Genomic DNA, 56,773 nt, shown 5'->3' with positions numbered 1-56,773 from the left:
GACTTGGTGATGCCGCGCAGGCTCACCAGCGGTGTGTCAGTCATCGCTCACTTCTCCAGGTAGTACAGGTAGTCCCGCACGTTGTCCGGCGTGACGATCTGGGTCGGCACCGGCACGTCCTTGGCCGGGGTGCGGCCGCAGGCCAGGTCGATCGCCGCGTTCATGGCCTCGTAGCCGAACTCGAAGGTGTTCTGCTGGACGACCCCGATGATCCAGCCCGCCCGCAGCCCGTCCACCGCCTGCTGGGACAGGTCCCAGCCGACGACCTTGACGTTCCCGGTGCGCTGCTGGGAGTTGACCGCGGCCGCCAGTCCGACCAGCGCGGGCTCGCCGGTCGCGTAGGCGTAGGGCAGGTCCGGGTCACCGGTGAGGAGGTTCTCGGCGGCGGTCTGGGCGTTCTCCTGGATGTTGCGGCCGTCCACCACCGTCTTGATCTTCATGCCGCGGGCGGTGACGGTGTCGGTGAAGCCCTTCTGCCGCTCCAGCTGGATGGTGCTGTTGAGCGCCCCCACGATACCGATGTCGCCCTTGCCGCCGGACTCCTTCACCAGGTGCTCGCCGAGCTCCTGGCCGCCCTTGGCGTTGGCGGTGCCGACCTGGGTGGAGACGGCGGGGTCGTCCACGGTGGCGTCCACCGCGACGACCGGGACCCCGGCGGCGTCGGCGCGCCGGACGGCCGGCTTGATCCCCTCGGTGTCGACGGCGTCCACGATGATCGCGTCGTACCGGTTGGCGACCAGGTCGTCGATGGCGTTGGCCTGGGTGGTGGAGTCGTCGTTGCCGTTGACGATCTGCACCTGCGCGCCGGCCTTGGCGGCCACCATCTTGGCGCCGCTGTTGATCTGGTTGAAGAACAGGGCCTGCAGGTTGATCGGGACGATCCCGATCCGCGGCGCCCGGCCCTGCACCTCGCAGGACTGCGCGACCCGCTTCGGCCCGGGCGGGCCCGCCTGCTGCGCCTTCTTCTCCGCCTCGATCTCCCTGCGGGCCTGGGTGTCGCAGCCCACGGTCGCCGAGGCCGCCAGGCCGAGCGCCACCAGGGCCGCCACGGTTCGTTTCATTCTGGGTCCTTTCATGCGGATCCCTCGGCGCGGGTGAGAACGTCTTCGACGGCGGCGCGGGACGGCAGCCCGTCCCGGGCGCCGGGGCGGGTGCACGACAGCCCGGCGGCGACGGCGGCGAACCGGGCGGCCGCCACCGGGTCCGCGCCGCGGTCGAGTTCGGCGGCGTAGGTGCCGGCGAAGCAGTCGCCGGCGCCGGTGGCGTCCACGGTGGTCACGCTCAGGGCCTGCCCGTCGCGGCGGGCGCCGGACGGGGTGAGCAGCGTCCAGCCGCGCGGGCCGTCGGTGACGAGCAGGTGGGTGCCGTAGGACGCGGCGGCCCCGGCCAGTTCGGCGTCGCCGCCGAGCAGGGCGGCGGCCTGGGCGCGGCCGACGACGGCGTGGTCGGCGACCTTCAGCGCGGCCCGCACGGCCTCGGCCGTGTCGGCGCCGTCGAGGTCGACCAGCACGCGGAACGGCACGCCGCCGTCGAACGCCGCCGCCGCGTCGGGGAAGCGGTAGCCGTCCAGGTAGAGCAGCCCGGCCCCCGCGCGGGCCGCGGAGCGGACGACCTCGGAGACGCGGGCGGTGCCGAGGTCGTCGTCCTGGCTGATGATGGACCGTTCCCCGTCGGGGGTGAGCAGGATGACCGAGGTGGTGAGGGCGCCGGTGCGGGCCGTCCAGGAGACGTCGACGCCGTCGCGGGCCAGCGCGTCCAGGAACGCCGCGCTCAGCGGGTCGTCGCCCACGACCCCGGCGAAGCGGACGGCGGCGCCCACGCGGGCGGCGGCGGCCGCGGCGTTGGCGCCCATCCCGCCGTCGCCGCGGTCCATCCGGGTGGCCTGGACGCGGTCGCCGGCGCCGGGCAGCGCGGGGACGCCGACCGTCAGGTCGCTGTTGGCGTAACCGCAGAACACGATCACGGAAGCTCCGCGCCGGCCCTGCGGGCGGCCTCGGTCAGCTCGCGGACCTTCGCCGGGTCGACCCGGCCCCACCAGCGGCCGTTGTCCTTCACCGAGGACGCCACGATCACGCCGTCGCAGGCGGGCAGCAGCCCGCCGATGTTGGCGGCGCTGATCCCCGAGCCGATGATCACCGGGAGGACGGTGTTCTCCGCGATGCCCGCGACCTCGTCCAGCGCGGCGGCGTCGCCGGTGCGGGAGCCGGTGGCGATGAGCACGTCGGCGTCGAAGAACTCGGCGTCCTCGGTCTGCTCGGCCAGGGTGCGGTCGGCGACGATGGCGTGCGCGCCGTGCTTGACGTGCACGTCGGCGAACACCTTGACGGGCTTGGCGCCGATCCGGCTGCGGTAGCGGGTGGCCTTGGCCGACTGGCCCTCGATGATGCCCTCGTTGGCGACGTAGGCGTTCGCCCACTGGTTGACCCGGACGAACCCGGCGCCGGCCGCCCAGGCGGCGGCGATGGAGCACTCGGCGGCGTTGGACAGCACGCTGACGCCGACACCTCTGCCCGCGCGGTCCCCGGCAGCCGACTCGCGGACGCGGTCGGTCACCACGGCCATCGCCGCGGCGGTCTCGTAGCCGTGCTCGCCGGGCTTGAGGAAGGGGATGTCCCAGTGGTTCTCCACGATCACGCCGTGGCAGCCGTTGCCGAGGTAGCCGCGGGCCTCCTCGACCGCGAACGCGGCGATCTCGTCCAGCGGGACGCCCTCGTAGTGCGGGCTGCCGGGCAGCGGGGGCAGGTGGACGGCGCCGATGACCGCCTTGCCCGTGCCGAACAGCTCCCTGATCGCGTTCGGCTTGGGCGGGAAGACGCCCAGCGTGCGCCCGCTTCCCGTGGTCTCGGTCATCCGCTGCTCCTGTTGCTGTAATCGATTGCAGTCGAAGTTTGAATGAACCGTAGGTATATATCCGCAGGCAGTCAAGGCTCTATACTCACGTCAAGCCGGGTCAAGCGGTAAATATCTCGGTGCGTGTTGTTTCGGGGAGGTAAACGATTGCAGCAGCGTGGCGGGAACGGAGGGCGCGTCACGATCGCCGAGGTCGCCGAGCGCGCCGGGGTGTCGACCGCGACGGTGTCGCGGGTCCTGTCGGGCCGGGGCCAGGCGTCGGCGGAGATGCGCCGCCGCGTGCAGAAGGCCGCCGACGATCTCGGCTACCGGGTCAACTCCATCGCCCGCGCCCTGCGCAACAGCCGGACCGACACCGTGGGCATGGTCGTCCCGAGCATCACCAACCCGTTCTTCACCTCGCTGGTGGAGAGCGTCGAGCACGCGCTGGGCCGGGAGGGCAAGGAGCTGTTCCTGTGCGACGCCCAGTCCGACCCCGAGGTCGAGGCGCGGCGGCTGGCCTCGCTGGTGGCGCGCAACGTCGACGGCATCATCGTCAGCCCCAGCCACGGCACCGCCAGCGGACCGGCCGTGCAGGAGACCGCCGACCGGCTGCCGCTGGTGCAGCTCGACCGGTTCGTCGGCGGCACCGACACCGACTGGGTGGGCGTGGACGACATCGCCGCGATGCGCCAGGTCGTCGACCACCTGCACGAGGGCGGCGCCCGCTCGGCCGCGTTCGTGGGGTCGCGGCTGACCAACTCCTCCAGCGAGCAGCGGCTGGAGGGCTTCCGCCGCCGCGCCGCCGACCTGGGCATGGCCGTCCGGGACGCGTGGATTCTGCTGGACGACTACACGGTCGAGTGGGGTGAGGCCGCCGTCGCCGAGCTCGCCGCCGGTTCGCCCGGCGGGCCGCCGGACGCGATCGTGTGCGCCGACGACCTGATCGCGCTCGGAGTCACCCGGGCCTGCCGGGCGCACGGGATCGACGTGCCGGGCCGGGTGCAGGTCACCGGGTTCGACAACATCGAGTTCGCGCGGCTCGGCGAGCCCGCGCTGACGACCGTGGACCAGCCCCGCGACCGCATCGCCGCCGAGGCCGTCCGGCTGCTGGCCGCGGCCGCGGAGGCCGCCGCCGGCGGCGACGCGGCGCCGGGCTCCCGCGCGCACATCGCGCTGGTCCCCCACCTGGTGGTCAGGGACAGCACCCGGGCGGGAGGCCCGCGATGAGCGGCGTCGACCCGGTGGAGCTGGCGCGGCGGCTCGTCCGGCTGGACACCCGCGGGGGCGGGGAGCGGCGGGCGGCCGACCTGCTCGCCGACCTCCTGGACGGCGCCGGGTTCGAGGTGCGGGTGGACGAGCCGGCCGACGGCCGCGCCAACCTCCTCGCGCGCCGCGTCCCGGACGGCGCCGCACCGTCCGCGATCACCTTCACCGGGCATCTGGACACCGTCCCGGCGCGCGCCGGGGAGTGGTCGTTCGACCCGCTGAGCGGCGAGATCCGCGACGGACGGCTGCTGGGACGCGGCGGCAGCGACATGAAGGCCGGGATCGCGGCGCAGGTCGCGGCGGCCGTGCGCGCCGCCCGGGAACGCCCGGAGGCCGCCGGGCCCCAGCTGGTCTTCACCTTCGGCGAGGAGACCGGCTGCGACGGCGCCGCGCTGATCGACCCCGCCCTGCTCGACCCCGCCGGGCTGCTGCTGGTGGCCGAGCCGACCGGCAACCGGATCGTGCTGGGCCACAAGGGCGCGCTGTGGCTGCGGGCGACGGCGCGCGGAGTGTCCGCGCACGGCTCGCGGCCCGAACTGGGCCGCAACGCGATCGCCGCGCTGGCGGGCGCCGCGCTGCGCGTGCACGGGCACGACCGCTGGCCGGCGAGCCCCACGCACGGCAGGGCCACGGTGAACGTGGGCACCTTCCACTCGGGCGTGCAGCCCAACCTGGTGCCCGACCGCGCCGAGATGCTGCTGGACGTGCGGACCGTCCCGGGGTTCGGGTCGGACGAGGCGGTCGCGGAGATCTCCCGGCTGTGCGGGCCGGACGTGGAGCTCGAGCGGGTCATGGACCTGCCGGGCGTGGCCACCGATCCCGCCGCCCCCGGACTCGGCGCGGTGCTGGAGACCCTGGTGCCGGGCTCGTCGGCGGAGCCGCCCTCGTACGCGACCTACTTCACCGACGCCTCCGTGCTGACCGGCCGGCTCGGCGGTCCCGCCGTGGTCGTGTACGGTCCGGGCGACCCCGAGCAGGCGCACGTCACCGACGAGACCTGCTCGGTGGCCAACATCGAGGCGTGCGCGGAGGCCCTCCTCCGGCTGCTGCTCACCCGGTAGCGCGCCGCGTCACCGGGCGGCGTCACGCGCCGGAGACGAAGACGTCGGTCCAGAACCGCTGCCGGTCGGCGTCGACGCCGACCAGGTAGGTCGCCTTGAGCTTGGGCGGCAGCAGCGGCGCGAGCCGCGCCGCCGCCTCCCGGTGCTCGCGCAGCTGCGACAGCTCGGCGTTGGCCAGGACGCGGTGCACGACGTCGGTCGCGTCCGAGCCCTCGGGCCCCTCCTCGCGGGCCGCGCGCAGCCGCCCCTCCCAGCCGTCGAGGTCGGCGGCCAGCTCCCGCAGCCCGGTGACCGGCCGGCTCGCCAGCCGCGCCTCCAGCTCGCCCAGCGGCACCGGCGCGTACTCCCCGTCCCCGAGGTAGATCTTGGCGACGTCGAGGGGCAGGCCGCGGCCGTGCAGCCGGATCAGCCGCTCCAGGGTCCGCTTGGTCATCCACTGCCGGCCCTCGTCGTCGATGTCGTTCTTCCACCACTCCAGCACGGTCTCGGCCGTCGCCCCGTAGCGGGCGATCAGCCACTCGTTGGCCGGGATGTCCTCCGGGTCGATCTCCAGCGACACGGTGAACCGGGACGCCTGCGCGATCGAGTTCCGCGCCACCAGCAGCTTGCGGCCGAGGTGGTACGGCGGGTTCTGCAGCGCGATCTGCGCCCGCAGCCCCTCGATCCGGCGGCCGGCCAGCGACCACTCCTGGGTGATCTCCATCAGCCTGGCGAAGGCGGCCTTGTCCTTGGGGCGGTTGTACTCGTCCCAGACGATCGCCTTGTCGCCGGACCCGGTGAACGGCGCGGCCAGCAGGTTGTCGAGCGTGCCGTCGAGCGTGGGCACCGGCGCGCACAGGTCCTCCACGTTGGTGACCGGGAGCGAGAAGTACAGCGGGTCGATGCCCAGCTCCTCCCGCATGACCTCCTTGACCACCTCGGTCTTGCCGCAGCCGGGCGGCCCCTGGACGAGCACCGACCAGCGGCGCTCCAGCGCCGTGCGCACCACCCGCCGCACCGCGTCGGGCAGGTGCCCGGGGTCGGGCGCGTCCGCCCCGGCGCGGCGCAGCTCCTCGGCGATCCGGCCGAGGATCTCCGGGGCCCGGTCCTCCCCCGGCCTCCCGTCCTTGCCGGGCGCGGCGAGCGGCAGCCGCCGTCCGTCCACCAGCGGCAGCCCCCAGGCGAGCGGGAAGCCCTCCAGCGCGCAGTCCAGGACGTGCTCCAGCGTGCGCGGCGACAGCAGCCGGCGCAGCTCCGCCGGAAGCGACGCCCACACCCGGAACACCCCGGCCAGGTCCACCCCGCGGAATTTGCGCGACAGCGCCGCCCGCCACGCGGTGTCGGCGGCGGTGACCCGCAGCGTGGCCATCCGGTCCAGGATGGCCAGGTCCGAGCGGCGCGCCCCGGTCTCGTCCCGCGACTCGTTGTCGGTGAGGAACACCCCGACGCAGCCCAGCGCGCGCAGGTCGTGCTCGCCGAGCGTCCAGTCGCAGGCGACCTGCATCAGCTGCGACTGGATGGTCGCCCCGGCCTGCAGCGAGTCGTCGATGAGCAGCACGAACGGCTTGCCCGGCCTGAGCTGCCGCATGATCAGCTGGCGCAGCACCAGCTCGCCGTCCTGCCGGACCGGGGCGTTGACCAGCAGGTCGTCGGGGGTGAGGTTGGCGGCGGGCACGTACACCAGCCGCACCCCCTCGTGCGCCCGCCGGACATGGTGGAAGAACGTGGAGGTCTTGCCGATGCCGTGGTCGCCGAAGACCTGCCCGGTGATGCCCAGGCCGATCATCGTGTCGATGAAGTGGGCCAGCCGCGGCCCGTCCGGCATGCTCATGGATCAAGTACAGCGGGTGAGGGCGTCCGGGATCACCCGATTTAATGGCACGCATGCGTGACGACGATGTGCGGACCTGCCTGCGCGTCCTGGAGGAGCTGGCCACCGCGCCCGACGGCGACCCCGACCTGGAGCGGGTGCGGAAGGCGGTCTCCGCGTTCGTCAAGCGCAACCGCGGGCGGGACCGGGCGCTGGAACGGCGCCGCCGCGCCGCCGCCGACGCCGCCGTCCTGGCCGGAACCGCCACCGGCGCCACCGACCGCGAGGAGGGCGCCCCCCTCGCGCCGCCGGACGCGGCGCGGACGGCCGTCGTGCGGGCGCGCACGCCGCTCGGCGGGCTGCTGAGCTGCTACGTCTGCAAGGCCCACTTCGACGAGGCCGACGCCTTCTACCACCGGCTGTGCCCGCCGTGCGCCGAGGAGCACCACGAGCACCGGCACGCCCGCGCCGACCTGACCGGGCGCCGCGCGATCGTCACCGGCGGGCGGGTGAAGGCCGGGTTCGAGCTGGTCCTGAAGATGCTGCGGGACGGCGCGTCCGTCACCGCCCTCACCCGCTTCCCCGCCGACGCGCGCCGCCGCTTCGCCGCGGTGCCCGACCGCGGCGACTGGTGGGACCGGCTCACCGTCACCGGCATGGACCTGCGCGACATCCCCGCCCTCGTCCGCTGGTGCGACGAACTGAACGCCGCCGGGGAACCCCTCGACATCCTCGTGAACCTCGCCGCGCAGACTCTGCGGCACCCGCCCGAGTCGTACGCCGCGCTGCTGGAGGGCGAGGGCGCCGCGGCGCCCGCGCTGGCCCCCGCCGCCTCCGCGTCCGTCCCGCTCCTCCCGGTCGCCACCCGGTCCGGGACGGTGGACATCGCCGGCCTCCTGCCCGACCCGTCCCCGGACAACTCCTGGACCCGGCTGGTGCACGAGATCGACCCCATCGAGCTCCTGGAGGTGCAGCTCATCAACGTCACCGCCCCGTTCCTGCTGCTGGGACGGCTGCGGCCGCTGCTGGAGCGCTCCCCGCACCCGCGCCGGTACGTGGTGAACGTCTCCGCCGTCGAGGGGCAGTTCGACCGCCACCACAAGGGCCCCGAGCATCCGCACACCAACATGGCGAAGGCGGCGCTCAACATGCTCACCCGCACCAGCGCGTCCGAGCTGGCCGGCCGCGGCGTGCACGTCACCAGCGTCGACCCGGGCTGGTTCACCGACCAGCAGCCCGCGCCCGACCGGGAGCGCCGCGCCGCCGCCGGGTTCCGGCCGCCACTGGACGTCGTCGACGCCGCGGCCCGGATCTACGACCCGATCGTGCGCGGCGAGCGCGACGGCGACCCGCCGCACGGCTGCCTGCTCAAGGACTACCGGATCGCTAGCTGGTGACGGCGCCCGCCGTCACGATCAGCTTGCGCAGCGAGCCGACGAAGCCGTCCTCCAGCAGCTTCAGCGCCACCATCCACGCCTCCGGGCGGCCGCCCAGGTGCTCGTGGACGTGCTCGGCCAGCCGCAGCAGCACCCGCGGATCGGGCAGCCCGCCGTCCGAGGGGGCGAGGAGCGGGTCGGGGTCCGCACTGGACAGGACGTCGTCGGCGGTGAGAAGACCGCTCCGCCGCCGCATCATCTCCGCGACCTCCGGCCCGTAGGCCAGGCCCGGGTCCCAGTGCGGCCGCCGTCCCGGGTCGCGCAGCCGCCGGAACCGGCCGTGCCCGGTCTCCTCCACGAACGGCGGGGTCAGCGTCACGTCGCCGGACCGGCCGAGCAGCGTCCTGATCGCCGCGGTGCCGCGCATCCCGGGCAGCCACAGCGACCCGGCGACGACGTCCAGCACCTCCTCCGGGACGGTCTCCACCACGAAGACGGGGGTGAGGGTGCCCGCGACCAGCCCGTTCCCGACGACCTTGAGCAGCACCTCGGCGCCCGGCCGGGCCCCCATCGCGCACAGCGCGGCCAGCACCTCGGGGGCGGGATCGGCGACGAAGACCGCCAGTTCGGGATGGTCCTCGACCAGCCGCCGCACCAGGTCCACGGGGACGTCGGTGCGCCTGGCCATGAACCTGGCGGCCCGGTACGGGAACGGCCCCTCCGCCGCCCGGCGGCGCGGCTCGTCCTCCAGGACCGCGTTCCAGTCCACGCGCGGGATGGAGGCGTGGCGGCGGTTCACGACGGTGGGGACCAGCGGGCGGCCGGCGCGCCAGGGCTCGCAGCCGTCCAGGTCGGCGATCTCGGCGACCGAGCGCAGGAACTCCGGCCGGCGCACCCGCTCCGACACCTCGCGCAGCCGCCGCGCGCCCTCGTCGCTGGTGACCGCCGCCTCCGCGTAGGCGAGCACGCTGGGCTCCGACTTCTCCGGCCCCCACTTGAACGCGGGCAGCCGTCCCTGCTCCACCAGCGCCGCTAGCTCAGCGTGCCGCCCGGCGTCCAGCAGCGTCCGGCAGGCCCGGACGGCGCCGTGCGGGTCGGCGCCCGCGCCCAGGAACCACAGCATCTTCTCGGCCAGGTCGGGATCGGCCGCGTACAGCAGCGCGTGGTCCAGGGGATCCTGCGCCCGGTGCCCGGTCGACAGCAGCGTGCGCAGCTCGGCGGGCAGCGGCCGCGGCGTGACGCCGTCGCGGCGCGAGGTCTGGTGGGCCAGCTGGCGGCGCAGGTTGCGCGGGATGCGGGCCAGGCCGGCCTCGGCGGTCAGCAGCTCCCCGTTGACCTCCGGGTCGTCCAGATCGAGCAGCCGCCCCAACAGGCCGGGCGGATCGTCGTGCAGCAGCGCCTGCTCCACCAGCAGGGTGAGGTCCTTGGTCCTGCCCCGCCGCAGCATCGCCTCCATGACCACCCGGTTGGGCGTCCCGTGACTGTGCAGGGCGTGCGGGACATGGCCCGGCGGGAGGAGGCCGAGCAGCTCGCCCATCTCGCCGGGGGTGGCGAAGCGCAGCAGCCCCGCCGTGCAGCGGGCGATGTCGCGCGCCCTGGTCATCGTCCGGCCTTGGTGTGGATCGCGCTGGGGGGACATGAGGCGACACCGTACTGAAACCGCAGCGAACGCGCGACGCGTTACCCGCGACGTCTCAGCCGGGCGGCCGCACCCGGTGGCAGGCCATGGGCGGGTCGCGCCGCTCCGGCCACTCGTCGCCGCCCGGCGTGATCAGCCAGATCCACCGGTCCGGGTCGGCGGGCGCGATCGGCGGGGCGTGCCCGTCGGTCACCACGATCACCGCGTCCGCGGGCTCGGCCCTCGCCTCGACGTGCCGGCGGAGCGCCGCGAAGCTGGTGCCCCCTCCCCCGCGCAGCGGCTCCCCCGGGCGGAACGGCTTGACGGCGGCGTCGAAGGCCACCCACTCGGCCTCCACCCCGTCGATCCGGCCGACCAGCTCGCCCAGCCACCGCACCACGCCGTCCGGCATCGACCCGGAGGTGTCGAGCGCGATCACCAGCGCCTTCACCCGCCGCGGGCCCTGCCGGGACAGCATCGGCTCGTGCCCGAGCGCCGCGAGCAGCGCCCCGCGCTTCTTGGGGTAGGCGAGCCGCTCGCCCTCGCGCAGCTTCGACCCGAGCACGTCGACCAGCCACCGCTGCCACCACTCCACGCGCCGCGTCCGGACCGTCTCGCCGCGCAGGGCGTGCGCGCCGAGATCACCCCACACCCGGTCGACGCTCTCCGCGGCGCCCCCCGTACGGCCGAGCAGATCGAGCAGTTCCCGGCGGGCCGTACGGTCGCCGCGGCGGGCCGCGAGCAGGACGCTCCGCAGCACCTCGTTCCCGATCCGGTCCACGGTCTCCTGGTCGAGGACGCCCCCGCCGGTCCCGTCCAGGGCCACGTGCACGCAGATCGCGTCCCCCGTCCCGGGCGGGTTCCGCATCCGTCCCAGCTCGCGGTAGACGCTCAGGTCAGTGTCGGCCCACTCCTCGTACCGGAGCGGCTCCAGCCCCTGCTCCTCAAGGTCCTTGACATAGAGCCCGTGGACGCGCCGGGGGTCGACCCCGACCCGCTCCCCCTCCAGCTCCGGCAGGCCGCCGCCGAGCCGGGCGAGGGCGACGTGGTTGATGGTGACCTCGCACGCCAGCGTGAACACGGGGTCGGCGCGCAGGCCGGGATCGGTGAACAGGTGGCGCTGCACGATGTGCCGCGCCTCGTGGAAGAGCACGAACCGCACGCCCGCCTGCCCGATCCCCGCGAAGAAGCCCGGGTTGTAGAGCAGCAGGCAGGTGCCGTCGCCGGAGGCGAGCACCGCCGCGGTGTCCACCGCCGTCGTCGGGATCTGGTGGTGGCACTTGCTGTAGAGCCAGGACGCGATGGCGCTGTGCGACATCCCGAGGTCGAGCAGCGCCCGCTCCTTGAGGCGGCGCGCCTCGTCCACCACGTCCTGGTCGGCGGGCGCCCAGCGCTCCAGCGCCCGCCGGTCGGCGAGCTCCACCAGGGGCGCCCGCACCCGGTCCCGTTCCCCGTACGCCATGGCACCCCAGCCTCCCCGCAAACCGCGCGGGACTCCAGATGTTTTCCGGGCGGCGGGGCCGCCGGGCAAGGGGGCGGCCCCGTCCCAGGGCGGAGGGACGGGGCCGTTGGCCGCGCGGGTACCGGGCGCTGGGTGGACGCCGCGCGGACCGTCAGCGAAGGGCCGTCACGGCCCTTTCTTCACCGGCGGGGCCGGCGGGGGCGGCGTGGCCGGGCCGACGCCCTCCGCGCCCGCCCCGGTCAGGGAGCGGACCTCGATCTCCGCGTACTTGGCCGCGTTGTGCTCCTTGCTCAGCACGGTGCCGAGCCACCCGCACAGGAAGCCGAACGGGATGGAGACGATGCCCGGGTTCTCCAGCGGGAACCAGCTGAAGTCCGCCCCGGTGAACAGCGCCTTCTCCGAGCCGGAGACGACCGGGGAGAACACCACCAGGAGGATCGCCGAGCCGAGGCCGCCGTAGATGGCCGACACCGCGCCGGCGGTGTTGAACCGCTTCCAGAACAGGCTGTAGAGGATCGCGGGCAGGTTCCCGGACGCGGCGACCGCGAACGCCAGCGCGACCAGGAACGCCACGTTCAGCCGCTGGGCGTAGATGCCGAGGACGATCGCGACCGCGCCGATGACGAAGGCGGAGATCCGCGCGACCCGGACCTCGTCGCGCTCGCTGGCCTTCCCCTTCTTGATCACGTGCGCGTACAGGTCGTGCGCGAACGACGACGAGGAGGCCAGGGTCAGCCCCGCCACGACCGCCAGGATGGTGGCGAACGCGACGGCCGCGATGACGGCCAGCAGGATCGTGCCGCCCGCCTCGCCGAAGACCCGCTCCCCGATCTCCTGGGCGAGCTGCGGCGCGGCGGTGTTGCCCGCCGGATTCTCCGCGGCGATCTCCTTGGTGCCCACCAGGGCGGCGGCGCCGAAGCCCAGCACCAGCGTCAGCAGGTAGAACGCGCCGATGATGCCGATCCCCCACAGCACCGACTTGCGGGCGTCCCGGGCCGTCGGGACGGTGTAGAAGCGGATCAGGATGTGCGGCAGCCCGGCCGTGCCGAGGACCAGGGCCAGGCCCAGGCTGATCAGGTCGAGCTTGCCCGACAGGCCCTGCGACTCGGTCGCGTACCGCAGGCCCGGCTCGAGGAACTGGCCCGACTTGCCGCTCTGCTCGGCCGCGTCCCGCAGCAGGGTGGAGAGGTTGAAGCCGAACTTGCCCAGGACCAGGACGGTGACCAGGGTCGCGCCGCCCATGAGCAGCACGGCCTTGACGATCTGCACCCAGGTGGTGCCCTTCATCCCGCCGACCACCACGTAGATGATCATGAGGGCGCCGACCAGCACGATCGTGGCGCCCTTGGCGAACTCGCTCGTGAACCCGAACAGCAGCGCCACCAGCGCGCCCGCGCCGACCATCTGGGCCAGCAGGTAGAAGATCGACACGGCGATGGTGGAGACCCCGGCGGCGGTGCGGACGGGCCGCGGGCTCATCCGGAACGCCAGCACGTCGGCCATGGTGAAGCGGCCCGAGTTGCGCAGCAGCTCGGCCACCAGCAGCAGCGCCACCAGCCAGGCGACCAGGAACCCGATCGAGTACAGGAATCCGTCGTAGCCGTACAGGGCGATCAGGCCGGCGATGCCGAGGAAGGAGGCGGCCGACATGTAGTCGCCGCCGATCGCCAGGCCGTTCTGCACGCCGGAGAACGAGCGGCCGCCGGCGTAGAAGTCGGTGGCGTCCTTGGTGTTCCGGCTGGCCCGCACGGTGATGACGAGGGTGGCGGCCACGAACGTCAGGAACAGGACGATCGCCAGGGTCTCGTGGCTCATCGGGCGTCCCCCGCGCTCTCGGCCTCGACCGCGGCGCGCACCTGGTCGGCGAGCGCGTCGAGGCTGCGCTCGGCGTGCCGCGCGTACAGCCACGCGATGAGGAAGGTCGACACGAACTGCAGCAGCCCGAACACCAGCGCCACGTTGATGACCCCGACCACCTGCGTGCCCATGAAGTCGCGCGCCCAGCCCGACAGCACCACGTACAGCAGGTACCAGGCCAGGAACGCCGCGGTCATCGGGAAGGCGAAGCGGCGGAATCTGCGCCGCAGCTCCTGGAACTCGGGACTGCCCTGGAACCGTTCATAGACGGAGCCGGGGGTGCTCTGCTCGACGGACACGAGCCCTCCTCAGTTGTGACGCCGGTCACGCGCCACCGTAGGAGCCGGGCCGGGCACGGGCGAGGGGTGCGGCGCGGGGCTGCGGCCAGGCGCCGCTCACCGGCGGCGATCCACTCGTCGCGTCGACGAACGGTCCTCCTGGCACGGTGAACGGTCGGGATGATCCAGGACACCCCCGGGCATACCGGTCTCCGCCCCTTCGACGTGCCGGCGCGGCTCAGACGCGCTTGGGACGCCACGTGCCCCGGTCGACGTCCAGTGACTCGGGGGTGTGCAGCCGCACCATCATCCGCCCCACCCCCGGCGGCACCCGGCCCGGTGTGCACCACGACACGACGATCATCACGGCGAACGCGACCGGGACCGTCCAGGCCGCGGGCTGGGCCAGCAGCGCGCCCGCCAGCCCGTCCGGCGGCCCCGCCGCGATCGTGACCGCCACCGCCGCGCCCGCCAGCGTCCCGCCGGTGACCAGCCCGGCCAGCGCGCCCGGCACCGTCAGCCGCCGCCACCACACCCCCAGCACCAGCAGCGGGCAGAACGTGGACGCCGCCACCGCGAACGCCAGCCCCACCACGTCCGCCACCGCCAGCGAACGGGCCGCGACCGCCCACGCCAGCGGCACGACCAGGGCCAGCAGCGTGGCGGCCCGGAACGAGCGGACCCCGCCGCGCAGGATGTCCTGCGCCAGCACCCCGGCCACCGACACCGTGATCCCCGAGGACGTCGACAGGAACGCCGCCACCGCGCCGCCGGTCACCAGCGCGCCGAGCAGGTCGCCGCCGAGCCCGCCGATCAGCCGCCCCGGCAGGGTCAGCACCACCGCGTCGGTGCGGCCCGTCATCAGCAGCTCGGGCGTGTAGAGCCGGCCCAGCGCCCCGTACAGGGCGGGCAGCAGGTAGAAGGCGCCCAGCAGCGACAGCACCATCACGGTGGTGCGGCGCGCCGCCCGGCCGTCGGGGTTGGTGTAGAAGCGCACCAGCACGTGCGGTAACCCCATGGTGCCGAGGAAGGTGGCCAGGATCAGCGAGTACGTGGCGTAGAGGGAGTGGTCGCGGCCGGCCAGCGGCATCGCCCACTCCCGGTCGGTGCGCGACGGCGTCCCGGTCACGTGCGGCACGTCGGCGCCGGGCGGGAAGGTGAGCGCGGTGTCCTTGTCGACGCGGTGCGGCCCCGGCGCCAGCACCAGCGCGTCGCCGTCGTGGGCGCGGCCGTCCACCCGGCCCTCCGCGGTGACCCGGACGGGCGTGACGACCTCCACGGTGACCGCCGCGCCGACCGAGACGGTGGTGCGGTCGGCGAACCGCGGCGGGGCGTCCCGCGACGACAGGCCGGGCGCGCCGTCGTACCGCCACGCCAGCAGCAGGAAGACCAGCGGCACCGCCAGCGCGGTCAGCTTCAGCCAGTACTGGAACGCCTGCACCATGGTGATGCTGCGCATCCCGCCGGCCAGCACGTTCACCGCCACGACCACCGCGATCAGCACGCCGCCCGTCCACACCGGCGCGCCCGCGACCGTGCGCAGCACCAGCCCGGCGCTCTGGAACTGCGGCAGCAGGTACAGCCAGCCGATCAGCACCACCAGCACGCTGGTGACGCGGCGGACCGCCATCGACTCCAGCCGCGCCTCGGCGAAGTCGGGCAGCGTGTACGCGCCGGAGCGGCGCAGCGGCGCCGACACCAGGACCAGCAGCACCAGGTAGCCGCCCGTCCAGCCGACCGGCAGCCAGAGCATGTCGGCGCCGTAGGCCAGGATCAGCCCGGCGATGCCCAGGAACGAGGCCGCCGACAGGTACTCGCCGCCGATCGCCGACGCGTTGCGCAGCGGGCTGACGGTGCGGGAGGCGACGTAGAAGTCGGAGGTGGTGCGGGACATGCGCAGCCCGAGGGTGCCGACCAGGACGGTGGCCAGCACGACCAGCACCACCCCGGCCAGCCCGTACGCGGCGGTCATCGGCGCTCAGTGGTCATCGGCGCTCAGCGGTCCCCGCCGGGGGCGCGGTCCACCAGGTCGGCGAAGTCGCGCTCGTTGCGCTCGGCCTGCCGCACGTACCACCAGCCGCAGGCGACGAACCACGGGTAGATCAGCCCGGCCAGCAGCACCCAGGCCAGCGGGACCCCGAACGGCCGCTGCACGCGCAGGTCGGGGAACAGCGCGAACAGCGCGGGCAGCCCGAGCACCACGACGGCCAGCACCAGGCAGACCCGCACCGCCAGGCGCAGCTGGGCGCGCACCAGGGAGCGCATGTACGCCTCGCCGAGCCCGGTCTGCTCGTCGATCTCGCGGGTGACCGGGTAGCGGGGGCGTCGGGCGGCACGGGTGCGCGGGCCGGTCACCAGCACCCGCCCCGGCGCGATCCGGCCCTCGCGCCCCGCCTTGGCCTCCCTGCCCTCCCGGCCTTCGGCCGTCATCGGGACGGCCTCGCCTTGCGCACCAGCAGGTCGCGCAACTCCCGCACGTGCCGCCGGCTGACCGGCAGCTCGGCGCCGCCGACCAGGATCGTGCAGCGGCCCGAGTCCAGCCGCAGCTCCTCGATCGCCGACAGCGCGACCAGATGGCTGCGGTGCACCCGGACGAACCCGGCGGCGCGCCAGCGCTCCTCCAGCGCCGCCAGCGGGATGCGGACCAGATGGCTGCCGCCGCCGGGCACATGCAGGCGCGCGTAGTCGCCCTGCGCCTCCACGTACAGCACCTCGGCGGGCGCGACGAACCGGGTCACCCCGCCGAGCTCGACCGGCATCGACTCCGGCTCGGCGGGCGGCTCCGGCTCGGCGCCCGCCGCACCGCCGCCGGGCCGCTGGTCATCGGATCCCCGGCCGACGCTCTCGGAGACGCGCCTGATCGCCTCACCCAGCCGCTCCGGACGGACCGGCTTGAGGATGTAGTCGGTCGCCTTGATCTCGAACGCGTCCACGGCGTGCCCCTCGTAGGCGGTGACGTAGACGATGTGCGGCGCCCGCGCGAACTGCGCCAGCACCCGGCCGAGCACCGTGCCGTCCAGGCCCGGCATCCGGATGTCGAGGAAGACCGCGGCGATCGGGCGGCCCTCCGCCAGCGCCCGGTCGAGGCGGCGCAGCGCGGCGGCGCCGTCGCGGGCGGTGTCGATCTCGCCGATCCGCGGGTCGGCGCGCAGCAGATGGACGAGGTCGTCCAGCGCGGGCGCCTCGTCATCCACAGCCAGGACACGCAGGCCCACCACACCGTCCTTCCCTGTGCCGCATGCCACATTTCATTCAATGGCCGCCCGCGAGTCAAGCGGCCGGAGCCCCGCTCCCGGTTCGTATGGCCACGGGAACGTCATGAGGCGGTGACGCCCGGCCGGTACTTGGGTACGCGCAGGGTCACCTTCGTGCCCGCGCCCGGGCCGGTCTCGACGGCCAGGCCGTACTCGTCGCCGTACACCTGGCGCAGCCGGTCGTCCACGTTCGCCAGCCCGATCCCGGCCGCCTCGCCGTCGCCTCCCGCCGCGGGACCGCCCTCGGCGGGGTGCCCGGCGGCGGCGCGGTCCTCGCCCGCCAGCAGGCGCCGCACGCCCTCGGGGTCCATCCCGATCCCGTCGTCCTCCACGCTGATCACGCAGTCGGATCCGGCGTCCTCGGCCACGATCGTGATGAGGCCGGGCGCGGCGCGGTCCTGCAGCCCGTGCCGGACGGCATTCTCCACCAGCGGCTGCAGGCACAGGAACGGGACGGCGACCGGCAGCACCTCGGGCGCGATCCGCAGCGTGACCCGCAGCCGGTCCTCGCCGAAGCGGGCGCGCTGCAGCAGCAGGTAGCGGTCGACGGACCGCAGTTCCTCGGCCAGGGTGGTGAAGTCGCCGTGCCGCCGGAACGAGTAGCGGGTGAACCCTGCGAACTCCAGCAGCAGCTCCCGGGCCTGCTCCGGGTCGCTGCGCACGAACGAGGCGATGGTCGTCAGCGAGTTGTAGATGAAGTGCGGCGAGATCTGCGCGCGCAGCGCCCGCACCTCGGCCTCCATCAGCAGCGTCCGGGACCGGTCGAGGTCGGCCAGCTCCAGCTGGGCGTCCACCCACTGGGCGACCTCCTCGGCGGCGCGGATCAGCCCGGCGGGCACCTCCTCGCCGTAGGCGGCCAGGGTGCCGACCACCCGGTCGTCGGTGGTCAGCGGGACCACCACGACCCGCCGGATCGGGCAGTCGAGCCGGTCGCAGCCCACGTCGTGCACCTGGGTGCGGCCGTTGCCGAGGGTCACCTCGGCGTGCCCGGGGACCTCTCCGGCATGGTGCTCGTGCGCGCCGTCCCAGGCCAGCAGCCGCCCGCCGTCGGTGATCGCGAGCGCGGCCGAGCCCAGCAGCGCGCGCAGGTGCCGGGCCGCCTTCTGCGCGCCCTGCTCGGTGAGCCCGGCGCGCAGCGCGGGGGCGGCGCGCGAGGCGGTGTGCAGCGTCTCGAACGTGGCCCGCCGGACGGGTCCGCCCAGATCGCCGCCGCGCCCGCGACGCCGCCACCACAGGATCACCGGGACCCAGGTGACGACGAGGGTCGCGACAACGGCGAGGACGACGTCCATGCCGCAAGAGGCTACGCCGCCCCGGGGCCGCGGCGGCAGGTCACGACGGCGGAGTCATGGCGGCGCGCAGCCGTTCCAGCGTGGCGAGGCGGCCCTCCTGAAGGATGCGGAGGGTCGCGGCGTGGTCGGGATAGCAGCGCATGAACCTGTTGGTGAAGTGCGTGCCGTAGTGGATGCTGCCGCCGGCGAGGTCGTCCGGGGCCCGCACGGTGGTCTCGAAGCCCGGCTCGTGGAAGTAGGCCAGCGCGTAGTGCTCGCGGTCGCCGAGGGCGATCCTGTGCGGGGTCGACATCAGCCGCCCGCCGGTCAGGAACTGCATGATGTCCCCTGGGAAGACCGTGAGGACGTTGGGGACGGGCCGTACGAAGGTCCACGGCGCCTCGCCCCCGCACCGGCCCCGGCCCGCGGTGCTCTCAGTCTCCAGCCAGCTGCGGAGCCGCTCCTCGCCCGGCGCGGGCGGCCGGATGTAGAGGCCGCCCGCCTCGTCCTGGGCCGCGATGACCAGCAGGCCGTGGTCGGTGTGCGCGCCGATGTCGCCCCCGGCGCGCGCCGGGGTCCCGGCGCGCTCGGTGCGCTCGGAGCGGGCGGGGAAGCGCAGCATCCGCATGTGATGCCAGCCGTCACGGGTGAGCCGGGTCAGCTCGTCGATGGCGGGCAGCCCGAGCCCGAGCGCGGCCAGCCGCAGCAGTTGCTCGCCGATGGCCCCGGCCACGTCCATGAAGCCGCGCATGGCCAGCCGGTATTCGAGGTCGGGCCAGGGCACGGGCCCGTGGCAGGGCCAGCCCTCCCGCACCCGGGCGTCGCCCGCCGGGACGTCCCGGCACACGGTGAAGATCTCCGAGCGGTCCGCGGGGCCCGCGGCGCCGTCCTCCCCCGGCGCGATGTAGCCGCTGTAGGACAGGTCGGTGACGTGCCGCGCCTTGTACTCCAGCGGCAGCGAGAAGAAGCGGCGGCCTGCCGCCGTCGCGGTGACGGCCCGCTGCGCCATGACGGGGCAGGTGGCGACCCGGACCACGCCGTCCGCCCGCCAGGCGGCGATCATGTCGCGTCCCAGCTCACGGTCGGACGGAGTGCCGAGCACGCGCTCCGGTAGTCGAAAGGTGAGCAGGTCGGTCATGTCGGGATCCCTTTCTCGGGGGTGGCACGGTTTCCCGCCGACTTCGTGGTCTCCCGCCATCTACGCGCACGGAGGGGCGGCGCGTCACCCCTTGCGCCGCCGTGCTGCGCCCAGCGACCCGCGCGCGTCGTTCAACGGGCGAGCGGGCGGCCGGCGGCGAGGCGGGCGCGGCCGGCGCACGCGTGCACCGCGCCGCATGCCGGGCGTCGCCGCGGGCTCAGGACGGCGCGCTCTCCAGCCGCGCGACGATCGGCGCGATCAGCTCGTCCAGCTCCGCGACGATCACCGCCACGGCCCGGTAGGCGGTCTCGGCCGCCGCCGGGCCGGGGCCGCCGGGGGCCGCGGGCAGGCGGTCGAGCGGCACCGGGGCGTCCACCTGGACGGTCGCGCGCAGGTGCGGGGCCTTGGCCAGGTCCTGCTCGGCGGGCTTCACGAACTGCCCGAAGATCTCCGGCCAGCCCTGCCAGCCGCGGTCGCGCCACCACTCGCGGGAGGCGGCCAGCGGCGCGGGCAGCGGCGCCACCAGCCGCACCCGCGCGGTCAGCGACCCGTCCCAGGTGTTGCGGACGCACTTGGCCGACAGGATCCGCCGGTGCCACCGCACCAGTCCGGGATCGGTGACCGGCGGGGTGGCCACCCGCCAGGCGGCGCAGCAGAACGTGACCGGGGCGATGTCGCCCCAGGCCCCGTCGAACTCCCCGATCTCGTCCCAGAACCGCCCGGCGTAGCGGCCCGCGCCGCCGCCCCGGCCCCGCTCCCTGTCGTAGCGGTCGTCGACCCAGAACGCCCGGTGCCCGGCCATGGTCGGTCCACCCTCCGCGGGGTCGGGGTCAGCAACAGGGTCTGGGGCCGGTGCCCGCCCCGGTCAGGGCGAGGTGATCCCCGCGGTGGGCGGGACGTCGGGCACGGTGGACGGCTTCGGGACGCCCTTGAAGGTGAACGTGGCCTCCTCGCCGGTCCCCTCGGTGCCCACGATGACGATCTGGCCGGCCTTGACCTCGTTGTAGAGGATCTTCTCCGACAGGTTGTCCTCGATCTCGCGCTGGATCGTGCGGCGCAGCGGACGGGCCCCCAGCACCGGGTCGTAGCCGCGCTCGGCCAGCAGGTCCTTGGCCTCCTGCCGCAGCTCGATCCCCATGTCCCGGTCCTTGAGCCGCTCGTCCACCTTGGCGATCATCAGATCCACGATCTGGATGATCTCCTTCGGCGTCAGCTGGTGGAACACCACCGTGTCGTCCACACGGTTGAGGAACTCCGGACGGAAGTGCTGCTTGAGCTCCTCGCCGACCTTCGCCTTCATCCGGTCGTAGGAGCCCTGCTCGTCGTTCTGCCGCTGGAAGCCGACGCCCTGGCCCTTGGAGATGTCACGGGTGCCGAGGTTGGTCGTCATGATGACGACGGTGTTCTTGAAGTCCACCACCCGGCCCTGGGCGTCGGTCAGCCGGCCGTCCTCCAGGATCTGCAGCAGCGAGTTGAAGATGTCCTGGTGCGCCTTCTCGATCTCGTCGAACAGCACCACCGAGAACGGCTTGCGGCGCACCTTCTCGGTGAGCTGGCCGCCCTCCTCGTACCCGACGTAGCCGGGCGGGGAGCCGAACAGCCGCGAGACGGTGTGCTTCTCCATGAACTCCGACATGTCCAGCTGGATCAGCGCGTCCTCGTCCCCGAACAGGAACTCGGCGAGGGTCTTGGACAGCTCGGTCTTGCCGACACCCGACGGCCCCGCGAAGATGAACGAGCCACCCGGGCGCTTGGGGTCCTTCAGACCAGCGCGCGTACGCCGGATCGACTGCGACAGCGCCTTGATCGCGTCGTGCTGGCCGATCACGCGCTTGTGCAGCTCGTCCTCCATCCGCAGGAGGCGGGCGGACTCCTCCTCGGTGAGCTTGAAGACCGGGATGCCGGTGGCGGTGGCGAGGACCTCGGCGATCAGTTCCTCGGTGACCTCGGCGACGACGTCCATGTCGCCGGCCCGCCACTCCTTCTCCCGATGCGCCCGCTTCTCCAGCAGCTGCTTCTCGCCGTCCCGGAGCGAGGCCGCCTTCTCGAAGTCCTGCGCGTCGATCGCCGACTCCTTCTCCAGCCGGACGCCGGCGATCTCGTCCTCGAACGCGCGCAGGTCCGGCGGCGCGGTCATCCGGCGGATCCGCATCCGCGAGCCGGCCTCGTCGATCAGATCGATGGCCTTGTCCGGCAGGAACCGGTCGGAGATGTAGCGGTCGGCCAGCTGCGCCGCCGCCACCAGCGCGCCGTCGGTGATCGACACGCGGTGGTGGGCCTCGTAGCGGTCGCGCAGGCCCTTGAGGATCTCGATGGTGTGCGACAGCGTCGGCTCGGCCACCTGGATCGGCTGGAACCGGCGCTCCAGCGCCGCGTCCTTCTCCAGGTGCTTGCGGTACTCGTCCAGCGTCGTCGCGCCGACCGTCTGCAGCTCGCCGCGCGCGAGCGGGGGCTTCAGGATCGACGCCGCGTCGATCGCGCCCTCGGCCGCCCCCGCGCCCACCAGCGTGTGCAGCTCGTCGATGAACAGGATGATGTCGCCCCGCGTGCGGATCTCCTTGAGCACCTTCTTCAGGCGCTCCTCGAAGTCACCGCGGTAACGCGAACCGGCCACCAGCGCGCCCAGGTCCAGGGTGTAGAGCTGCTTGTCCTTGAGCGTCTCGGGCACCTCACCCTTGACGATCTTCTGCGCCAGCCCCTCCACCACCGCCGTCTTGCCGACACCGGGCTCGCCCACCAGCACCGGGTTGTTCTTGGTACGGCGGGACAGCACCTGCATGACCCGCTCGATCTCCTTGTCCCGGCCGATCACCGGGTCGAGCTTGCCCTCACGCGCCGCCTGCGTCAGATTCCGCCCGAACTGGTCCAACACCAACGACGTCGACGGCGCCGACTCCGACGGACCACCCGAGGCCGCCGGCTCCTTGCCCTGCTGGTACCCGTGCAGCAACTGGATCACCTGCTGCCGCACCCGGTTCAGATCCGCACCCAGCTTCACCAGCACCTGAGCCGCGACACCCTCACCCTCACGGATCAAACCCAGAAGGATGTGCTCGGTCCCGATGTAGTTGTGACCCAGCTGCAACGCCTCACGCAGCGACAGCTCCAGCACCTTCTTGGCACGCGGAGTGAACGGGATGTGCCCCGACGGCGCCTGCTGACCCTGGCCGATGATCTCCTCGACCTGCTGCCGCACCGCCTCCAGACTGATCCCCAGCGACTCCAGGGCCTTGGCGGCCACACCCTCGCCCTCATGGATCAGCCCAAGGAGGATGTGCTCGGTACCGATGTAGTTGTGGTTGAGCATCCTGGCCTCTTCCTGAGCCAGAACGACAACCCGACGCGCACGGTCGGTGAACCTCTCGAACATCTCCTCGCCCCCTACCGGCGCCCGCAAGAATCGGAGTCTATACTCACCTTTTAATTCGAGATTACGGAGTCATGGCTCCGGATGTCAATCGGACGCCCACCAGGAGACCCGCCCCCATGCCCTCGTACAAGCGCGCGCCGGCCGGCCCCCAAGCATCCGCCGGCAGGTCGCTGCGCGCCGACGCGCAGCGCAACCGCCGCCGCATCCTGGAGGCCGCCGAGGCGGTCTTCGCCGCCAAGGGCCCGGCCGCCTCGACCGAGGAGATCGCCCAGACGGCCGGGGTCGGCATCGGCACCGTCTTCCGGCACTTCCCCACCAAGGAGGCGCTGCTCCAGGCCATCATCGAGAAGGTCGCGATCCGGCTGGCCGAGGACACCGAGCGGCTGCTGATCGAGGGCGACCCCGCCACCGCGTTCTACACCTTCTTCACCCGGATGGTGGAGGAGTCCGCCGAGCGGAAGACGGTGGTGGACCTGCTGGCCGAGGCGGGCATCGACATCACCGTGGCCAAGCCCCTGCACATGCTGCGGCAGGCCGTCGAGGGCCTCCTCGCCGGCGCCCAGCGGGCCGGGACGGTGCGCGAGGACGTGCGCGTCCCCGAGGCGATGGCCCTGCTCATCGGCGTCTGCCAGGCCACGCTGCACACCTCCTGGGAACCGGGCGTGCGAGACCGGACCCTGGAGATCGTGTTCGACGGCCTGCGCCCCTCCCCGCCCGGACGCCCTCAGACCCGAAGGCCCGCGCCCTGAGGGGCGAGGTCGGCTCCGGCGGCGGCGGCGAAACGCACCGCGTCCCTGACCGCGGCCCCTCCCGGGTCGTTGTTGAAGTACGCGTAGACGTCTTCCCGGGGCCCCCACGTCCCGGTGATGCGGCGGGCCCATGACGCCAGGGCCTGGTCCCCGTACTTCGGCCAGGGCGTGGCGGCGCCCTCGTGGAAGCGCATGTACCCCCAGTCCGCCGTGCGCCACAGGGGCGTCACGGGGCGTCCGAGCCGATCCGCCCAGCACAGCGCCGCCCCATGACGTTCCAGCACCTCACGGGTCTCGTCGCTCCACCAGGTCTCATGACGGGGTTCGACCGCGACCCTGACCCCGGCGGGAAACCGTCCCAAGCACTCCGCCAGCAGCGCGGGATCGGCGCGCAGCGTCGGGGGCAGCTGCAGGAGGACGGGCCCGAGCCTGCGGCCCAGGCCGCGCGCCACTGCCATCAGCCTCCGCACCGGTTCGGCGGGGTCCTTGAGCCGCTTGATGTGGGTCAGGAACCGGCTCGCCTTGACCGCCATGACGAAGCCCTCGGGCGTGCGGTCCCGCCAGGACTCGAACGTCTCCTGCCGCGGCAGCCGGTAGAAGGCCCCGTTGTTCTCCACGGTGGGGAAGCACTCGGCGTACCGTTCGAGCCACAGCCGCTGGGGCAGCCCGACCGGGTACAGCACTCCCCGCCAGTCGGCGTACTGCCATCCGGACGTGCCCACGAGCAACGGCATGCGCCCTACGTTCCCGGCCGCGACCGTCCTAGACGTAGCGGGACGGCGCCTCGCGGCCGGTCAGGTGGCGGCCTCCTCCCAGACCCGGCGCAGCAGCAGCGCGAACACCTCGGCCGGCTGGGCCCCGGCGACCAGGTACTTGCCCCCGCCGACGAAGGACGGGACGGCGGTCACGCCCACGGCGGCCGCCCGCTGCTCGTCGGCACGCACCGCGGCGGTGTAGGCGTCGCCCTTCAGCATCGTCCGGGTCGTCCCGCCGTCGAGCCCGGCCTTGGCCGCCTCCGCCACCAGCGTCTCGTGGTCGCCCAGCGCCGCGCCCTCGCCGGTGTAGGCGGTCATCAGCCGTTCCCGCACGGCCTCGCCCACGCCCTCGTCCTCCGCGAGGTGCATCACGCGGTGGGCGTCGAAGGAGTTCACCGGCCGCGCCAGGTCGAGCCGGTAGGCCAGCCCCACCTCGGCGGCCAGCGCGGTCACCCGGGCGGCCTGCTCGTCGGCCTGCGCCTCGGACATGCCCAGGTCCCGTATGCGCTCGGGAATGGTCTGGGTGCTCTCGGCGGGCGCGCCTGGGTCGAGCTCGAAGCTCCGCCAGCGCACCTCGACGGCGTCCCGGTGCTCGAACTCCCCCAGTGCCGCCTCGAACCTCCGCTTCCCGATGAAGCACCACGGGCACACGAGGTCGGTCCAGATGTCAACAGCGATCGCCACCATGACCCGCAGCGTACGCTGCAAGCTAACCTTACGAAAGCCTCACACTCGAAGAAAGCCAAGAACCACCCGCACCCAACACCAAAGCCCCGTTCCGGGTCTTCCGGAACGGGGCTGACCTGCGTCTGCGCAGGTGACAATGTGCTCCCGCGATTGGACTCGAACCAATAACCTGCCGGTTAACAGCCGGCTGCTCTGCCGATTGAGCTACGCGGGATCGGGACTGCGGGCCAGGGCCCCGGAGGCCCTGCCAGCGCGTCTAGGTTAGCGCATCCCGGGAGGTGTTCGCGCACCCATAAATCCGGGGCGACTGGCCCGCCCGTTCCTGGGTATGTGAGGGGGCACGAATCCACAGAGCACCGGGGGTTTGGGATGAAGTACCGCCTGACGTTCATGGCAGGCGCCGCGCTCGGCTACGTCCTGGGGACCAGGGCCGGGCGTGAGCGGTACGAGCAGATCGTGCAGGCATCGCGGCGGTTCAACGAGAACCCCAAGGTCCAGGAGGCCGCCGAGAAGCTGCGCACCAAGGGCGGCGAGATCGCCGGGGCGGCCAAGGAGCGGGTGCCCGAGCAGATCGGGCAGCGGATGCCCGGCCGGCACCGGGACACGCCGGCCGAGACGCCGGGCGGGCCTCAGCGGGAGGCGGCGCGGCCCGGCACCTCTGCCCCGCTCAGTTAGCCGGGGTCACAGCCCGGTCTGGCGGCGCAGGTCCTCCAGGACCTGCTCGGCCTGGGCGCGCAGGCCCGGGTCGGAGGCGTCCATGCCCGCCTCGAACACGAACGACCAGCGCACCTCGCCGCCGCCGGCGGGGCGGCGGCCGGCGATGCGGACCGTGCCGCCGCCGGGCAGCCGGGCGCTGTGGCTGACGACGACGGTGGCGGTGACGCGCTCCCGTACCGTCTCGGGGACCGAGCCGGGATCGGTCAGGCGGACGTGGTGCTCCGGCCCGCCGGAGGTCTCGTGGACGTGCAGCCAGCCGTCCTTCCACGAGGCCCGGTCGACGCGCTCCCAGGGGAGGCGCAGGAAGCCGCCGGAGGCCGTGGGAACGTGCAGGGCGGTGGAGGTGGCGACGACGTAGGAGCCGCCGCGGGTGGGCGCGGTGGCCAGGGTGCGCTCGCCCCGTTCCAGGGTGAGCTTGTCGCGTACGGGGGCGGGTGGCCGCCGGGAGAGGCGCATGCCCACACGTTAGGCGATCAGGCGGCGCGCGGGGCCCGGCGGGCGCCCAGCAGGTCCAGGACGAGGGCGGCCGTCCAGCTGTAGTCGTGGCTGCCGCGGCCGGTGCCGTCGAACGGGTCGAAGTACTCCCGGAACCCCGACTGGCGGACCAGCCGCAGCGTGGAGCCGTACAGCAGGTCCGCGACCACCGACAGGCCGTGGCCGCGGGCGCCGTGCCACAGCAGCCAGTTGGTGTTGATCCAGGTGGGGCCGCGCCAGTAGCCGGCCCGGTCGAACGCGGTCGCCTGGATGTCGCAGGACGGCACGGGGTAGCCGGCGGCGCCGGCGAAGCGGGCCGACAGGAGCAGGTCGGCCAGCGAGTGCAGGATCGGGGCGGGCAGCTCGGGGTCCAGGAACGGCGCGAACCCGGCGACGCTGAGCACCGGGAGGAGCCGGTCGTCGCGCAGGTCGCGCGCCCGGAAGCAGCCGGTCTCGTAGTCCCACAGCCGGTCCAGGAGCGCCTTGTGGATGAGCTGGGCGCGTTCGCGGTGCGGGACGGGGTCGCGGCCGAGTATCTCGGCGAGTTCGGCGAGGGCGTGGGTCGAGGCGAGGTAGGTCGCGTTGACCAAGGGGTCTTCTACGGCGAAGGGGTGGGCGTCGCGCATGTAGTCGGCCCTGTAGTCGGCCTCACGCAGGAGGGTGACGAGCCACACGTAGCGGTCGTAGTCCTCGCCGGTGGGGAGGCTGTTGGACCTGTGCTGGGGCGCGTACACGGCCGGGGGCAGTTCCAGGGCTCCGAGGGGGCGGTCCCAGGCGGGGCTGTTGTCGAGGCCGGACTCCCAGGGGTGGCATATGGCGACCAGGCCGGAGGAGTCCATGTCGCGGCACTGGGCCAGGTAGCGGTGCTGGGCGACCAGCTTCGGGTAGAGGCGCGCCAGGAAGTTCCGGCTGCGTTCGGCCTCGGAGGGGGAGGCGCACTCGTGCAGGCGCAGGGCGGCCAGGGCCTGGAGCGGGGGCTGGGTCAGGCCCGAGGTGTGGACGGCGTGGGGCGCGGCAGGGTGCCGGTCGGTGCGCCACAGGTCGGGGCCGGGGAAGTAGCCGTGCCGCGCCAGCGTGGTGTTGAACACGATGTGCGGGACGAGCCCGTCGGCCCACTGGCCCCGGAAGAGGGAGATCAGCTCGCGTTCGGCGCGGTCGCGGCGGTGCCTGGCCAGGCCCATGGTGACGAACGCCGAGTCCCAGCTCCACTGGTGGGGGTAGAGGCCCGGTGAGGGGACCGTGGCGGTGCCGGTCCAGTTGGCATCGAGAACCCTGGCCGCGGCGTCCCACAGCGCGGTCTCGTCGCCGGTCAGACGGGCAGTCATGGGGCCAGAGGACCTCCCGATCGGCTCCTGGCGGCCCTCCCGCCGCGCGCGGGGGCGGGGTGGGAGGCGCGCCATGGCTAAGGAGATTGTTCCCTCAGAAGGCGGGGTGGACGACCTCCGATCCGGAGGTGTTCGTCTTCTTTTCCGGGGACGGTTCCGTGAACGAACGCTGCGGCGCCGCGGCGGCCGTACGGTCCAGCAGCCAGGCGAGGATCTCCTCCCCCGCCTCGATGCCGCGGGCGGTGGTGACGGCGGTGGACGGGGACGTCCAGCCGGTGTCGTGCAGTTCGCCGTGGGCGGGCCTGATGGAGGCGTCCGCGGCCTCCAGGAGCTCGATGTCGAGGAGGGAGTCCCCGGCCGCGAGCATCGTCCCGGCGCCGGTGCGGCGGGCGACCTCGGCCGCTGCCGCCGCCTTGGTGAGGCCCTCGGGGAGGCAGTAGACCTTGCGGCCCTGGACGGAGGTGCGCCAGCCGCGTTCGGCGCACCATCCCGTGAGATCCTCCACCCAGCCCTGGGGAAGGGCAGCGCGGTCGACGACGGCGTAGGCGAACAGGTCCGAGGCGGTGCGCCGCTTGAGAACGAACGCTCCGCTGATGCTCGCGAGGTGTTCGCCGACCTCGGCCAGGGCGGTGGCGGTCTCGGCCGCCCGTGCCCGGACACCCTGGGCCCAGTCTGCGTCGTCCACACCGTCCATGAGGATGTGCCCGCCGTTGGCGCAGATCGCGTAGGCGGAGGGCTTGTCCAGGAGATGGACGCGGGCGTACTGCTCAGGCGTGCGGGTCGTCGTGGGGACGAACGTCGCCGCGTCCGCCAGGGCCTCCAGCGCACGGGCCGCCGCCTCCGTCATGAAGGACAGGGGCTGGGCCTGGTACAGCTCGACGCAGAGCAGCCGGGGCAGCATCGCGTCCGGGGCCCCCAGGCCGAGCGACGCATTGGAGTAGATGATCGTCCGATCAAGGTCGGAACACACCACGACGCTCACAGCACGCCTCTCCTTCTCACTGCGCGGCCCCCTGCCCGAAACGCGGGTGGATCAGGCCGACGCAGGCGTACGGGATCATCTCCGGGTCGACCTCCTCCACCGGGACGCCCCGTTCGGCCGCCAGCAGCCGGATGTGGGCCAGCTCGGCTCCGGCGCCGGCCCGGGCCAGCACCTTCCACGGGACGCGCCGCAGCAGCACGCGGGTGGTCTCCCCCACGCCCGGCTTGACGAGGTTGAGATCGTCGATGCCGTACGCCCCGGCGATCCGCCGCACCGCCTCCCACCCGGACCAGTCGGGCGCCCGGTCGGCGGCGAGCAGGCCGGGCAGGTCCTTGGCCACCCGTTCGGCGACGTCCTCGAAGCGGGCGCACACCGCGTCCAGGAAGACCGCGGACACGTCGGCGGCGGCCAGCTCCGCGTAGAACTTGGCGCCGTGGAAGTCGCCCGGACCGATCAGGTCGCGGTTCAGGACGGTCCGGCTGACCAGGCCCGACACCGTGGAGTTCAGGCAGGCCGACGGGATCAGGAAGTCGTCGCGGGTGCCGAAGAGGTGCGTGCACCGCCCAGGATCGGCCAGCACCGCAAGGTCGGCGGGGAACCTCCGGCCGGTCGCGGCGGCGTGGCCGTCGAGCGCGCCGGCCAGCTCCCGGGTGATCGCGCCCTTGCCCGTCCAGCCGTCCACGAACATCACCCGGGCCGGGTCGTGGCGGGCGGCGATGTGGGCGAGCGCGACCTCGTCGATCCCGCGGCCGCGCACGATGCTGATCGCGTAGTGCGGCAGGTCGAGGCCGTGGGCGAACCGGGCCCAGCGCCGGACGAGGATGCCGACCGGGGTGCCGGCGCGGGCCAGCGAGACCGGCACGGCGTCCCGCCCGCGCGCGGCCAGGATCATCTCGGTGATGACGCCGGCCGCGTACGCGAGCCGTTCGGCGGAGGCGTCGAGCGCCTTGTGGAAGAGCTCCTGGTAGCCGGGGCTCGGCTGGTACTCGACGGGCAGGGACTCGGCGTAGTGGGCCCGCCCCGCCTGGACGGCCGCCTCCCGTTCCTCCGTGGGCGCCTCCAGCCGTACCGCCGACAGGTCTTTCAGCAGCCATGCGACGTCCTCGGCCGGATAGCTGCCGAAGGCAGGCCCGTACAGGGGTTCGGGGCCCGCCCTGCGGTGGGACGGGACGGTGGCGAGGACGGTGGGCGCGAGGCCCCGCAACTGGGCGAGGAGGCCCTCGGCCAGGGCAGGCGTGTCGGCGGTGTCGTCGATGACGAGCACGATGGCGTCGAACGCCCGGGAGGGGTCGGCCCCGGGCGCCACGTTGTAGGCGTACCGCTCCCCTGGGCCGTCGGCCGGGTCGTCGTGGGAGGGGAAGGTCAGGCGCGTGCGGATGGCGTAGCCGGGATCGTCCACCGCGAGGACGGGCGAACGGGTCGTCGTCGAGTAGCGCACGTCCACGTCACCGGGCAGGCCGTCGGCGAGGGCTCCCGCCAGGCGCAGCGGCGTGTACATCAGCTCCTCGAAGCCCAGCACCAGGATCCGGGACGCGTGCTCTGGAAGGTGGGCGGCGACGCGTCCCGCCATCGCCGCAAGGGCCTCGTCCAGGCGTTCACGGTGCTCGGGCAGGAAACCGTGCCGTCCGCCATCGGGAAGCCCCTCCGGCCAGCCCAGGTCGGCCCGCGCCACCCCGAACGGCCCCGCCTCCACGGCAAGGGGACGACCCGAACGGTCCTCAAGGCCGGCGACCAGCGCCTGGCCCGCGTCCAGGACGTCCTCTGGCAGCGCCACCCGGCCCATGGCCAGGGACACGACATCGATGCGCGCCCCCAGCCTCGCCGCGAACGCTTCGATGGCGGCGCGGTCGCCGTCCCCCCGCAGATCGACGAGGGAGGCCACCACGTAACGCTCCCGGGGACGCACCGCGTGCAGCGCCGCGATCGTGTTGATCACTGTGCGGCCGGTGGACAGCTCGTCGTCCACCAGCACCAGCGGCACGTCCCGGTCGAACAGGGCCGGATCGCCGGGGAGCAGGAGATGGCTGGTGGCGTGGCTGTGCTCCTCCTCGAAGCCGCCGTAGGTGCCGAAGCCCGCCACGGGACGCCGCGTGGAATGCAGGTAGCAGGCGCCCCCGAGCGCGTCCGCCACCGAATGCCCCAGGGCCGTGGCGGTCTCCGCATAACCGAGCACCACCGCGTCCACCGGCTCACGCCGTTCGCGCAGGAGGTCGCACAGATCGGCAGCCGCTCCCGGACGGCCGCGCAGGGCCTCGCCCAGCAGCGCCCCGTACTCGGCGTGTTCATGCTCCGCGTCGCTGGGCGCCGCCCCGCCCAGGCACCGCCGGACGAGCTCGCCCAGCAGCAGGCCCGAGCCGTACACCAGGCGCGGGTCAGTGGGGACGTGCTTGCCGAGCACGGCCGACACCAGCAGATGCGCACGCCGCGGATTGCGGCGCACGGCGAGGCCCACGAGATCGGCCAGGCCCGCGCCGACAGGGCGTTCACCGTCGTGGAGCGCCACGCCGAGACGGGCCGACACCCACTCCCCCGGCCACACGCCCTCCCCGGGCCCCTCGCCCACGCCGCCCGGCCGTGTCTCCGACAGGGTCACTGGCCGCCCGCCGCTTCCAGAAGCTCCACGAACGTGACGCCCTCCGCCGCCACCCCGAACACCTGGGCGCGCAGCATCAGCCGCTCCGCCCACGCCCGGTGCGGCTTGGCCTCGTTCATCTTGTTCGCGTACACGCTCGCCATGGCCCCGCCCCCGTTCCACCCGAGGATGTCGGAGGCGTCGCAGTACTCCTCGTGGGTCACCACCGACAGGGCGTGCACCGCCGCGACATGGCTCGGATGGATGACCGTCTTGCCGATCAGGCCGTTGGCCTTGTCCAGGTGCACCTCGCGGATCAGCCCGTCCAGGTCCGAGGTGATCAGCCGCTGCCGCAGCGGCGCGGCCTGCTGGGCGTCGAACGGCGACTGCCGCAGCTGCGGCTTGAACATCCGCTCCCCCGCCGAGAAGTACTCCCAGACCGGCCCGGTCACCACGAAGCCCGTCCCGTCGGCCCGGCCCAGGATGTTCACCACGTCGGAGATCACCCCGGCCACCGGGCCGATCTCGTAGATCGTCAGGTCGGGCGGGCGGCGCAGCCCGTAGGCGGCCGACATGTCGGTCGCGCCGATCCGCACCGCCAGCACCCGCTCCCGGTGCTTGGCCAGCAGCCGCGCCACGTCCTGCAGCAGCTCCGAGCGCGTCTCCCGGTACACCGCCTGCTGGCTCTCGATCACCGGCATCGCCAGCAGCCGGTGCCCGGTGCGGGCCTGCGCCTCCGCCACCGCCTCCAGGAAGGCGTCCCCGCCCGCCGCGGTGAACTTGGGCAGCACGAACCCGCTGACCAGCTCCGCCGCCTCCCCCAGCCGGCACGCCAGATCGCCGATCTGCTCGGCCGTGCGGACCCGGACGAACAGCAGCGGCGCGTCCGTGCCCGCCGCGTGCGCCGCGTGCGCCCGGGACAGCTGCGCCACCAGGTTGGCCTCCGCCGCCGGCACGTCCTCGTCGGCGATCGAGTCCTCCAGGCACAGCACCATGCTGGTCACGCCCCGCCGCGCGGCCTTGGCGACGTCCTCGGCCAGGGCGGGACGGACCGCCGGGGAGTACAGCGTGGCGCCCAGCGCGACGGCCAGCACCGCCGGGTCGTCGTGCCGGTCGAACGCGCGGGGGTGCCGGTGGAAGAGGTGCTTGCGGCGCCGGCTCTCGATGTGGTCAAAGTGCCGCATGCACGCAGGGCCCTCCCGCTCTCATCCGCCCGCGCCCCGGACGGGTGCCGGGAACGGTCTCACGGGCGGCCCCGGGAACGGTCCCGAGACCGGTCCCAAGGGTGCCGGGAGGGGTCTCACAGGCGGTCTCACAGGTGCGCGGAGACCGTCGGGAGGAGGTGCTGGAACGTCCGCCCGTTGGCGGTCGCGCCGATCGCCGTCATCGACCAGCCCTGGCCGTCCCGCGACACCTTCGCCATGATCTGCGCGTTGTGCTCGCCCGCCCCGCTCAGGTCGTAGCGGGCGATCTCCTGGCCGGTCGTCTCGTCCACCAGCCGGCAGAACGCGTTGGCGATCTGCGAGAAGTCCTGGCCGGTGAAGGAGTTCACGGTGAACACCAGCTGCGCGATGTTGCCCGGCACCGACGGCAGGTCGACGTTGATGACCTCGTCGTCGCCCTCGCCCTCCCCGGTGAGGTTGTCGCCGGTGTGCAGCACCGAACCGTCCTTGCTGCGCAGCTGGCGGAACCACACCGAGTCGGCGAGGTTGCCGCTGGCGTCGAACAGCAGGCAGGACGCGTCGAGGTCGATCGACTGCGCCTTGGAACGGCCGAACCGCCCCTTCTTGGCCACCGCGTCCCAGCCCAGGCCCATCCTGACCCGCGTGAGACCGCCGCCGCCCGGCTTGGCCAGCGAGACCTTCTGCCCCTTCTGCAGCGAGATCGACATCATCAGCTCCTTTGGTGAGATCGACGACACGCGGGGTGCCAGGGTCTACACCCGCGAAGAGTGCAGCTGCTTGTCCTCGCCGGACGCGGTCTCCTCGGCGTCGCCGGCGTTGCGGTTGCGGACGACCGAGCTGACGAACGCCGCGATGATCAGGCCCGCGCCGAGCCCGCCGGTGATCCACTCCGGCACGTGGTGGGCGATGCTGATCAGCATGCACGTCGCCAGGGCGCCGATCGCCCAGTGGGCGCCGTGCTCCAGGTAGACGTACTCGTGCAGCGTCCCCTTGCGCACCAGGAAGACCGTGAGCGACCGGATGTACATGGCGCCGATGCCCAGGCCCAGCGCGATCACGATCGGGTCGGTGCTGATGGCGAACGCGCCGATGACGCCGTCGAAGGAGAACGAGGCGTCCAGGACCTCCAGGTAGAGGAACAGGAAGAAGCCGGCCTTGCCGGTGGCCAGCGCGAGCTGGCTCGGCCCGCCGCGCCGCTCGGCCTCCGCGGCCCGCTCGCCCTCGGCGCCGTCGTCATCGTCGTCATCGTCGCCGTCGTCGTCGAGGTCGATGCCGCCCGCCCCGGAGAACAGCTCGCCCAGCCCGTTGACCAGGATGTAGGTCACCATGCCGAGCACCCCGGCGATCATCACATCGCCCGGGTCCTTCGCCCAGAGCCCCGCCACCAGCGCCAGCGCGCCGCCGGCCACGACCACCGACAGCTGGTCGAGCTTCCCGATGCTGGCCAGCGGCCGCTCCAGCCACGGCAGCCACTTGTGCGCGTGGTCCTCGAACACGAAGTCGAGGAACAGCATCATCAGGAACATGCCGCCGAACGCGGCGATCGTCGGGTACGCCGACTCCATCGCATGGTGGTACTTGTCGGGCTCGTTCAGCGCGAGGTCGAACGCCTCGATCGGCCCCAGACCCGCGGTGATCACCACGATCACCAGCGGGAACACCAGCCGCATGCCGAACACGGCGATGGCGATGCCGATGGTCAGGAAGATCTTCTGCCAGAAGGGGCTCATCCGGTCGAGCACCTTGGCGTTCACCACGGCGTTGTCGAACGAGAGCGAGATCTCGAGGATGGCCAGCACCGCCACCAGCGCGAGACCGGCGGGGCCGCCGTAGAGCAGCGCGGCGACCAGTCCGAGAGCGGTGACCCCGAAGGACCACCCGAAGGTGCGAAGAATCATGCGTACTTTTCTGTTCGAGGCGGGCTGGCGGCGATCAACCGACGTTGACGCCGAAGTCCATGGCGATACCGGCCAGGCCCGAGGCGTACCCCTGGCCCACCGCGCGGAACTTCCACTCACCGCTGTGCCGGTAGAGCTCGCCGAAGACCATGGCGGTCTCGGTCGAGGCGTCCTCGGTGAGGTCGAACCTGGCCAGCTCGTTGCCGTCGCTCCGGTTCACGATCCGGATGAACGCGTTGCGGACCTGGCCGAAGTTCTGCGCGCGGCTGTCGGCGTCGTAGATGGAGACGGGGAAGACGATGCGGTCGCAGCCGGCCGGGACCGCGCGGAGGTCGACGTTGATGACCTCGTCGTCGCCCTCGCCCTCCCCGGTGAGGTTGTCGCCGGTGTGCTCGACCGACCCGTCCGGGCTCCTGAGATTGTTGAAGAAGACGAAGTGCTGGTCGGAGAGTACCTTACCGCCGGAGTCCAGCAGCAGCGCCGAGGCGTCGAGGTCGAAGTCGGCGCCGGTGGTGGCCCGCACGTCCCAGCCCAGGCCGACGGCGACGGCGGTGAGGTCGGGGACGGCCTTGGTGAGCGAGACGTTGCCGCCCTTGGCGAGCGATACTCCCATGATCGGACTGCTCCCTGTGCTGGAGCCCGGCCTTCGGGGACGGCCGGGGGACGGCTAGAGGTTGACGCCGAAGTCGGTGGCGATGCCGGCCAGGCCGGAGGCGTAGCCCTGCCCGACCGCGCGGAACTTCCACTCGGCTCCGTTGCGGTACAGCTCGCCGAACACCATCGCGGTCTCGGTCGAGGCGTCCTCGCTCAGGTCGTAGCGGGCCATCTCGCCGCCGTCGCCCTGGTTGACCACGCGGATGAAGGCGTTGCGGACCTGGCCGAAGTTCTGCCCGCGGGTGTCGGCCTCGTAGATCGACACGGCGAAGGCGACCCGCTCGGCGGTGTCCGGCAGCGCGCCGAAGTTGACCTTGATCTGCTCGTCGTCGCCCTCGCCCACGCCGGTCTTGTTGTCGCCGGTGTGCTCGACGCCGCCGTCGGGCGTGCGCAGGTTGTTGAAGAACACGAAGTGCCCGTCGGAGACGATCTTGCCCGATCCGTCCAGCACCAGCGCGGAGGCGTCGAGGTCGAAGTCGGCGCCGGTGGTGGTGCGCAGGTCCCAGCCCAGACCGACGGTCACCGCGGTCAGTCCCGGGGCCTGCTTGGTGAGGGAGACGTTGCCGCCCTTGCTGAGACTGACACCCACAGTGCCTCCAAGATCGCTACCCTGCCGTCCGGAGCGCCGGACGGCCCGTGTGACGCCGCACGCGTCCCGCTATACCCGACGTTGCAGCGATGCTATCCGTTCCCTACCAGTCCGCCGGAACCCCCTTACCGCAACCGATCCGGCCGATGACCTTGACCGGACGGTGAACAGCACGGCACTCCTGCGCGAGACTAGGAGCGGATCCGGGGACAGGGAGAGACAGGGAGGCGGCTCTTGCGGGGAGCAGGGGGCCAGCGTCGCCGCGGCGGCCGGGAGGAGCAGGCGGCAGCGGCGGCGATCGAGGCCAGGGAGGCGGCGGCCACCGCCTTCTACGACATGGACCAGGCACAGAAGTACCTGCAGGGCCGCGTCACGGTCTTCGCCGATCTGGACGCGGCGGCCGCGGCGCCGGTGCGGGCGGAGTTCACCCGGCTGGGCGACAGCGCGGACGCCGCGGCCGTGGCCTACATCTCCGTGCTGGACGCCCACGAGCTCGACGACGACCGCGAGCGGGGCCCCGGCGACTACGACGCCGCGCGGCGGGCCTTCGTCGCGGCCACCGACCGGCTGAAGAAGATCACCGCCGACCTGAACCGGTTCGCCGAGCGGCTCGCCCCGCAGATGGCGCGGCTGGAGGCGGCGCTCGACCGGCTCCCGCCGCGGCTGGCCGCCGCCCGCGACGCGGTGGCCGCCGCCGACGCCGCGATCGCCGCCGCCCGCACGGCGGGCATGGACGCCTCCGATCCCGAGGCCGAGCTGGCCCGGGCCAAGCAGGCCCTGGCGGTGCTGAGCTCGCAGGGGCTCGGCGGCCTCGGGCTGGCCGGGGCGATGGACCAGGCCGACGAGGTCCGGAGGATCGCGGCGGGGGCGCTGGAGGCGGCCGAGGAGCTGCCCCGGCTGGGCGAGAAGGTCCGCAACTCGCTGGCCTCGGTGCGGACCCGCTCCGACATGGTCGCGGGACGGATCGAGCCGGTGCGGCAGGCGATGAAGCTCCTGCTGCGCAACTACTCGCAGGCCTGCTGGCAGGACCTCAAGGGCGCGCCCGAGGCCGTGGGGGCGGGCGTGGAACGGGCCCGGGAGCGGTTGAACGAGGCGTCCCAGCACGTCGCGCGCAACGAGTGGAAGCAGGCGCAGCGGGCCCTGACCGCGGCCCGCACCGAGCTGAACGCCGCCGACCGCCGGGCCGGGCAGGTCACCGGGCGGGTGGCGGAGCTGGACGCGGCGGCGGCCGACCCGGCCAAGCCCGCGGAAACGGTCCGGTTCGCGGTGCGGGACGCGCAGAAGCTCGCCATGGCGCAGCCCGGGGGCGCCGCCCCGCATCACGCCAGTGTCCTGGACTCGCTCGTCCATCGCCTGGACCGGGCACCGCGGCGCCTGGTCGGCCCCAATCCGGACTACTGGTCGTACCTGCAGGAGCTGGAGGCCATCAAGACCGCGGCGGGCGACGTGGTGACGCGGATCCGGGCCGAACGCGCCGGCCAGGCGTAGCCTCACCTGACGACGGCCGCCGCGAGCATCGACAGCGGCTCGCCCAGCCCGTTCACCCCGTCGGCCAGCTCCTTGCGCTGCGCCTTGCCGACGGTGTCGTAGGAGACGTAGCCGTCCCCCTTCCGGTACTCGGCCAGGAGCCCCTCGACCTTGGCGAAGCCCGCGTCCAGCTTCTTGACCAGCGCCGGGTCCTTCTCCAGGACGACCGCCCGGACCAGCTCGTAGACCTTCTTCGCACCGTCCACGTTCGCCTTGAAGTCGACGAGGTCGGTGTGGCTGAAGGCCTCCTCCTCGCCCGTGACCTTGCCGGTGGCGACCTCGTCCAGCAGTTCCTTGGCGCCGTTGGCCATGGACGCGGGGGTGATCGGGGGGTCGAGCTGGGCGGCGGCGACCCGGGTCCGGAGTTCGTTCAGGTCCTTCAGAAGCTGGTCGGCGTACGGCTCCTCGCCCTTGGTCGAGCCCGTCTTCCACAGCGCCTTCTCCAGGCGGTGCCAGCCGGTCCACTTCTCCCCCGGCTCCAGGTCGGCCTCGCGGGCGTCCACACGCGGGTCCAGGTCGCCGAACGACTCCGCGACCGGCTCGATCCGCTCCCAGCCGATCCGGGACGGCGCGTACAGCCGTTTGGCCCCGTCCACGTCGCCCCGCTTGAACGCGTCGACGAACGTGCGGGTGGCCGCGATCGACGCGTCGGCCTGCTGGACGACGTAGGCCCTGTAGTCGGCCAGCGCCCTGCTCAGCCGCGGGTCGGTGGCGTGGTCGGCCTGCCCGGTGACGGTGATGTCCTGCCGGATGCCGTGCCCGGTCATGCCGGGCTTGCAGGCGATCTGGTAGTTGCCCGCGCCGAGCTGCACGGTCAGCTCCACGCTCTGGCCGGGTCGGATGAACTCCCGCTCGGTGATGATCTTGTCGCCGGGGGCGTAGACGTACACCTCGGTGACCGTGCGGCCCGCGTTGGTCACGCGGAACCGCAGCGTCCCGGCGGTGAGGTCGCGCCGGCCCACCTCGCACCGGTCGTCCGACGCCCTGATCGGCACGGCGCCGCCGGCCCCCGACGCCCCGGCCGCGCCCGTTCCTCCCGCGCCGCCGTCGCCGTCGCCGCACGCCGCGAGAACCGACAGCGGCACGGTCACGGCACCCGCGCACGCCAGGGCAGGGACGAGACGCATCGGACGCTCCAGGGGGTCGGCTGGACCCGCCTGGATCGCGGGCCGGGGACGCGTCCAGTCAACCCCGGCCGGGGCGGTTCCTCCTCCGTCCGCCGGGCGCTTTTTCTGGCCGCTCCCGGACTGCCCGCCCGGAGGCCGCGCGCGAGCGTCGTGCGCTACGCGAGAGAGAAACGCTGTGTCAGCGGGGGCGGTCGTGCAGGCCGATCGTCAGGTTCCGCGCCGCCATCGGCGGGCCGCCGGGCTGCGGGTCGCCGTACGGGGGCATGCCGCCCTGCTGCGGCTGGGGCTGCTGCGCCTGCGGGATCGACGCCGAATGCCCAGGCTGGGCGCCCTGCGCGGCCTCGGCCCACACGGCGGTGCCGTAGGCGCAGACCTCGTGGCCGCCCCCGGCCAGCGCCGCGGTGTCGAAGCACATGCCCACCACCGCGTTGGCGCCCTTGCGGCGCGCCTCCTCCCCCAGCCGCTCCACGGCCTCCCGGCGCGCGGCGGCCAGGCCCGGCGGCTGCTGCTCGCCGGTCACCCGGAACGTCGCGCTGCTCCCCGGGTGCCCGGCGGGTCCGCTCGAGCCCTGATCGGCGCGGACGGCCACCCCCAGCGCCTCGCCGAGCACGCTGCGGATCTCGTACCCCGGCAGGCCATCAGTCGTCACGATCAGCATGCCCACCACGGTAATCCACCGGAGCGGGGAAATGTGGCCCTACGCCCCATTCTCGGGGCGACCCGGGCGGGCCCCGGGCGCTCCGGTCACGCGCCGCCGCCCGCACGCCACCCGCCGTGGCCGCGGATCCTGGCGCGGCCGCGGCGGGCGCGGCGTGCCGGCGGTCGGCCGGCGGGCGATCAGTCGAGGTACTCCCGGAGCATCTGGGCGCGCGAGGGATGCCGCAGCTTCGCCAGGGTCTTGGACTCGATCTGGCGGATCCGCTCCCGCGTCACCCCGAACTCCCGGCCGACCTCCTCAAGCGTCCGCGGATGGCCGTCGGTCAGGCCGAAGCGCAGCTGGATGATGCGCTGCTCCCGGTCCGACAGCGTTCCCAGGATGTCCTCCAGCTGGTCCTGCAGCAGGAGGAACGCCGCGGCCTCGATCGGCACGACCGCGTCGGCGTCCTCGATGAAGTCGCCGAGGTCGGAGTCCTCCTCGCCGATCGGCGACTGCAGCGAGACCGGCTCCTGGGCGATCCGCTGGATCTCCACGACCCGGACGGGCGTCAGGCCCATCTCCAGGCCGATCTCGTCGGGGCTCGGTTCCCGGCCGAGGTCCTGGTGCATCTGGCGCTGCACCCGGACCAGCTTGTTGATGGTCTCCACCATGTGCACCGGGATCCGGATGGTCCGGGCCTGGTCGGCGATCGCACGCGTGATCGCCTGGCGGATCCACCAGGTGGCGTAGGTCGAGAACTTGAACCCCTTGGTGTAGTCGAATTTCTCGACCGCGCGGATCAGTCCGAGATTTCCCTCCTGGATCAGGTCGAGGAACAGCATTCCCCGGCCCACGTAGCGTTTGGCGATCGACACCACCAGCCGCAGGTTGGCCTCGATCAGGCGTTGCTTCGCCCGCACCCCCTCGCGGGCGAGCAGTTCGAGGTCGAGCCGTTCCATCCGGGACAGGATGGCGACGTGCGCCATCTTCTCCTCGGCGAAGAGGCCCGCCTCGATCGATTTCGCTAGTTCGACTTCATCTTCTGCCGTGAGCAGCGGTACGCGACCGATCTCCCGCAGGTAGATCCGGACCAGATCGCTCGTCGGCGCCCGCTTGCCGAGGTCTCCCTCGTCCACTCGCGTGACGTCCTCGGTCTCCTGCTGGGACTCGAGGACCTCTACCCCCTGCTCTGCGAGCATCCGGACGACCCGTTCGAGGGAGTCGTCCTGCAAGTCGGAGCGATCGAGCGCTGCGGCGACGTCTTCGACCGTCACTCCGCCGCGCTCTCTGCCGCGCGCGACGAGGTCCGCCACCTGGTCAACCGATGGCGCCTCGCTTGGCAGCACCGAAGGGCCCACGCAGACAGTCTGCGTCAAACGGGTCCAAGATCACAGGACCCATTTTGCGGTCCCTTGACTTACTGCACCCCGAGCCCTCGCTCCCGCAACACCCGTCTCTGCTGCTCAAGCGCGACAAGATCGCCGAACAGCCGGTTGTAGTCCTCGGCCGACTCGGCCGCATTCAGCCGCTCGAGTTTAGATTTCAGGTCGGTGATCAAGCGTGTGAGCTGGCGTTCCTGGATTCGGGCGAGCAATTCACCGGCATAACGGTCATCCGTTTCATGTGCGGAGTGCACGGGATCGACTCCAAGCCGCGTGATGAGCTCCCTGACCTGGTCGTTCGGCGCCCGCTCCAGCAGCAGCACCACCCATTCGGCCGCGCCCGCCGCCACCGCCACACCGCCCGCACCCGCGATGACCTCGCGCACCGCGGCGTGCGGCGGGGCGATGAACGCCGCCGCCGGCACCTGGTCGAACTCCGGCCCGAGCAGCGCCGGACGCTGCACCGCCACCTTCAGCAGCTCCCGCTCGCGCCGCACCTCGGGATCGTTGGGATCGAAGGCGGGCCGCGCGGCCTCCCCCGGCGCTCCCTGACCTGGAGCCCCCTGGCCCTGACCCGCCTGCCCGGGAACGCCCTGGCGCTGACCGGGCCGCCCGTTGGGACGGCCGCCCTGCGCCCGGCGCGCGGCCAGCTCCCGCACCCGGCCCAGCACGAACTGCTCGTCCATGATGCCGAGCCAGCGGTCGAGGCTGACCGCGTACATCTGCCGCAGCGCCCGGTCCTTGATCGCCGCCACCACCGGGGCCGCCGCGTCCAGCGCCGCCAGCCGGCCCTCGGCGGTGTCCAGGTCGCGCTCCTGGATCACGCTGCGGATCGCGAACTCGAACAGCGGCAGCCGGGAGGCCACCAGGTCGCGCACCGCCGCCTCGCCGTGCCGGATCCGCAGGTCGCACGGGTCGAGCCCGTCGGGCTGCACCGCCACGAACGTCTGCGTGACGAACTTCTGCTCGTCGGCGAAGGCGCGCAGCGCGGCCCGCTGCCCGGCCGAGTCGCCGTCGAAGGTGAAGATCACCTCGCCGCGGAACTCGTCCTGGTCCATCAGCAGCCGGCGCAGGATCTTGATGTGGTCGTCGCCGAACGAGGTGCCGCAGGTGGCGATCGCGGTCGGCACGCCCGACAGGTGGCAGGCCATCACGTCGGTGTAGCCCTCCACCACCACCGCCTGGCGGCGCCGCGCGATCTCCTTCTTGGCCAGGTCGGCGCCGTACAGCACCGAGCCCTTGTGGAAGATCGGCGACTCGGGGGTGTTGAGGTACTTCGGGCCGTCGTCATCGTCGTAGAGCCTGCGCGCGCCGAAGCCGATCACGTCGCCGCCCAGATCGCGGATCGGCCAGATCAGCCGGCCGCGGAAGCGGTCCATCGGGCCGCGGCGGCCCTCCTTGGCCAGCCCGCCGGCGACCAGCTCCCGGTCGGCGAAGCCGCGCCCGCGCAGGTGCCGGACCAGCGCCTCCCACTCGCGCGGGGCGAAGCCCACGCCGTAGCGCTGCGCGTCGGCCGCCTCGAAGCCGCGCTCGGACAGGAACTTGCGGCCGATCGCGCCGTCCGGCGAGGCGAGCATCCCGGCGTAGTACTCCGCCGCGGCCCGGTGCGCCTCCAGCAGCCGGGCCCGCTGGCCCGAGTCCTGCCGGGGGGTGTAGCCGCCGCCCTCCTCGTAGCGGAGCTGGACGCCGGCCTTGGCCGCCAGCCGCTCCACCGCCTCCCCGAACGACAGATGGTCGATCTCCTGGACGAACTTGATCACGTCGCCGCCGGCCGAGCAGCCGAAGCAGTAGAACAGGCCCCGGGACGGCGTGACGTTGAACGACGGCGACTTCTCGTCGTGGAAGGGGCACAGGCCCTTGAGGTTCCCGCCGCCGGCACTGCGGAGCTGGAGGTACTCCCCGATCACCTCGTCGATGGGTGACCGCTCCCGCACCAGCGCGATGTCCTCGTTACGTATCCGGCCTGCCACGGCCGCGAGTCTAATCCCGCCATCGGACATCCCGGGCCTCACCCGTCGTTCCCGGCCCGATGAGTTTCGCCCGGCACGGCGGTCCAACCGGATATCGGAAGGATCGGCGACGAGGAGTGAGGAGGCGCACCCGTGGGTGACGAGCGTCTGGTGCCGGTGAACGGGGTGGAGCTGTGCGTGGAGACCTTCGGGAAACCGGAGGCCCCGCCCGTGCTGCTGGTCGGCGGCTCGATGCTGAGCTGGCCCGATGAGCTGTGCGAACGGCTGGCCGCGGCGCCGCGGCACGTGATCCGCTACGACCTGCGCGACACGGGCCGCTCCACCACGGTGGACCCGGACAAGCCCGGCTACACGCTGCGCGACCTGGTCGCGGACGCGGCCGGGCTGCTGGAGGCGCTGGGCATCCCGCGGGCGCACGTGGCCGGGTACGGCGCCGGCGGCTGGATCGCGCAGCTGCTGGCCCTCGACCACGCCGACCGGGTCGCCGCGCTCACCCTCGTCGCGACCAGGCCGGTGGCGCCGGGTCCGGTGGACCCGGACCTGCCCGAGCACGACGCGGACCTGATGGCGTTCATCATGTCGGCGCCGCAGCCGGACTGGTCCGACCGGGCCTCGGTCGTGGCGGCGATGGCGGAGAGCGCGCGGCACATGGCGGGTCAGGGAGGCTTCGACGAGGCGGAGGCGCGGGAGCGGGCGGGCCGGGTCTTCGACCGCGCCGTCGTGCCGCCGGGCGTCGACCCCGGGGCGGTGCACCGCTCGAACCAGCTCGGCAGCGTGTTCGCGGCACTGGACTGCCGGCCGCGCTGGCGTGGGCGGCTCGGCGGGATCGCGGCGCCGACCGTGGTGATCCACGGCGAGGACGACCCGTTCTTCCCGATCGGGAACGGCGAGGCGCTGGCCGGGGAGATCCCCGGCGCGCGCCTGGTCCGGCTCCCCGGCACCGGCCAGGAGCTGCCGCGCCGCGTCTGGGACGAGGTGATCGCCGTCCTGGCCCGCGGCTGACGACGGCTCGCGTTCTGTCGGAGGCCTCGGGTATGCAGGCACCCATGATGCGTTCGGTGGTGTGGGTGAAGCCCGAGGGTGCGGAGCTCGCGGAGGTGGAGATCTCGGCGGGACGGCTCACGGCCTCGGGGACGGCGATCGGCGGCGATCCGCTGCCGTACCGGCTCGAGTACGAGCTGACCACCGGAGACCGCTACGTGACGGCCCGGCTGCTGGTCGAGGCGCACGGGACCGATCCGGCGACCGGGCCGTGGCGGCGGTCGCTGGAGCTGGTCAACCGGCCCGAGGGCGAGTGGACGGTCAGCGCGCGGGCCGAGGGCCGGGTGGGGATGCCGCCGCCGGGCGGCGACGCGGCGGCGCTGCGCGGCGCGCTGGACTGCGATCTGGGGCTGTCGCCGCTGACCAACAGCATGCCCGCGCTGCGCACGCCGGACGCCGGTCCCGCCGAATACCTGATGGCGTGGGTGTCGGTGCCGGACCTGACGGTGACGCCGTCCCCGCAGACGTACGAGCTCGTCCGCAGGGACGGCGACCTGGCGGTGTTCCGCTTCGCCAGCCCGGGGTTCACCGAGGAGATCGTGTTCCGGGACGGGCTGGTGCTGGACTACCCGTCCATCGGCCGCCTGGTCGAGGGGCCGGGCGTGCCTCCCGTCAGGCCCTGAAGCGGGCGAAGAGGCGGTACATGAACTCGGTGCCCTGCTTCAGGGCCTCCACGGCGATCCGCTCGTCGTTGCCGTGCATGCCGATGAGCTGGTCGTTGTCGAGGACGTAGGGGTAGACGCCGTAGCCGGGCACGCCGCGGGACGTCCACGGGTACAGGCTGGTGCCCGCCTCGAACAGCGCGGGCGCGAAGACGGCGCCGGGGTAGGTCTTGGCGGCGGCGTCGCCGATGGCGGTGTAGAGGGGCGAGTCGATGCCGGACGGGGGCCGGGCGAAGGTCTCGTCGAGGCGCTTGAGGGCGGCCTCCTCCGTTTCGCCGGGGTTGCCGACGAGCTTGACGGTGACGTCGCGTCCCTTCAGCCGTTCGCGGACCCCGGCGAGGAAGTCGCGGGGCCGCTGCCCGCCGGGGACGCCCCGGCAGTTGACGCGGAGGGTCGCGCTGGACGGGATGACGTTCTCCTTGTAGCCCGCGTCCTCGATGACGAAGGCGTGGGTGGTGCGGAGCAGGGCGCGGTGCAGCCAGGGGTAGTCGCTGCGCTTGACGACCAGGGCGGCGGCGCGTTCGCGGGCGGGCTGCGAGCGCGCCGACAGCATCAGCTCGATGGCGCGCCTGAACGCGGTGTCGCCGGTGGCCTTGGCCAGGGCGGTGAAGTACTCGCGGGTGACCGGGGTCAGGGTGACGGGGGCGAGCCAGGTGTCGAGCTCGGTGACGGCGCGCGACAGCTTGGCGATGGCGGAGTCGGGGTTGGGCTTGGAGGAGTGGGTGGCGGTGCCGTCGGCGACGAGGTCGAGGTTGAAGTAGACCTTGTCCTGGCGGGTGACGGTGATGAGCATCGGGGTGGTGCGGTCCTTCTGGGCGAGGAACCAGCCGCCCTCGGTCAGGACCATCCCGGCGTTGATCTTGTCCCAGTGGTTCTCGGCGAGCCAGCGCGAGCCGTGCGGGCCGGCCTCCTCGTCGCAGTCGGTCAGGACGATGATGTCGCGCTCGAATTTCCCGCCCTCGTTCAGGTGGCGGAGCAGGCCGGCGACGAACGCGGCGTTGGCGCCCTTCATGTCGAGGGCGCCGCGGCCGTAGATCTCGCCGTCCTTGACGACCCCGGCGAACGGGTCGACGGACCATTTGGCGCGTTCCACCGGAACCACATCAGAATGCCCCAGAAGCAGCAGCGGGGCCGCCGAGGTGGTGCCCTTGACGCGCGCGATGAGGTGGACGTTGTCCTGCTTGGGGGTCGGGATGATCTCGGCGGGGACGTTCGCCGACTCCCACACCGCCTTGAGCATCTCCGCGTGCGGCCGGGTGATGCCGCCCTCGCCGTGGTTCTGGGTGTCGAAGGCGAGCATCTTCTTCAGCAGGGCGAGCGGGTCCAGGTCGGCCGGGGCGATCCCGGCGGCGGCCCTGCGGACGGGCGGCGCGGCGGCGGCCGTCCCGCCCGCCAGGACGCCGCCGGCCAGCAGCGCGGCCCCGGCACCGGTGCGGTGCAGGAACGTGCGGCGGCTGACCGGCGTACCGCCCGCGGCACCGGCGGCGGCGTCCTGGGCGGGGTCGGCGGGGCGTGTCGGGTCGTCGTGCATGGGAGCTCTCCTCCTTGAGAGGGCCTGCGTGCCCGGGTGGGCCCGCGTCGAAGGGCCGGCGAGAAGGCGAGAGCGCCCGGCGGGCGGGAGGACCGCCGGGCGCTCTCGGGCACGGGGGTCAGCGCTGCCGGAACGCGGCCACCACCTCCACCTCGACCAGCCAGCCGTAGACCGGCAGGTTCTCGATCTCGATGGTGACCCGGGCCGGCCTGGCGGGGTTGACCAGCATCGGCGGGGCCGGCGGCGCGGTGCCCAGCGGGACGTTGACGGGCTTTCCGGTGGACAGGTCGGTGTTGGCGTAGAACTGGCGGTAGGCGCGGTTCCAGCCCGCGAAGTCGGCGACGTCCGCGCCCGGCGGGTTGCTCAGGTAGGCCCGCATCGAGATCACGTCCCTGGCGGTGAGGCCCTGTGCCTTGAGGTTCTCGTTGATCGCCTTCAACGCGTTGATCGCCTGCGCCTCGGTCAGCGTTACTCCCGGTGGCAGCGTGCCGCCGGGGAAGTCGACGTAGCGCTCCGGGCTGCCCGCGGGCGCGGCCGGGTTGGCGTCGCGCGGCCCGAGCCCGCTGGCGGTGTAGGTCGCCACGACCGACCCGATCGCGACGCCGTTGGCGATGGACGGGTTGTTCTGCCCGGCCGGCAGCGCCGGGCGGACCTCGGTGGGACGCGGCGGGCGCGGCTCCTTGGACCCGGGCGCGGCGGACGCGGCGCCGCCCGCCCCCACCAGCACGGCGGCGGCCGTCCCGGCCACGATGATCTTCCGTCGCATCTTCATGATCGTCATCCCTCGTTCGGCTTCTCGGTCAGCTCTGCAGGACCCGCTGGTGGAGTTCGGTCACGACCTTGCGCGCCGACTCGAACGACCCGTGCTGCCAGGCGATCTCGTAGCTGAGCCAGTCGCCGGAGAAGTAGACGTGGCCCTGAGCCTGGTTCAGCAGCGTGTACTCGGCGCCGCGGGACGGCCAGGAGATCCAGCCGCCCTCGATGTGCGGCTGCCGGATCCAGGCGATGGAGGCGGAGGAGGCCAGGTTGCGCCGGTACCGGTCGCCGTGGATCTTGGCGCCCTGGTCGAGGGCGCGGCGGAGCCGGTCGGCGTGCGTCATCCGGGCGTAGGCGTCGGCGTTGGCGCCGAAGTTGTAGTAGCCGACGACCAGGCCGCGCTCGGCGTGGAAGTCGTGCGAGGGGTACCAGATGGTGGACAGGTCCAGGTCGGTGTTGGTGATGCCGCCGTAGATGCGCTCCTCGTCCTCCCACCAGCGGCCCCGGTACTCCAGGCCGATCTTGCCGGTGGAGTTGGGGACGGGGGTGCCCAGGGCCGCCTGCACGCCGGCGCCGAGGTTGTGCGGGATCTTGGCGAGGATCTGCGGCGGGAGGGTGGCGATGCAGTAGTCGGCGGCGAGCTTGCGGGTGCGGCCCTCCCGCTCGTACTCGATCTCGACCCCGCCGGACTGGTTGGTGATCTTGGTGACCTTGCAGCCGGTGCGGATCTTCCCGGACCCGACCGCCTTGGCGAGCGCGCGCGGGATGGCGTCCATGCCGCCGACCGGCTGGAACATCAGCATGGCCTGGCTGTAGCCGAACTCGAAGGAGAAGTTGCGGCCCACGCCGCTGGCGAAGACGTCGGTGAGGGAGGGCACGGGGCCCAGGACCGTTCCGGCGGTGTCGGCGGCGCCGGGGTTCACCGAGTAGCCGCGCCTGCCGTCGGTGCCCCTGTAGGCGAATCCGTTGGCCTTCGATCCGATGGCGCCGAAGCCGGAGAGGAAGGAGAGCAGCCTCTCCTTGTCGGTGCCGGTGAGGCGCTGGTCGAGGGCGCCCTGGTCGGTCGCCTTGGCCAGCAGTTCGGAGATGTAGCCGTACACGTCGGCCTTGGCGGTGCGCCACCGCACCGGGGCCGTCATGCCGGCGGACTCGTTGAAGATGTAGGCGTCGGCGTTGGAGTTGGTGAAGACCTCCAGGGGGACGCCGAGTTCGCGGCAGTAGTCCATGGTGGTCATCCACTGGGCGATGCGCGCGGGCCCGGCGTTCATGTACGTGCCCTTGCCGAACTTCACCTCCTGGGTGGCGCCGCCCATCTCGGTGAGCCGGTCGCCGCCGCGCAGGGTGCGGTTGCGCCCGCCCACGCGGTCCTGGGCCTCCAGGATCGTCACGTCGTACCCGGCCTTGCCCAGCTCGTAGGCGGCGGCGAGGCCGGCCACGCCCGCGCCCAGCACGGCCACCTTCGCGGCGCCGCGGCCGCGCAGCCGGAAGTCCGAGGCGCGCGGGGGCTGGAACGGCGTGCGCGTGGCCGCCTCGGCGCTCGGGGCCAGGCCCAGCGCGCCCATGGTGGCGAACATGGCGCCCGCCCCGCCGGTGGCGCCGACGCGCGTGAGAAAGCCACGGCGGCTGACCCCGGTCCCGTTCGATTCGTCCGTCATGGCCAAGGGGGACCTCCAAGATCTCGTCGGCTGGAGTCTCGGAGCGCTCCATTTCGGCGGACGACGCGCCCGGTAAGGGCTGCGTTTCGGGCCTGCCCCGGGGGTTAGCGAATGGTTTCTAACTCCTCACCCTTAATGTCCGATACGCCGGAGTTAGCCGACCTTCACGCTCCGTACGGCCCCGCGCGGGGCGCGTACCCGCCGGTAGCGGGCCCGCGCACAGCGCTGTTGCGCGGAGATGAGATCGGCGTGACGACCCCGTTTCCGGTCCCGGACATTGTGAAATGGGCGTTAAATGCGCAACGCGACCGTTCCTTCGCAGGTCAGCGGGGGGATAGCGTCCTGAGGTGTGCTGATCACCCCACACGAGCAGGAACGCCTGCTGATCCACGTGGCCGCCCAGGTGGCCCGCGATCGCCGGGCGCGCGGGCTGCGGCTCAACCATCCCGAGGCGACCGCGATCATCGCGGTGCACATCATGGAGGGCGCCCGCGACGGGCGCACCGTGGCCGAGCTGATGGAGTCCGGACGCGCCGTCCTCACCCGTGACGACGTCATGGAGGGCGTGCCGGAGATGCTGGACTCGGTCCAGATGGAGGCGACCTTCCCCGACGGCACCAAACTCGTCACCGTCCACCGGCCGATCCCGTGACGGCCGCGGAACCGCTCGTCCCGGGGCAGATCGTACCGGGCGCGGAGCCGGTGGAGCTGAACCCGGGCCGGCCGCGCGTCACCGTGACCGTGGTCAACACCGGCGACCGGCCGGTCCAGGTCGGTTCGCACTACCACTTCGCCGTGGCCAACCCGGCGCTCGACTTCGACCGCGACGCCGCGTGGGGCCACCGGCTCGACGTCCCGGCCGGCACGGCCGTGCGGTTCGAGCCCGGCCTCACCCGCGAGGTGGACCTGGTCCCGCTGGCCGGGGCGCGCGTCGTCCCCGGCCTGCGGCTGGAGAAGAACGGACCCCTGGATGACTGAGCGGCCGCGAAGCGCCGAGCGGAGGCGAGGCAATGAGCACTGAGCTGGGGCGGGCGCGGTACGCCGGGTTGTACGGGCCGACCGCGGGCGACCGGGTGCGGCTGGCCGACACCGACCTGTTCGTCGAGGTCACCGAGGACCGCAGCCGCGGTCCGGCGGGCGCCGGGGACGAGGCGGTGTTCGGCGGCGGGAAGGTGATCCGCGAGTCGATGGGGCAGGCCCGCGCCACCCGGGCGGAGGGCGCCCTCGACCTGGTGATCACCGGGGCGGTGGTGCTCGACCACTGGGGCGTGGTCAAGGCGGACGTGGGGGTGCGGGACGGCCGGATCGTCGCGCTCGGCAAGGCCGGCAACCCCGACACCATGGACGGCGTCCATCCCGACCTGGTGATCGGGCCGTCGACCGAGGTGCTGGCGGGCAACGGGAAGATCCTCACGGCGGGGGCGGTGGACTCCCACGTCCACCTGATCTGCCCGCAGCTGCTGGACGAGGCGCTCGGCGCCGGGGTCACCACGCTCATCGGCGGCGGCACCGGCCCCGCCGAGGGCACCAAGGCCACCACCGTGACCGGCGCCTGGTACCTGCACCGGATGCTGGAGGCCCTGGACGGCCACCCCGTGAACGTGGCGCTGCTCGGCAAGGGCAACACCGTGTCCGAGGACGCGCTGTGGGAGCAGCTGCGCTGGGGCGCGTCCGGGTTCAAGCTGCACGAGGACTGGGGTTCCACGCCCGCCGCGATCGACGCGTGCCTGCGGGTGGCGGACGCGTCCGGGGTTCAGGTGGCGCTGCACACCGACACCCTGAACGAGGCCGGGTACGTGGAGTCGACGCTGGAGGCCGTGGGCGGCCGGTCGGTCCACGCATACCACACCGAGGGCGCGGGGGGCGGGCACGCGCCCGACATCATCACGGTGGCCTCGCATCCGAACGTGCTGCCCTCGTCCACGAACCCGACGCGGCCGCACACCGTGAACACGCTCGACGAGCACCTCGACATGCTGATGGTGTGCCATCACCTCAACCCGTCGGTGCCCGAGGACCTGGCGTTCGCCGAGTCCCGGATCCGGCCGACGACGATGGCGGCCGAGGACGTGCTGCACGATCTGGGCGCGATCTCGATGATCGGGTCGGACTCGCAGGCGATGGGCCGGATCGGCGAGACGGTGATCCGCACGTGGCAGACCGCGCACGCGATGAAGCGGCGGCGCGGCGCGCTGGAGGGTCCGGCCGACAACCTGCGGGCCCGCCGCTACGTCGCCAAGTACACGATCAACCCGGCGATCGCGCACGGCCTGGACGCGGAGGTCGGGTCGGTGGAGCCGGGGAAGCTGGCCGACCTGGTGCTGTGGGATCCGGCGTTCTTCGGCGTCCGGCCGCAGGTCGTGCTGAAGGGCGGGGTGATCGCGTGGGCGGCGATGGGCGACGCGAACGCCTCGATCCCGACGCCGCAGCCGGTCCTGCCGCGGCCGATGTTCGGGGCGGCGCCGCCGGTCGCGGCGGCGACGTCGCTGCACTTCGTGTCGCAGGCGGCGCTCGACGACGGCCTGGCGGAGCGGCTGGCGGTGCGGCGCGCCCTGGTCCCGGTCGGCGACACCCGGCGGCTGGGCAAGGCCGACATGCCGCTGAACGACGCGCTGCCCGCGATCGAGGTGGATCCCGACACCTTCACCGTCTCCATCGACGGTGACGTGGTCGAGCCCGCCCCGGTGGACGAGCTGCCGATGGCGCAGCGCTACTTCCTCTTCTGATGGCCGTGACGTCCCTTCCCGCGCACCTGCTGCTGCTGGCCGACTCGCGGCTCCCGGCGGGCGGGCACGCCCATTCGGGCGGGCTGGAGCCCGCGGTCGCGGCGGGGGCGGTGCGGGACGTGGACGGGCTGGCCGACTTCCTGCGCGGGCGGCTGGCGACCTCGGGCCTGGTGTCGGCCGCGCTGGCCGCCGCCGCGTGCGCGCACGCCGGGGCGACGGAGCCGTCGTCGTGGGAGTGGGTGCGGCTGGACGCGGAGGCCGACGCCCGCACCCCGTCCCCGGCTCAGCGGAGGGCGTCCCGGGCCCAGGGCAGGTCTCTGCTGCGGGCCGCGCGGCGGACGTGGCCGCATCCGGCGCTCGACGCGCTCGCCGTCCTGCGCGAGCCGCACCACCCGCTCGTCCAGGGCGCGGCGGCGTCGGCGGCGGGCGGGACGCCGGAGCAGGCCGCCGCGATCAGCGCCTACGGGGCGGTGACGGGACCGGCGTCGGCCGGGGTGCGGCTGCTCGGGCTGGACCCCCTCTCCGTGCACCGCGTTCTCGCGGACCTCGCCCCGGACATCGACGCGGTCGCGGCGGAGGCGGCCGCCGGCACCGGCGACTGGGCGGCGCTGCCCGCGCCCTCCGCGCCCGCGCTCGACCTGTACGCCGAGCTTCATCTGGGCGCCGACCTGCGCCTTTTCGAATCCTGAACCGGGAGGTACCAGAGCCATGGGCGCCGTCCACGCACACGACCACGGGCATGACCACGCGCACGACCCGTACGAGGCACCGGTGCCGGAGGGCCGGGCGCTGCGGCTGGGCATCGGCGGCCCGGTCGGCAGCGGCAAGACGGCGCTGACGGCCGCGCTGTGCCGGGCGCTGCGCGACGAGCTGGAGCTGGCGGTGGTGACCAACGACATCTACACCACCGAGGACGCCGACTTCCTGCGCCGCGAGGCGGTGCTCGCCGACGACCGGATCACCGCGGTGCGGACCGGCGCGTGCCCGCACACCGCCATCCGCGACGACATCTCGGCCAACCTCGACGCGGTCGAGGAGCTGGAGGAGCGGCACGGCGGCGCGCTCGACCTGATCATCGTGGAGAGCGGCGGCGACAACCTCACCGCCCTGTTCAGCCGGGGCCTGGCGGACCGGCAGATCTTCGTGCTGGACGTGGCGGGCGGTGACGACGTGCCGCGCAAGGGCGGGCTCGGCGTCGCCGCGGCCGACCTGCTGGTGATCAACAAGACGGATCTGGCGCCGCTGGTCGGGAGCGATCTGGACCTGATGGCCCGGGACGCGGCGCGGGTCCGGGACGGCCGGCCGGTGGCGTTCACCTCGCTGCGGCAGCGTCCCGGCGCGCCCGAGGTCGCGGAGTGGGTCCGCGGCGTCCTGGGCCGGGCGGCGCCGCGGGCCGCCGCGTCATGACCCGCGCCCGCCCCGCCCGTTCCTACACGGCGTGCGCGGCCGTCACCGCCGAGCGCGGCCCGTCCGGGGCGACCCGGTTGACCCGGCTGCGTTCGGACGGCCCGCTGGCGCTGCGCGAGACCCCCGGGGCGGTCCACATGGTGGGCGCGGCGGCGGGGCCGCTCGGCGGCGACGAGCTGGAGCTGGAGGTGCGGGTGGGACCGGGTGCGCGGCTCGTGGTCCGTTCGGTCGCCACCACGCTCGCGCTCCCCGGCGACGGGGAATCCAGGATGACGGTGCGGGCCGAGGTCGGTGAAGGCGGGCACCTGGACTACGCGCCCGAGCCGACCGTGGCCGCGGCCGGCTGCCGCCACCGGGCCCTCGCCCGCATCGATCTGGCCGAGGGGGCGACGCTGCGCTGGTACGAAGAGCTGATCCTGGGCCGTCACCGGGAACCCCCGGGCCGCCACATCAGCCGCTTCGACGTGACGGCCGCCGGCGTGCCGCTGCTCCGCCACGAGCTGCGGCTGGACGATCCGGCCGTGCACGGCAGCCGGGCCGTGCTGGCGGGCGCCCGCGCCGTGGGCAGCGTGCTGCTGGCGGGCCCGGGGTTCACCGGGACGCCGCCCCGCACGGGTGAGGGGTGGGCGGTGCTGCCCCTGGCCGGTCCCGGCGTGCTGGTCACGGCCGTCGCGCCCGACTCGGCCGCCCTGCGCCGCCGACTGCGCGCGGGGGAGAATGCCGCGACGGACGCGGATATGTCGGTTTCTGCGCTGCGGTCCGGTACGTCCTGACGCGACAATGTGCCGGTGGATCTCAACGGGGCGCGCTGGCCGGGTGAGCTGAGGCCGTACCAGGCGAAGGCGCTCGACCTGCTGGACGCCGCGTGGGACGAGGGCCGGTCGCGCGCCTGGGTGGTGCTCCCGCCCGGCACCGGCAAGACCCTGGTCGGGCTGGAGGCGGCGCGGCGGCTGGGACGGCGCACGGTCGTGCTCGTCCCCAACACCGCGATCCAGCACCAGTGGGCCGAGCACTGGCGGCGCTGCGGCGGCGAGGCGGGCACCGACCGCGACCTGCGGCATCCCGTCACCGTCCTGACCTACCAGTCGCTGGCGGTCTTCGACCCCGACGCCGAGACCGACGAGGAGGGCCGCCAGAAGAGCCGCCGCGGCGGCCTGGTGCGGCTCCTGCACGACAACGGGCGGGCGCTGGTCGCGGCGCTGCACGACGCCGGGCCGCTCACCCTCGTCCTGGACGAGTGCCACCACCTCCTGGACGTGTGGGGGCGGCTGCTCGCCGAGATCCTGGAGGAGCTGCCGGACGCCCGCGTGGTCGGGCTGACCGCCACCCCGCCCGAGTCGCTGACGCCCGAGGAGTCCAAGCTGGTGGACGCCCTGTTCGGGGTGCCGATCCTGGGCGCGTCCATTCCCGCGATGGTGCGGGAGGGCTATCTGGCGCCGTTCGCGGAGCTGGCCTGGCTGACCACCCCGACCTCGGTGGAGGCCGACTACGTCGAGGGCGAGGCGGAGCGGTTCGCGGAGCTGACCGCCGGGCTGCTCGACCCCGGGTTCACCTCGACCGGTCTGCTGGAGTGGCTGGACGCCCGCATGGTCGAACGCACGGCCGAGGCGGGCGGGGCGGTGGCGTGGGCGCGGGTGGAGACGGCCGAGCCGCGGATCGCCGCCGCCGCGCTGCGCTTCCACCACGTGGAGCTGCTGGCGCTGCCGCCCGGCGCGCGGCTGCGCGAGGAGCACCGGCACGCCCCGACCGCCGAGGACTGGGTCGCGCTGCTGAACGACTACGTGGTGCACTGCCTGCTGCCGAGCGGGCACGCCAAGGACGCGGCGGCGCTGGAGGCGATCAAGAGGGCGCTGCCCGCGGTCGGCTACCAGCTGACCAAGCGCGGGATCCGCGCCGCCCGCTCGCCGGTGGACCGGGTGCTGGCGCGCAGCGCCGCCAAGACGCTCGGCGCGGTGGAGATCGCCGCGACGGAGGCGATCTCGCTCGGCGCACGGCTGCGCTGCCTGGTGCTGTGCGACCACGAGCGCGCCGGGGCCACCCTCCCCGCCCGGCTGCGCGAGGTGCTCGACGCCGAGGCCGGGTCGGCCTGGCTGATGCTGCGCGGGCTGGTCGCCGACCCCCGCACCAGGGAGCTGGCCCCGATGCTGGTCACCGGCCGCACGGTCGCCGCCGCCGAGGAGACCGCGCGGGCGTTCGCGCTGGAGCACCACGAGCGCGGGCTGACCGTCGAGCCGGTCGGCGGCGGCGTCGCGGTCATCACCGGGTCGTGGACGTCGCGGACCTGGGTGCGGCTCATCACCGCGTTCTTCGAGTCGGGCGGCTGCCAGATCCTGGTCGGGACGCGGGGGCTGCTCGGCGAGGGCTGGGACGCCCGCGGCATCAACACCCTCATCGACCTCACCACCGCGACCACGCCCACCGCCGTCGTGCAGACCCGCGGCCGGGCGCTGCGGCTGGACCCGTCCTGGCCGGAGAAGTCGGCCAACACCTGGACCGTGGTGTGCGTGGCCGACGGGCATCCCAAGGGCGCCGCCGACTGGGACCGGTTCGTCCGCAAGCACGGCGGCTACCTGGCCGCCGCGCCGAACGGGGAGATCGTGTCGGGGGTGGCGCACGTCGACGCGTCGTTCTCGCCGTACGCGCCGCCCGATCCCGCGGACTTCGACCGGCTCAACCAGGAGATGCTGGCGCGTGCCGCGGACCGCGCGGCGACCCGCGAGGGGTGGCGGCTGGGCGAGCCGTTCCGGGACGAGCTGGTGCACACGCTGCGGATCCGCCCGGCCCGCGCGCCCGCGGTGACCGCCCCGGCCGCCGCCGCGGCGGCCGTGCCGGGCGCGCCGCTGTCGGTGCCTGCGCGTCGGCATGCCACGGGCCGTCCCGAGTTGCCGGACCTGTACGTGCCGAGGCAACTCGGCGCGCTCGGCTGGATGGGGTCGTATCTGGCCTTCTTCGCCGCCGTGACAGCGGTCGCCATCGGGGCGACACACGGCGATTTCATGATGTGGGTGGGGGGCTGGGCCGCCTGCGTGGTCCCGGCGGTGCTGGCCGCGACGACCTGGCAGGCGCGGGAGAACCGACGGCTCGCCGCCTCCAGGCGGGTCCGGGACCGGGCCGTCGAGGAGGCCGCGCGGCGGCTCGACGGGCTGGCCGGCGAACCGGCGGTCACCAGCCTCGCCTACGCCGTCGCCGACGCCCTCAAGGGCACCGGCCTGTCCCGGCGCGGCGCGGAGGGCGTCGTGGTGCGTCCGGAACCGGACGGCACCTACCGCTTCTCCCTCGCCGACGTCGACGCGGCCACGTCGCAGCGCTTCGCCGTGGCGCTGGACGAGGTCCTCGCCCCCATGGCCACGCCCCGGTACGTCGTGCCCCGCTACGTCGTCCACCCGCTCAAGGGCGAGGCTCGCCTCGAGCGCGCTCTGGCGTGGCTCGAGGACAGGCCGGGGGGCAATGGGGTCGTCTACCACTCGGTGCCCGCGCTCTTCGGGCAGAACCGCAAGCGCACCGGCGCGTTCGTCGGCGCCTGGAACACCTGGGTGTCGGCGGGAGACGCCGTGTTCATCTCCTCCCCCGAGGGGGAGGGCATCCTCGCGACCCACCGCGGCCAGGACCCGCTGGAGGCCACCACCGTCCTGCGCGTCGCCTGGGACTGAGGCGCCCACCGAACACGACGCGCACTGGACAAACCGGCGATGAGCACGGTGTGATCGGTGGCCAACGTTCCGCTCCGCTGCCAAGGTGGCCCCCGATGACGGAAGTCGTGCTGAACGGTGTCGGCAAGGTGTTCCCCGGCGACGTGCACGCCGTGCGCGACGTCCACCTGCGGATCGGCGACGGGGAGCTGTTCGTCCTGCTGGGACCGTCGGGCTGCGGCAAGTCCACCATCCTGCGGATGATCGCCGGGCTGGAGGAGGCGACGTCGGGCGAGCTGTGGCTGAACGGCGGCGTGGCCAACGACCTGTCCCCGCGCGAGCGCAACGTCGCGATGGTCTTCCAGGACGGCGCGCTGTACCCGCACCGCACCGTCGGGGGCAACATGATGTTCCCGCTGGAGGTCGCGGGCGGCGACCGGGCCGAGGCGCGGGAGAGGGTCGCCGAGCTGACCCGGGCGCTGGGCATCGGCTCCATGATCGACCGGCTGCCGGGCACGCTGTCGGGCGGGCAGCGGCAGCGCGCCGCGATCGGCCGGGCGCTGATCCGCCAGCCCTCGCTGTTCCTGATGGACGAGCCGCTGTCCAGCCTGGACGCCGGGCTGCGCACCGAGCTGCGGCTGGAGATCACCGGACTGGTCCGCTCCACCGGCACCACCACCGTGTACGTCACCCACGACCAGGTCGAGGCGATGACGATGGCGGACCGGATCGCGGTCCTGCGCGACGGGGTGCTGGAGGACGTGGGCACGCCCGAGCAGATCTACCGGGACCCGGCGACGGTGTTCGTGGCGGCGTTCCTCAGCTCGCCCCCGATCAACCTGCTGCAGGCCACCGCGTGGGCCGTCCAGGACCGGGGCGTGGTGCTGGACTTCGGCCCGCAGCAGGTCACCGTCCCGTGGAACGACGCCCGCTCCCCCGCGCTGATCAGCCATCACGGCGGGCCGGTGATCGTGGGGCTCCGGCCGGACGCGCTGACCCCGGTCGCGGCCGGGGAGGCGGGCCGCACGCTCGCCGGGCGGGTGCGGGTGCTGGAGTTCCACGGGCACGACTGGCTCGCCTACGCCGAGGCGGGCATCCCCACGGTGGACGCCGCCGCGGTCGGGCCGGGCCCGGCAAGTCCGGGCGCGGCGAGCTCCGGCACGGCGGGAGCGGGGCCTGGACGGGAACGTCCGGGGCCGGGCGGGCTCGCCGGACGGGTGCGCGGGCTGATCCGCAGGCCCGCCCCGCCCGAACCGGTCGAGGAGGAGCACGCCGGGCACCACCGCCGTTCCGACCTGGTCTTCAGCACGGGGTCGCGGCGTCCGGAGCGGGGCGCCGAGGTACGGCTGGACGTCGACCTGGACCGGATGCTGGTCTTCGGGCCGGACGGCCGCCGGATCACGGCCGTGCGGCGCTGACCTCCGCCTGCCCGTTCCGCGCCGCGGCCCCGGCCTGCGGCAGGAGCGCGGCGCATCCCCCGGCGACCTCCCGGTAGAAGCCCAGCTTGCGCTGGATCTGGCCCTGCTGGACGCGCAGCCGCTCGATCTGCTCCTCGACGCGGCGGT

Annotated in this window: 51 protein-coding genes and 1 tRNA gene (2 of these 52 only partly in view); 16 read left to right on the top strand and 36 right to left on the bottom strand. The window is 73.5% G+C overall.

All coding sequences use genetic code 11. The annotated features are described in order from the left end of the window. The 4 genes in view from ACZ466_RS35375 to ACZ466_RS35360 are tightly spaced (at most 11 nt apart) and all read right to left on the bottom strand, a layout consistent with a single transcriptional unit that may run on beyond the window. On the bottom strand, positions 1 to 44 hold the 5' portion of the coding sequence (locus ACZ466_RS35375) for an ATP-binding cassette domain-containing protein (RefSeq protein WP_378290985.1). The gene continues 712 nt to the left of window position 1, outside the view; 44 of the gene's 756 nt are visible here — the first part of the coding sequence; the start codon lies at positions 42 to 44; the stop codon falls past the left edge of the window. Positions 45 to 47: 3 nt separating this feature from the next. Further along, a complete protein-coding gene (locus tag ACZ466_RS35370; RefSeq protein ID WP_378290983.1) occupies positions 48 to 1,061 on the bottom strand; it encodes a substrate-binding domain-containing protein in 1,014 nt (337 codons plus the stop codon). A gap of 11 nt (positions 1,062 to 1,072) precedes the next feature. Further along, a complete protein-coding gene (locus ACZ466_RS35365) occupies positions 1,073 to 1,963 on the bottom strand; it encodes a carbohydrate kinase family protein (protein WP_378290981.1) in 891 nt (296 codons plus the stop codon). After that, the gene (locus ACZ466_RS35360; protein WP_378290979.1) at positions 1,960 to 2,850 is read right to left on the bottom strand and encodes a BtpA/SgcQ family protein; all 891 of its coding nucleotides are present in this window, start codon (positions 2,848 to 2,850) and stop codon (positions 1,960 to 1,962) included. Before ACZ466_RS35360 ends, ACZ466_RS35365 begins: the two co-directional genes overlap by 4 nt. Positions 2,851 to 2,997: 147 nt before the next feature. Between ACZ466_RS35360 and ACZ466_RS35355 the strand changes: the two genes are divergently transcribed. Together ACZ466_RS35355 and ACZ466_RS35350 are read left to right on the top strand one after the other, a co-directional pair. Beyond that, a complete protein-coding gene (locus ACZ466_RS35355; RefSeq protein WP_378290977.1) occupies positions 2,998 to 4,059 on the top strand; it encodes a LacI family DNA-binding transcriptional regulator in 1,062 nt (353 codons plus the stop codon). Further along, positions 4,056 to 5,159 carry a M20/M25/M40 family metallo-hydrolase gene (locus tag ACZ466_RS35350; protein ID WP_378290975.1) on the top strand — a complete coding sequence of 368 codons (1,104 nt, stop codon included), beginning with the start codon at positions 4,056 to 4,058 and terminating at the stop codon, positions 5,157 to 5,159. Before ACZ466_RS35355 ends, ACZ466_RS35350 begins: the two co-directional genes overlap by 4 nt. Before the next feature lie 22 nt (positions 5,160 to 5,181). On the opposite strand, the gene ACZ466_RS35345 is transcribed toward ACZ466_RS35350, so the two are convergent. Beyond that, the gene (locus ACZ466_RS35345; RefSeq protein ID WP_378290973.1) at positions 5,182 to 6,969 is read right to left on the bottom strand and encodes an ATP-binding protein; all 1,788 of its coding nucleotides are present in this window, start codon (positions 6,967 to 6,969) and stop codon (positions 5,182 to 5,184) included. Between the two features lie 53 nt (positions 6,970 to 7,022). Here ACZ466_RS35345 and ACZ466_RS35340 point away from each other — a divergent pair, with 53 nt between their 5' ends. Beyond that, on the top strand, positions 7,023 to 8,345 hold the full coding sequence (locus ACZ466_RS35340) for an SDR family NAD(P)-dependent oxidoreductase (protein ID WP_464041804.1): 1,323 nt from the start codon (positions 7,023 to 7,025) through the stop codon (positions 8,343 to 8,345). Here the strand turns inward: ACZ466_RS35340 and ACZ466_RS35335 are convergent. The 11 genes from ACZ466_RS35335 to ACZ466_RS35285 all read right to left on the bottom strand — a co-directional run bounded on the left by ACZ466_RS35335 (position 8,335) and on the right by ACZ466_RS35285 (position 22,572). After that, complete coding sequence (locus tag ACZ466_RS35335; protein ID WP_378290966.1) at positions 8,335 to 9,927, bottom strand: hypothetical protein; 1,593 nt, start codon at positions 9,925 to 9,927, stop codon at positions 8,335 to 8,337. The genes ACZ466_RS35340 and ACZ466_RS35335 overlap by 11 nt on opposite strands. A gap of 91 nt (positions 9,928 to 10,018) precedes the next feature. Then, positions 10,019 to 11,404, bottom strand: coding sequence for a DUF2201 family putative metallopeptidase (locus ACZ466_RS35330; RefSeq protein WP_378290964.1), 1,386 nt, complete (start codon positions 11,402 to 11,404; stop codon positions 10,019 to 10,021). Positions 11,405 to 11,569: 165 nt separating this feature from the next. After that, complete coding sequence (locus ACZ466_RS35325) at positions 11,570 to 13,219, bottom strand: solute symporter family protein (RefSeq protein WP_378290962.1); 1,650 nt, start codon at positions 13,217 to 13,219, stop codon at positions 11,570 to 11,572. Then, positions 13,216 to 13,560, bottom strand: a complete 345-nt coding sequence (locus ACZ466_RS35320; protein ID WP_378290960.1) for a DUF485 domain-containing protein — start codon at positions 13,558 to 13,560, stop codon at positions 13,216 to 13,218. Before ACZ466_RS35320 ends, ACZ466_RS35325 begins: the two co-directional genes overlap by 4 nt. A 217-nt stretch (positions 13,561 to 13,777) precedes the next feature. Next, a complete protein-coding gene (locus ACZ466_RS35315; protein ID WP_378290958.1) occupies positions 13,778 to 15,511 on the bottom strand; it encodes a sodium/solute symporter in 1,734 nt (577 codons plus the stop codon). 23 nt (positions 15,512 to 15,534) lie between these two features. After that, positions 15,535 to 15,969, bottom strand: a complete 435-nt coding sequence (locus ACZ466_RS35310) for a hypothetical protein (protein WP_378290956.1) — start codon at positions 15,967 to 15,969, stop codon at positions 15,535 to 15,537. Beyond that, positions 15,966 to 16,757, bottom strand: a complete 792-nt coding sequence (locus ACZ466_RS35305; RefSeq protein WP_378290954.1) for a LytR/AlgR family response regulator transcription factor — start codon at positions 16,755 to 16,757, stop codon at positions 15,966 to 15,968. Before ACZ466_RS35305 ends, ACZ466_RS35310 begins: the two co-directional genes overlap by 4 nt. A gap of 98 nt (positions 16,758 to 16,855) precedes the next feature. Next, entirely contained in the window at positions 16,856 to 18,085 is a 1,230-nt protein-coding gene (locus ACZ466_RS35300; protein ID WP_378290952.1) for a sensor histidine kinase, read from the bottom strand. Positions 18,086 to 18,125: 40 nt separating this feature from the next. After that, entirely contained in the window at positions 18,126 to 19,202 is a 1,077-nt protein-coding gene (locus ACZ466_RS35295; protein ID WP_378290949.1) for a 2OG-Fe(II) oxygenase family protein, read from the bottom strand. Between the two features lie 217 nt (positions 19,203 to 19,419). Beyond that, positions 19,420 to 20,004 carry a hypothetical protein gene (locus tag ACZ466_RS35290; protein WP_378290947.1) on the bottom strand — a complete coding sequence of 195 codons (585 nt, stop codon included), beginning with the start codon at positions 20,002 to 20,004 and terminating at the stop codon, positions 19,420 to 19,422. Positions 20,005 to 20,067: 63 nt separating this feature from the next. Then, positions 20,068 to 22,572, bottom strand: coding sequence for an ATP-dependent Clp protease ATP-binding subunit (locus ACZ466_RS35285; RefSeq protein ID WP_464044035.1), 2,505 nt, complete (start codon positions 22,570 to 22,572; stop codon positions 20,068 to 20,070). A gap of 116 nt (positions 22,573 to 22,688) precedes the next feature. Here ACZ466_RS35285 and ACZ466_RS35280 point away from each other — a divergent pair, with 116 nt between their 5' ends. Continuing rightward, on the top strand, positions 22,689 to 23,321 hold the full coding sequence (locus tag ACZ466_RS35280) for a TetR/AcrR family transcriptional regulator (RefSeq protein WP_378285848.1): 633 nt from the start codon (positions 22,689 to 22,691) through the stop codon (positions 23,319 to 23,321). Here the strand turns inward: ACZ466_RS35280 and ACZ466_RS35275 are convergent. From ACZ466_RS35275 to ACZ466_RS35265, 3 genes are all read right to left on the bottom strand, one after another. Beyond that, complete coding sequence (locus ACZ466_RS35275) at positions 23,297 to 24,055, bottom strand: DUF72 domain-containing protein (RefSeq protein WP_378285847.1); 759 nt, start codon at positions 24,053 to 24,055, stop codon at positions 23,297 to 23,299. The two genes, ACZ466_RS35280 and ACZ466_RS35275, sit on opposite strands and share 25 nt — an antisense overlap. 60 nt (positions 24,056 to 24,115) lie before the next feature. After that, complete coding sequence (locus tag ACZ466_RS35270) at positions 24,116 to 24,763, bottom strand: DsbA family oxidoreductase (RefSeq protein WP_378285846.1); 648 nt, start codon at positions 24,761 to 24,763, stop codon at positions 24,116 to 24,118. Positions 24,764 to 24,904: 141 nt separating this feature from the next. Next, positions 24,905 to 24,977, bottom strand: a tRNA-Asn gene (locus ACZ466_RS35265). Positions 24,978 to 25,132: 155 nt separating this feature from the next. Between ACZ466_RS35265 and ACZ466_RS35260 the strand changes: the two genes are divergently transcribed. Next, a complete protein-coding gene (locus ACZ466_RS35260; RefSeq protein ID WP_378285845.1) occupies positions 25,133 to 25,438 on the top strand; it encodes a YtxH domain-containing protein in 306 nt (101 codons plus the stop codon). A gap of 6 nt (positions 25,439 to 25,444) precedes the next feature. On the opposite strand, the gene ACZ466_RS35255 is transcribed toward ACZ466_RS35260, so the two are convergent. The 9 genes from ACZ466_RS35255 to ACZ466_RS35215 form a co-directional block, all read right to left on the bottom strand. After that, positions 25,445 to 25,936, bottom strand: a complete 492-nt coding sequence (locus tag ACZ466_RS35255; protein WP_378285844.1) for a hypothetical protein — start codon at positions 25,934 to 25,936, stop codon at positions 25,445 to 25,447. Positions 25,937 to 25,953: 17 nt separating this feature from the next. Further along, the gene (locus ACZ466_RS35250; RefSeq protein WP_378285843.1) at positions 25,954 to 27,279 is read right to left on the bottom strand and encodes an MGH1-like glycoside hydrolase domain-containing protein; all 1,326 of its coding nucleotides are present in this window, start codon (positions 27,277 to 27,279) and stop codon (positions 25,954 to 25,956) included. 94 nt (positions 27,280 to 27,373) lie between these two features. Further along, the gene (locus ACZ466_RS35245; RefSeq protein ID WP_378285842.1) at positions 27,374 to 28,261 is read right to left on the bottom strand and encodes an HAD family hydrolase; all 888 of its coding nucleotides are present in this window, start codon (positions 28,259 to 28,261) and stop codon (positions 27,374 to 27,376) included. A 16-nt stretch (positions 28,262 to 28,277) separates the two neighbouring features. Then, positions 28,278 to 30,854, bottom strand: a complete 2,577-nt coding sequence (locus tag ACZ466_RS35240; protein ID WP_378285841.1) for a phosphoribosyltransferase — start codon at positions 30,852 to 30,854, stop codon at positions 28,278 to 28,280. Continuing rightward, complete coding sequence (locus ACZ466_RS35235) at positions 30,851 to 32,017, bottom strand: HpcH/HpaI aldolase/citrate lyase family protein (RefSeq protein WP_378285840.1); 1,167 nt, start codon at positions 32,015 to 32,017, stop codon at positions 30,851 to 30,853. The genes ACZ466_RS35240 and ACZ466_RS35235 overlap by 4 nt, the downstream gene beginning before the upstream one ends. Before the next feature lie 128 nt (positions 32,018 to 32,145). Then, positions 32,146 to 32,724 (bottom strand): TerD family protein, encoded by a 579-nt coding sequence (locus ACZ466_RS35230; RefSeq protein WP_378285839.1) that lies wholly within the window; start codon positions 32,722 to 32,724, stop codon positions 32,146 to 32,148. A gap of 45 nt (positions 32,725 to 32,769) precedes the next feature. Further along, positions 32,770 to 33,915, bottom strand: coding sequence for a DUF475 domain-containing protein (locus tag ACZ466_RS35225; protein ID WP_378285838.1), 1,146 nt, complete (start codon positions 33,913 to 33,915; stop codon positions 32,770 to 32,772). A 34-nt stretch (positions 33,916 to 33,949) separates the two neighbouring features. Continuing rightward, positions 33,950 to 34,528 (bottom strand): TerD family protein, encoded by a 579-nt coding sequence (locus ACZ466_RS35220; RefSeq protein WP_378285837.1) that lies wholly within the window; start codon positions 34,526 to 34,528, stop codon positions 33,950 to 33,952. 54 nt (positions 34,529 to 34,582) lie between these two features. Continuing rightward, entirely contained in the window at positions 34,583 to 35,158 is a 576-nt protein-coding gene (locus ACZ466_RS35215) for a TerD family protein (RefSeq protein ID WP_378285836.1), read from the bottom strand. Positions 35,159 to 35,392: 234 nt separating this feature from the next. On the opposite strand from ACZ466_RS35215, the gene ACZ466_RS35210 reads away from it, so the two are divergent. Then, complete coding sequence (locus tag ACZ466_RS35210; protein WP_378285835.1) at positions 35,393 to 36,646, top strand: molecular chaperone DnaJ; 1,254 nt, start codon at positions 35,393 to 35,395, stop codon at positions 36,644 to 36,646. Positions 36,647 to 36,648: 2 nt separating this feature from the next. Here ACZ466_RS35210 and efeO read toward each other — a convergent pair whose 3' ends face one another. The 4 genes from efeO to dnaG form a co-directional block, all read right to left on the bottom strand. Then, positions 36,649 to 37,812, bottom strand: a complete 1,164-nt coding sequence (gene efeO, locus ACZ466_RS35205; RefSeq protein ID WP_378285833.1) for an iron uptake system protein EfeO — start codon at positions 37,810 to 37,812, stop codon at positions 36,649 to 36,651. Positions 37,813 to 37,990: 178 nt separating this feature from the next. Further along, positions 37,991 to 38,470: a YbjQ family protein gene (locus tag ACZ466_RS35200; protein ID WP_378285832.1), complete on the bottom strand. Its 480-nt coding sequence runs from the start codon at positions 38,468 to 38,470 to the stop codon at positions 37,991 to 37,993. A gap of 179 nt (positions 38,471 to 38,649) precedes the next feature. Then, a complete protein-coding gene (rpoD, locus tag ACZ466_RS35195; protein ID WP_378285855.1) occupies positions 38,650 to 39,795 on the bottom strand; it encodes an RNA polymerase sigma factor RpoD in 1,146 nt (381 codons plus the stop codon). A 71-nt stretch (positions 39,796 to 39,866) separates the two neighbouring features. Beyond that, positions 39,867 to 41,801, bottom strand: a complete 1,935-nt coding sequence (dnaG, locus tag ACZ466_RS35190) for a DNA primase (protein WP_378285831.1) — start codon at positions 41,799 to 41,801, stop codon at positions 39,867 to 39,869. A gap of 132 nt (positions 41,802 to 41,933) precedes the next feature. Between dnaG and ACZ466_RS35185 the strand changes: the two genes are divergently transcribed. Continuing rightward, positions 41,934 to 42,803, top strand: a complete 870-nt coding sequence (locus ACZ466_RS35185) for an alpha/beta fold hydrolase (protein ID WP_378285830.1) — start codon at positions 41,934 to 41,936, stop codon at positions 42,801 to 42,803. 44 nt (positions 42,804 to 42,847) lie between these two features. Continuing rightward, positions 42,848 to 43,465, top strand: a complete 618-nt coding sequence (locus ACZ466_RS35180; protein ID WP_378285829.1) for a putative glycolipid-binding domain-containing protein — start codon at positions 42,848 to 42,850, stop codon at positions 43,463 to 43,465. Here ACZ466_RS35180 and ACZ466_RS35175 read toward each other — a convergent pair. The 3 genes from ACZ466_RS35175 to ACZ466_RS35165 all read right to left on the bottom strand — a co-directional run bounded on the left by ACZ466_RS35175 (position 43,455) and on the right by ACZ466_RS35165 (position 47,446). Further along, the gene (locus ACZ466_RS35175) at positions 43,455 to 45,035 is read right to left on the bottom strand and encodes a M20/M25/M40 family metallo-hydrolase (RefSeq protein ID WP_464041803.1); all 1,581 of its coding nucleotides are present in this window, start codon (positions 45,033 to 45,035) and stop codon (positions 43,455 to 43,457) included. The genes ACZ466_RS35180 and ACZ466_RS35175 overlap by 11 nt on opposite strands. 118 nt (positions 45,036 to 45,153) lie before the next feature. Then, on the bottom strand, positions 45,154 to 45,807 hold the full coding sequence (locus tag ACZ466_RS35170) for a Rid family hydrolase (protein ID WP_378285827.1): 654 nt from the start codon (positions 45,805 to 45,807) through the stop codon (positions 45,154 to 45,156). Between the two features lie 28 nt (positions 45,808 to 45,835). Next, on the bottom strand, positions 45,836 to 47,446 hold the full coding sequence (locus ACZ466_RS35165; RefSeq protein WP_378285826.1) for a flavin monoamine oxidase family protein: 1,611 nt from the start codon (positions 47,444 to 47,446) through the stop codon (positions 45,836 to 45,838). Positions 47,447 to 47,795: 349 nt separating this feature from the next. Here ACZ466_RS35165 and ACZ466_RS35160 point away from each other — a divergent pair, with 349 nt between their 5' ends. The 8 genes from ACZ466_RS35160 (at position 47,796) to ACZ466_RS35125 (ending at position 56,626) form a co-directional block, all read left to right on the top strand. After that, positions 47,796 to 48,098: an urease subunit gamma gene (locus ACZ466_RS35160; RefSeq protein ID WP_378285825.1), complete on the top strand. Its 303-nt coding sequence runs from the start codon at positions 47,796 to 47,798 to the stop codon at positions 48,096 to 48,098. Next, positions 48,095 to 48,424: an urease subunit beta gene (locus ACZ466_RS35155; protein ID WP_378285824.1), complete on the top strand. Its 330-nt coding sequence runs from the start codon at positions 48,095 to 48,097 to the stop codon at positions 48,422 to 48,424. Before ACZ466_RS35160 ends, ACZ466_RS35155 begins: the two co-directional genes overlap by 4 nt. A gap of 32 nt (positions 48,425 to 48,456) precedes the next feature. After that, a complete protein-coding gene (locus tag ACZ466_RS35150; RefSeq protein WP_378285823.1) occupies positions 48,457 to 50,172 on the top strand; it encodes an urease subunit alpha in 1,716 nt (571 codons plus the stop codon). Beyond that, complete coding sequence (locus tag ACZ466_RS35145; RefSeq protein WP_378285822.1) at positions 50,172 to 50,861, top strand: urease accessory protein UreF; 690 nt, start codon at positions 50,172 to 50,174, stop codon at positions 50,859 to 50,861. Before ACZ466_RS35150 ends, ACZ466_RS35145 begins: the two co-directional genes overlap by 1 nt. Positions 50,862 to 50,880: 19 nt before the next feature. Further along, the gene (gene ureG, locus ACZ466_RS35140) at positions 50,881 to 51,579 is read left to right on the top strand and encodes an urease accessory protein UreG (RefSeq protein WP_378285821.1); all 699 of its coding nucleotides are present in this window, start codon (positions 50,881 to 50,883) and stop codon (positions 51,577 to 51,579) included. After that, positions 51,528 to 52,352 (top strand): urease accessory protein UreD, encoded by an 825-nt coding sequence (locus ACZ466_RS35135; protein ID WP_378285820.1) that lies wholly within the window; start codon positions 51,528 to 51,530, stop codon positions 52,350 to 52,352. The genes ureG and ACZ466_RS35135 overlap by 52 nt, the downstream gene beginning before the upstream one ends. Before the next feature lie 15 nt (positions 52,353 to 52,367). Beyond that, positions 52,368 to 55,229: a DEAD/DEAH box helicase family protein gene (locus tag ACZ466_RS35130; protein WP_378285819.1), complete on the top strand. Its 2,862-nt coding sequence runs from the start codon at positions 52,368 to 52,370 to the stop codon at positions 55,227 to 55,229. A gap of 95 nt (positions 55,230 to 55,324) precedes the next feature. Next, entirely contained in the window at positions 55,325 to 56,626 is a 1,302-nt protein-coding gene (locus ACZ466_RS35125) for an ABC transporter ATP-binding protein (protein ID WP_378285818.1), read from the top strand. On the opposite strand, the gene ACZ466_RS35120 is transcribed toward ACZ466_RS35125, so the two are convergent. Further along, positions 56,607 to 56,773, bottom strand: the end of a protein-coding gene (locus tag ACZ466_RS35120; RefSeq protein WP_378285817.1) for a MerR family transcriptional regulator. It continues 271 nt past the right edge of the window; 167 of the gene's 438 nt are visible here — the last part of the coding sequence; the start codon falls outside the window, past its right edge; it ends in the stop codon at positions 56,607 to 56,609. The genes ACZ466_RS35125 and ACZ466_RS35120 overlap by 20 nt on opposite strands.

Source organism: Actinomadura rugatobispora, from assembly GCF_055379765.1.
The sequence above is the reverse complement of the archived record's forward strand: the minus strand, read 5'-3'. Positions and strand labels throughout refer to the sequence as shown.

Coding starts and splice junctions, on each gene's coding strand:
- ACZ466_RS35370 (WP_378290983.1), bottom strand. CDS start 1,061: ATGAAACGAACCGTGGCGGCCCTGGTGGCGCTCGGCCTGGCGGCCTCG.
- ACZ466_RS35360 (WP_378290979.1), bottom strand. CDS start 2,850: ATGACCGAGACCACGGGAAGCGGGCGCACGCTGGGCGTCTTCCCGCCC.
- ACZ466_RS35350 (WP_378290975.1), top strand. CDS start 4,056: ATGAGCGGCGTCGACCCGGTGGAGCTGGCGCGGCGGCTCGTCCGGCTG.
- ACZ466_RS35345 (WP_378290973.1), bottom strand. CDS start 6,969: ATGAGCATGCCGGACGGGCCGCGGCTGGCCCACTTCATCGACACGATG.
- ACZ466_RS35340 (WP_464041804.1), top strand. CDS start 7,023: ATGCGTGACGACGATGTGCGGACCTGCCTGCGCGTCCTGGAGGAGCTG.
- ACZ466_RS35335 (WP_378290966.1), bottom strand. CDS start 9,927: ATGACCAGGGCGCGCGACATCGCCCGCTGCACGGCGGGGCTGCTGCGC.
- ACZ466_RS35330 (WP_378290964.1), bottom strand. CDS start 11,404: ATGGCGTACGGGGAACGGGACCGGGTGCGGGCGCCCCTGGTGGAGCTC.
- ACZ466_RS35325 (WP_378290962.1), bottom strand. CDS start 13,219: ATGAGCCACGAGACCCTGGCGATCGTCCTGTTCCTGACGTTCGTGGCC.
- ACZ466_RS35315 (WP_378290958.1), bottom strand. CDS start 15,511: ATGACCGCCGCGTACGGGCTGGCCGGGGTGGTGCTGGTCGTGCTGGCC.
- ACZ466_RS35310 (WP_378290956.1), bottom strand. CDS start 15,969: ATGACGGCCGAAGGCCGGGAGGGCAGGGAGGCCAAGGCGGGGCGCGAG.
- ACZ466_RS35300 (WP_378290952.1), bottom strand. CDS start 18,085: ATGGACGTCGTCCTCGCCGTTGTCGCGACCCTCGTCGTCACCTGGGTC.
- ACZ466_RS35295 (WP_378290949.1), bottom strand. CDS start 19,202: ATGACCGACCTGCTCACCTTTCGACTACCGGAGCGCGTGCTCGGCACT.
- ACZ466_RS35290 (WP_378290947.1), bottom strand. CDS start 20,004: ATGGCCGGGCACCGGGCGTTCTGGGTCGACGACCGCTACGACAGGGAG.
- ACZ466_RS35285 (WP_464044035.1), bottom strand. CDS start 22,572: ATGTTCGAGAGGTTCACCGACCGTGCGCGTCGGGTTGTCGTTCTGGCT.
- ACZ466_RS35280 (WP_378285848.1), top strand. CDS start 22,689: ATGCCCTCGTACAAGCGCGCGCCGGCCGGCCCCCAAGCATCCGCCGGC.
- ACZ466_RS35275 (WP_378285847.1), bottom strand. CDS start 24,055: ATGCCGTTGCTCGTGGGCACGTCCGGATGGCAGTACGCCGACTGGCGG.
- ACZ466_RS35270 (WP_378285846.1), bottom strand. CDS start 24,763: ATGGTGGCGATCGCTGTTGACATCTGGACCGACCTCGTGTGCCCGTGG.
- ACZ466_RS35260 (WP_378285845.1), top strand. CDS start 25,133: ATGAAGTACCGCCTGACGTTCATGGCAGGCGCCGCGCTCGGCTACGTC.
- ACZ466_RS35255 (WP_378285844.1), bottom strand. CDS start 25,936: ATGCGCCTCTCCCGGCGGCCACCCGCCCCCGTACGCGACAAGCTCACC.
- ACZ466_RS35250 (WP_378285843.1), bottom strand. CDS start 27,279: ATGACTGCCCGTCTGACCGGCGACGAGACCGCGCTGTGGGACGCCGCG.
- ACZ466_RS35235 (WP_378285840.1), bottom strand. CDS start 32,017: ATGCGGCACTTTGACCACATCGAGAGCCGGCGCCGCAAGCACCTCTTC.
- ACZ466_RS35230 (WP_378285839.1), bottom strand. CDS start 32,724: ATGTCGATCTCGCTGCAGAAGGGGCAGAAGGTCTCGCTGGCCAAGCCG.
- ACZ466_RS35225 (WP_378285838.1), bottom strand. CDS start 33,915: ATGATTCTTCGCACCTTCGGGTGGTCCTTCGGGGTCACCGCTCTCGGA.
- ACZ466_RS35220 (WP_378285837.1), bottom strand. CDS start 34,528: ATGGGAGTATCGCTCGCCAAGGGCGGCAACGTCTCGCTCACCAAGGCC.
- efeO (WP_378285833.1), bottom strand. CDS start 37,812: ATGCGTCTCGTCCCTGCCCTGGCGTGCGCGGGTGCCGTGACCGTGCCG.
- ACZ466_RS35200 (WP_378285832.1), bottom strand. CDS start 38,470: ATGCTGATCGTGACGACTGATGGCCTGCCGGGGTACGAGATCCGCAGC.
- ACZ466_RS35180 (WP_378285829.1), top strand. CDS start 42,848: ATGATGCGTTCGGTGGTGTGGGTGAAGCCCGAGGGTGCGGAGCTCGCG.
- ACZ466_RS35175 (WP_464041803.1), bottom strand. CDS start 45,035: ATGCACGACGACCCGACACGCCCCGCCGACCCCGCCCAGGACGCCGCC.
- ACZ466_RS35170 (WP_378285827.1), bottom strand. CDS start 45,807: ATGAAGATGCGACGGAAGATCATCGTGGCCGGGACGGCCGCCGCCGTG.
- ACZ466_RS35165 (WP_378285826.1), bottom strand. CDS start 47,446: ATGACGGACGAATCGAACGGGACCGGGGTCAGCCGCCGTGGCTTTCTC.
- ACZ466_RS35150 (WP_378285823.1), top strand. CDS start 48,457: ATGAGCACTGAGCTGGGGCGGGCGCGGTACGCCGGGTTGTACGGGCCG.
- ACZ466_RS35145 (WP_378285822.1), top strand. CDS start 50,172: ATGGCCGTGACGTCCCTTCCCGCGCACCTGCTGCTGCTGGCCGACTCG.
- ureG (WP_378285821.1), top strand. CDS start 50,881: ATGGGCGCCGTCCACGCACACGACCACGGGCATGACCACGCGCACGAC.
- ACZ466_RS35125 (WP_378285818.1), top strand. CDS start 55,325: ATGACGGAAGTCGTGCTGAACGGTGTCGGCAAGGTGTTCCCCGGCGAC.